The organism is Streptomyces sp. SAS_270 (assembly GCF_052543295.1).
In genome coordinates this window covers 1-56,356 of sequence record NZ_JBMNDS010000067.1, presented here as the reverse complement: position 1 = coordinate 56,356, position 56,356 = coordinate 1, and the positions used below count along the sequence as shown (strand labels likewise).

50 protein-coding genes and 3 pseudogenes (1 of these 53 cut by a window edge) are annotated in these 56,356 nt (G+C 70.7%); 31 read left to right on the top strand and 22 right to left on the bottom strand.

The window, feature by feature from the left end; translation table 11 throughout:
- Positions 1 to 972 carry the 3' portion of an SGNH/GDSL hydrolase family protein gene (locus ACN6LB_RS33670; RefSeq protein ID WP_445029144.1) on the top strand. 273 nt of this gene lie to the left of the window's left edge, so only the last 972 of its 1,245 coding nucleotides appear in the window; its start codon lies off the left edge, out of view; it ends in the stop codon at positions 970 to 972.
- Between the two features lie 21 nt (positions 973 to 993).
- On the opposite strand, the gene ACN6LB_RS33665 is transcribed toward ACN6LB_RS33670, so the two are convergent.
- Both ACN6LB_RS33665 and ACN6LB_RS33660 read right to left on the bottom strand, forming a co-directional pair.
- A complete protein-coding gene (locus ACN6LB_RS33665) occupies positions 994 to 1,476 on the bottom strand; it encodes a DUF456 domain-containing protein (protein WP_445029143.1) in 483 nt (160 codons plus the stop codon).
- 61 nt (positions 1,477 to 1,537) lie between these two features.
- Positions 1,538 to 2,527 (bottom strand): helix-turn-helix transcriptional regulator, encoded by a 990-nt coding sequence (locus ACN6LB_RS33660; protein ID WP_445029142.1) that lies wholly within the window; start codon positions 2,525 to 2,527, stop codon positions 1,538 to 1,540.
- A gap of 542 nt (positions 2,528 to 3,069) precedes the next feature.
- Here ACN6LB_RS33660 and ACN6LB_RS33655 point away from each other — a divergent pair.
- A complete protein-coding gene (locus ACN6LB_RS33655; RefSeq protein WP_445029141.1) occupies positions 3,070 to 4,731 on the top strand; it encodes a protein phosphatase 2C domain-containing protein in 1,662 nt (553 codons plus the stop codon).
- 110 nt (positions 4,732 to 4,841) lie between these two features.
- Positions 4,842 to 6,584: a pyruvate dehydrogenase gene (locus tag ACN6LB_RS33650; protein ID WP_445029140.1), complete on the top strand. Its 1,743-nt coding sequence runs from the start codon at positions 4,842 to 4,844 to the stop codon at positions 6,582 to 6,584.
- A gap of 116 nt (positions 6,585 to 6,700) precedes the next feature.
- Here the strand turns inward: ACN6LB_RS33650 and ACN6LB_RS33645 are convergent, their stop codons facing one another.
- Positions 6,701 to 8,014, bottom strand: a complete 1,314-nt coding sequence (locus ACN6LB_RS33645; protein WP_445029139.1) for a helix-turn-helix domain-containing protein — start codon at positions 8,012 to 8,014, stop codon at positions 6,701 to 6,703.
- 328 nt (positions 8,015 to 8,342) lie between these two features.
- On the opposite strand from ACN6LB_RS33645, the gene ACN6LB_RS33640 reads away from it, so the two are divergent.
- Both ACN6LB_RS33640 and ACN6LB_RS33635 read left to right on the top strand, forming a co-directional pair.
- Positions 8,343 to 8,837 (top strand): hypothetical protein, encoded by a 495-nt coding sequence (locus tag ACN6LB_RS33640; RefSeq protein ID WP_445029138.1) that lies wholly within the window; start codon positions 8,343 to 8,345, stop codon positions 8,835 to 8,837.
- A gap of 818 nt (positions 8,838 to 9,655) precedes the next feature.
- Positions 9,656 to 10,141, top strand: a complete 486-nt coding sequence (locus ACN6LB_RS33635) for an ATP-binding protein (protein ID WP_445029137.1) — start codon at positions 9,656 to 9,658, stop codon at positions 10,139 to 10,141.
- A 78-nt stretch (positions 10,142 to 10,219) separates the two neighbouring features.
- Here the strand turns inward: ACN6LB_RS33635 and ACN6LB_RS33630 are convergent, their stop codons facing one another.
- Together ACN6LB_RS33630 and ACN6LB_RS33625 are read right to left on the bottom strand one after the other, a co-directional pair.
- On the bottom strand, positions 10,220 to 11,260 hold the full coding sequence (locus ACN6LB_RS33630; protein WP_356136604.1) for a DUF2637 domain-containing protein: 1,041 nt from the start codon (positions 11,258 to 11,260) through the stop codon (positions 10,220 to 10,222).
- A 326-nt stretch (positions 11,261 to 11,586) separates the two neighbouring features.
- Positions 11,587 to 12,474: a (2Fe-2S)-binding protein gene (locus ACN6LB_RS33625; RefSeq protein WP_445029136.1), complete on the bottom strand. Its 888-nt coding sequence runs from the start codon at positions 12,472 to 12,474 to the stop codon at positions 11,587 to 11,589.
- 156 nt (positions 12,475 to 12,630) lie between these two features.
- Between ACN6LB_RS33625 and ACN6LB_RS33620 the strand changes: the two genes are divergently transcribed.
- Positions 12,631 to 13,515, top strand: a complete 885-nt coding sequence (locus tag ACN6LB_RS33620) for a GntR family transcriptional regulator (RefSeq protein ID WP_445029135.1) — start codon at positions 12,631 to 12,633, stop codon at positions 13,513 to 13,515.
- Positions 13,516 to 13,674: 159 nt separating this feature from the next.
- On the top strand, positions 13,675 to 13,956 hold the full coding sequence (locus ACN6LB_RS33615) for a hypothetical protein (RefSeq protein ID WP_445029134.1): 282 nt from the start codon (positions 13,675 to 13,677) through the stop codon (positions 13,954 to 13,956).
- A gap of 16 nt (positions 13,957 to 13,972) precedes the next feature.
- Here ACN6LB_RS33615 and ACN6LB_RS33610 read toward each other — a convergent pair whose 3' ends face one another.
- Positions 13,973 to 14,752, bottom strand: coding sequence for a hypothetical protein (locus ACN6LB_RS33610; RefSeq protein WP_445029133.1), 780 nt, complete (start codon positions 14,750 to 14,752; stop codon positions 13,973 to 13,975).
- 164 nt (positions 14,753 to 14,916) lie between these two features.
- Positions 14,917 to 16,587: a PucR family transcriptional regulator gene (locus tag ACN6LB_RS33605; protein WP_445029132.1), complete on the bottom strand. Its 1,671-nt coding sequence runs from the start codon at positions 16,585 to 16,587 to the stop codon at positions 14,917 to 14,919.
- 422 nt (positions 16,588 to 17,009) lie between these two features.
- Between ACN6LB_RS33605 and ACN6LB_RS33600 the strand changes: the two genes are divergently transcribed.
- The 5 genes from ACN6LB_RS33600 (at position 17,010) to ACN6LB_RS33580 (ending at position 23,747) form a co-directional block, all read left to right on the top strand.
- Entirely contained in the window at positions 17,010 to 17,900 is an 891-nt protein-coding gene (locus ACN6LB_RS33600; RefSeq protein ID WP_445029131.1) for an FAD binding domain-containing protein, read from the top strand.
- Entirely contained in the window at positions 17,900 to 18,484 is a 585-nt protein-coding gene (locus ACN6LB_RS33595) for a (2Fe-2S)-binding protein (RefSeq protein ID WP_356136590.1), read from the top strand. The genes ACN6LB_RS33600 and ACN6LB_RS33595 overlap by 1 nt, the downstream gene beginning before the upstream one ends.
- Before the next feature lie 2 nt (positions 18,485 to 18,486).
- Positions 18,487 to 20,874 (top strand): xanthine dehydrogenase family protein molybdopterin-binding subunit, encoded by a 2,388-nt coding sequence (locus tag ACN6LB_RS33590; protein WP_445029130.1) that lies wholly within the window; start codon positions 18,487 to 18,489, stop codon positions 20,872 to 20,874.
- Positions 20,875 to 21,096: 222 nt separating this feature from the next.
- A complete protein-coding gene (locus tag ACN6LB_RS33585; protein ID WP_445029129.1) occupies positions 21,097 to 22,554 on the top strand; it encodes an NCS2 family permease in 1,458 nt (485 codons plus the stop codon).
- A 44-nt stretch (positions 22,555 to 22,598) separates the two neighbouring features.
- The gene (locus tag ACN6LB_RS33580; RefSeq protein WP_445029128.1) at positions 22,599 to 23,747 is read left to right on the top strand and encodes an XdhC family protein; all 1,149 of its coding nucleotides are present in this window, start codon (positions 22,599 to 22,601) and stop codon (positions 23,745 to 23,747) included.
- Positions 23,748 to 23,852: 105 nt separating this feature from the next.
- Here the strand turns inward: ACN6LB_RS33580 and ACN6LB_RS33575 are convergent, their stop codons facing one another.
- Positions 23,853 to 26,621: a P-loop NTPase gene (locus ACN6LB_RS33575; protein ID WP_445029127.1), complete on the bottom strand. Its 2,769-nt coding sequence runs from the start codon at positions 26,619 to 26,621 to the stop codon at positions 23,853 to 23,855.
- 157 nt (positions 26,622 to 26,778) lie between these two features.
- Between ACN6LB_RS33575 and ACN6LB_RS33570 the strand changes: the two genes are divergently transcribed.
- A complete protein-coding gene (locus ACN6LB_RS33570; protein WP_445029126.1) occupies positions 26,779 to 27,429 on the top strand; it encodes a hypothetical protein in 651 nt (216 codons plus the stop codon).
- 173 nt (positions 27,430 to 27,602) lie between these two features.
- Here the strand turns inward: ACN6LB_RS33570 and ACN6LB_RS33565 are convergent, their stop codons facing one another.
- A complete protein-coding gene (locus ACN6LB_RS33565; RefSeq protein ID WP_445029125.1) occupies positions 27,603 to 28,043 on the bottom strand; it encodes an SRPBCC family protein in 441 nt (146 codons plus the stop codon).
- 127 nt (positions 28,044 to 28,170) lie between these two features.
- Between ACN6LB_RS33565 and ACN6LB_RS33560 the strand changes: the two genes are divergently transcribed.
- The 3 genes from ACN6LB_RS33560 (at position 28,171) to ACN6LB_RS33550 (ending at position 31,779) form a co-directional block, all read left to right on the top strand.
- Positions 28,171 to 29,178, top strand: coding sequence for a DUF2278 family protein (locus ACN6LB_RS33560; protein ID WP_445029124.1), 1,008 nt, complete (start codon positions 28,171 to 28,173; stop codon positions 29,176 to 29,178).
- Between the two features lie 84 nt (positions 29,179 to 29,262).
- Positions 29,263 to 30,480, top strand: coding sequence for a cytochrome P450 (locus ACN6LB_RS33555; protein ID WP_445029123.1), 1,218 nt, complete (start codon positions 29,263 to 29,265; stop codon positions 30,478 to 30,480).
- A 63-nt stretch (positions 30,481 to 30,543) separates the two neighbouring features.
- Complete coding sequence (locus tag ACN6LB_RS33550; protein ID WP_445029122.1) at positions 30,544 to 31,779, top strand: cytochrome P450 family protein; 1,236 nt, start codon at positions 30,544 to 30,546, stop codon at positions 31,777 to 31,779.
- Between the two features lie 45 nt (positions 31,780 to 31,824).
- On the opposite strand, the pseudogene ACN6LB_RS33545 reads toward ACN6LB_RS33550, so the two are convergent.
- Together ACN6LB_RS33545 and ACN6LB_RS33540 are read right to left on the bottom strand one after the other, a co-directional pair.
- Positions 31,825 to 31,908: pseudogene (locus ACN6LB_RS33545) on the bottom strand (polysaccharide deacetylase family protein); the annotation flags it as partial.
- A 23-nt stretch (positions 31,909 to 31,931) separates the two neighbouring features.
- Entirely contained in the window at positions 31,932 to 32,684 is a 753-nt protein-coding gene (locus ACN6LB_RS33540; protein WP_445029121.1) for an SDR family oxidoreductase, read from the bottom strand.
- Positions 32,685 to 32,857: 173 nt separating this feature from the next.
- On the opposite strand from ACN6LB_RS33540, the gene ACN6LB_RS33535 reads away from it, so the two are divergent.
- Positions 32,858 to 33,166 carry a hypothetical protein gene (locus ACN6LB_RS33535; protein WP_445029120.1) on the top strand — a complete coding sequence of 103 codons (309 nt, stop codon included), beginning with the start codon at positions 32,858 to 32,860 and terminating at the stop codon, positions 33,164 to 33,166.
- Here ACN6LB_RS33535 and ACN6LB_RS33530 read toward each other — a convergent pair.
- From ACN6LB_RS33530 to ACN6LB_RS33515, 4 genes are all read right to left on the bottom strand, one after another.
- Positions 33,129 to 33,503 carry a fluoride efflux transporter FluC gene (locus ACN6LB_RS33530; RefSeq protein WP_356136565.1) on the bottom strand — a complete coding sequence of 125 codons (375 nt, stop codon included), beginning with the start codon at positions 33,501 to 33,503 and terminating at the stop codon, positions 33,129 to 33,131. The genes ACN6LB_RS33535 and ACN6LB_RS33530 overlap by 38 nt on opposite strands.
- Entirely contained in the window at positions 33,500 to 33,850 is a 351-nt protein-coding gene (locus ACN6LB_RS33525; protein ID WP_445029119.1) for a DUF190 domain-containing protein, read from the bottom strand. Before ACN6LB_RS33525 ends, ACN6LB_RS33530 begins: the two co-directional genes overlap by 4 nt.
- Complete coding sequence (crcB, locus tag ACN6LB_RS33520; RefSeq protein WP_445029118.1) at positions 33,847 to 34,332, bottom strand: fluoride efflux transporter CrcB; 486 nt, start codon at positions 34,330 to 34,332, stop codon at positions 33,847 to 33,849. The genes ACN6LB_RS33525 and crcB overlap by 4 nt, the downstream gene beginning before the upstream one ends.
- Positions 34,333 to 34,515: 183 nt before the next feature.
- On the bottom strand, positions 34,516 to 34,935 hold the full coding sequence (locus tag ACN6LB_RS33515; RefSeq protein ID WP_445029117.1) for an arsenate reductase ArsC: 420 nt from the start codon (positions 34,933 to 34,935) through the stop codon (positions 34,516 to 34,518).
- Positions 34,936 to 35,004: 69 nt separating this feature from the next.
- Here ACN6LB_RS33515 and ACN6LB_RS33510 point away from each other — a divergent pair, with 69 nt between their 5' ends.
- Together ACN6LB_RS33510 and ACN6LB_RS33505 are read left to right on the top strand one after the other, a co-directional pair.
- Complete coding sequence (locus ACN6LB_RS33510; RefSeq protein WP_445029116.1) at positions 35,005 to 35,319, top strand: ArsR/SmtB family transcription factor; 315 nt, start codon at positions 35,005 to 35,007, stop codon at positions 35,317 to 35,319.
- 37 nt (positions 35,320 to 35,356) lie between these two features.
- Positions 35,357 to 36,166 (top strand): aquaporin, encoded by an 810-nt coding sequence (locus tag ACN6LB_RS33505; RefSeq protein ID WP_445029115.1) that lies wholly within the window; start codon positions 35,357 to 35,359, stop codon positions 36,164 to 36,166.
- Here the strand turns inward: ACN6LB_RS33505 and ACN6LB_RS33500 are convergent.
- The 6 genes and pseudogenes from ACN6LB_RS33500 to ACN6LB_RS33475 form a co-directional block, all read right to left on the bottom strand.
- Entirely contained in the window at positions 36,106 to 36,474 is a 369-nt protein-coding gene (locus ACN6LB_RS33500; protein ID WP_356136552.1) for an ArsR/SmtB family transcription factor, read from the bottom strand. The two genes, ACN6LB_RS33505 and ACN6LB_RS33500, sit on opposite strands and share 61 nt — an antisense overlap.
- A gap of 99 nt (positions 36,475 to 36,573) precedes the next feature.
- Positions 36,574 to 37,464, bottom strand: coding sequence for a geranyl diphosphate 2-C-methyltransferase (locus ACN6LB_RS33495; protein WP_356136550.1), 891 nt, complete (start codon positions 37,462 to 37,464; stop codon positions 36,574 to 36,576).
- 30 nt (positions 37,465 to 37,494) lie between these two features.
- Entirely contained in the window at positions 37,495 to 38,820 is a 1,326-nt protein-coding gene (locus ACN6LB_RS33490) for a family 2 encapsulin nanocompartment cargo protein terpene cyclase (protein WP_445029114.1), read from the bottom strand.
- A gap of 102 nt (positions 38,821 to 38,922) precedes the next feature.
- The gene (locus ACN6LB_RS33485; RefSeq protein WP_356136546.1) at positions 38,923 to 40,335 is read right to left on the bottom strand and encodes a family 2B encapsulin nanocompartment shell protein; all 1,413 of its coding nucleotides are present in this window, start codon (positions 40,333 to 40,335) and stop codon (positions 38,923 to 38,925) included.
- A gap of 815 nt (positions 40,336 to 41,150) precedes the next feature.
- Positions 41,151 to 41,747: pseudogene (locus ACN6LB_RS33480) on the bottom strand (nucleotidyl transferase AbiEii/AbiGii toxin family protein).
- A gap of 5 nt (positions 41,748 to 41,752) precedes the next feature.
- Positions 41,753 to 41,932: pseudogene (locus ACN6LB_RS33475) on the bottom strand (hypothetical protein); the annotation flags it as partial.
- Positions 41,933 to 42,539: 607 nt separating this feature from the next.
- On the opposite strand from ACN6LB_RS33475, the gene ACN6LB_RS33470 reads away from it, so the two are divergent.
- The 9 genes from ACN6LB_RS33470 (at position 42,540) to ACN6LB_RS33430 (ending at position 52,388) form a co-directional block, all read left to right on the top strand.
- Positions 42,540 to 43,547, top strand: coding sequence for a methyltransferase (locus ACN6LB_RS33470; RefSeq protein WP_445029113.1), 1,008 nt, complete (start codon positions 42,540 to 42,542; stop codon positions 43,545 to 43,547).
- A gap of 248 nt (positions 43,548 to 43,795) precedes the next feature.
- Positions 43,796 to 44,422, top strand: coding sequence for an isochorismatase family protein (locus ACN6LB_RS33465; protein WP_445029112.1), 627 nt, complete (start codon positions 43,796 to 43,798; stop codon positions 44,420 to 44,422).
- Positions 44,419 to 46,338, top strand: coding sequence for an anthranilate synthase family protein (locus ACN6LB_RS33460; protein ID WP_445029111.1), 1,920 nt, complete (start codon positions 44,419 to 44,421; stop codon positions 46,336 to 46,338). Before ACN6LB_RS33465 ends, ACN6LB_RS33460 begins: the two co-directional genes overlap by 4 nt.
- A complete protein-coding gene (locus ACN6LB_RS33455; protein WP_445029110.1) occupies positions 46,328 to 46,657 on the top strand; it encodes a hypothetical protein in 330 nt (109 codons plus the stop codon). Before ACN6LB_RS33460 ends, ACN6LB_RS33455 begins: the two co-directional genes overlap by 11 nt.
- A gap of 28 nt (positions 46,658 to 46,685) precedes the next feature.
- On the top strand, positions 46,686 to 47,516 hold the full coding sequence (locus tag ACN6LB_RS33450) for a PhzF family phenazine biosynthesis protein (RefSeq protein WP_445029109.1): 831 nt from the start codon (positions 46,686 to 46,688) through the stop codon (positions 47,514 to 47,516).
- A 21-nt stretch (positions 47,517 to 47,537) separates the two neighbouring features.
- Positions 47,538 to 48,176: a phenazine biosynthesis FMN-dependent oxidase PhzG gene (gene phzG, locus ACN6LB_RS33445; protein ID WP_445029108.1), complete on the top strand. Its 639-nt coding sequence runs from the start codon at positions 47,538 to 47,540 to the stop codon at positions 48,174 to 48,176.
- Positions 48,177 to 48,688: 512 nt separating this feature from the next.
- A complete protein-coding gene (gene asnB / locus ACN6LB_RS33440; RefSeq protein ID WP_445029107.1) occupies positions 48,689 to 50,545 on the top strand; it encodes an asparagine synthase (glutamine-hydrolyzing) in 1,857 nt (618 codons plus the stop codon).
- 135 nt (positions 50,546 to 50,680) lie between these two features.
- Complete coding sequence (locus tag ACN6LB_RS33435) at positions 50,681 to 51,169, top strand: PhzA/PhzB family protein (RefSeq protein ID WP_445029106.1); 489 nt, start codon at positions 50,681 to 50,683, stop codon at positions 51,167 to 51,169.
- Positions 51,170 to 51,203: 34 nt separating this feature from the next.
- Positions 51,204 to 52,388, top strand: coding sequence for a 3-deoxy-7-phosphoheptulonate synthase (locus tag ACN6LB_RS33430; protein WP_445029105.1), 1,185 nt, complete (start codon positions 51,204 to 51,206; stop codon positions 52,386 to 52,388).
- Positions 52,389 to 52,623: 235 nt separating this feature from the next.
- Here the strand turns inward: ACN6LB_RS33430 and ACN6LB_RS33425 are convergent, their stop codons facing one another.
- Entirely contained in the window at positions 52,624 to 53,784 is a 1,161-nt protein-coding gene (locus ACN6LB_RS33425; RefSeq protein WP_445029104.1) for a magnesium and cobalt transport protein CorA, read from the bottom strand.
- 173 nt (positions 53,785 to 53,957) lie between these two features.
- Here ACN6LB_RS33425 and ACN6LB_RS33420 point away from each other — a divergent pair, with 173 nt between their 5' ends.
- The 3 genes from ACN6LB_RS33420 to dmpI all read left to right on the top strand — a co-directional run bounded on the left by ACN6LB_RS33420 (position 53,958) and on the right by dmpI (position 56,295).
- Entirely contained in the window at positions 53,958 to 55,055 is a 1,098-nt protein-coding gene (locus ACN6LB_RS33420; RefSeq protein ID WP_445029103.1) for a winged helix DNA-binding domain-containing protein, read from the top strand.
- 57 nt (positions 55,056 to 55,112) lie between these two features.
- Entirely contained in the window at positions 55,113 to 55,985 is an 873-nt protein-coding gene (locus tag ACN6LB_RS33415) for a LysR substrate-binding domain-containing protein (protein ID WP_445029102.1), read from the top strand.
- A 127-nt stretch (positions 55,986 to 56,112) separates the two neighbouring features.
- On the top strand, positions 56,113 to 56,295 hold the full coding sequence (gene dmpI / locus ACN6LB_RS33410; RefSeq protein WP_356136493.1) for a 4-oxalocrotonate tautomerase DmpI: 183 nt from the start codon (positions 56,113 to 56,115) through the stop codon (positions 56,293 to 56,295).
- Positions 56,296 to 56,356 lie beyond the last annotated feature (61 nt).

Here is a 56,356-nt window from a genome sequence, read left to right as displayed (position 1 = left end):
TCGGTGACCGTCGCCCTCCAGCGGACCGGTGCGCCCCGCAGCCCCGACGCCGTCCCGGGGTCGATGCGCACCGCCACGTTCGGCGGTGCCAGGGCCGTGCGGATCCCGGCCGGGAGGGACCTGGTCACCGATCCCGTACTGCTGCGGGTGCCCGCCGGGGCCAACCTGCTGGTCACGGTGCACACGCCCGGGGACTCGGGTCCGGCCACCTACCACCGGTCCGCTCTCCAGGCCAACTTCCTTGCCCGGGGCGCCGATCGGGCCGCCGACGAGAGGGGCGGCGCGTACACCGGCACGGTCGGCAACTGGTACTACGTGACCGGTGTCGATGTGCTCGGCGCGTCCGCGGCGGGGAGCGTCGTCGCGCTCGGGGACTCCATCACCGACGGTTCCGGCTCGACTTTCAGCGCCAACCACCGCTGGCCCGACCGGCTCGCCGAACGCCTCCGCCGCCTTCCGTCGCACCGCCGGCTCGGCGTCCTCAACGCGGGCGTCGCCGGCAACCGCGTCCTGCGCGAAGGAAGGGGCCCCAGCGCCCTGACCCGCCTCGACGCGGACGTACTGTCCCGCACCGGGGTACGGGCGATGATCGTGCTGGAGGGCATCAACGACATCAAGGGCACCCCGAGCGTGACGGACCCCCGCGCGCTGGAGGACGCGTACCGCCGGATCGTGGCGCGCGCCCATGCCCGGGGGATCCGGGTCATCGGCGCCACGATCACCCCTTACGGCGGCCATCCCGCCTGGACGCCGGACCGCGAGGCCGTCCGCCGGGCGGTCAACGCCTTCATCCGCACCGGTGGGCTCTTCGACGCGGTCGCCGACTTCGACGCCGCCGTCCGCGATCCGGACCGGCCCGGGCGGATTCTGCCCGCGTACGACCCTGGGGACCATCTCCACTTCGACGACGCGGGCATGCGGGCCCTGGCCGACACGGTCGATCTCACCGATCTCACCGACCTCACGCCGTAGCTGTCGCGGATCGTTCAGGGCTCAGCCCCAGATCACCGCACCCAGCCACGCCCCCATGATCAGCAGACAGGCGAACAACTCGGTGAGCACGCTGGACCCGCCCGAGCGCATCACCGTCCGTACCGCCGTCACCGCCTGCGGGTGGCCGCCGAGCCGCAGCCGCTCGTAGAGGTAGATCCCGGCCAGGAAGCCGGGTATCGCGCCGAACACCGGCAGCACGAAGAAACCGAGCACGGCTCCGGTCCCGGCGTACACCGCCATTCGGGGGGTTGCGCCGCTCGTGCGCAGCCGCCGGGGAGGCAGGCCCCAGCGGACCGCCTGGGACAGCAGCAGGACCAGGGTCGAGCCCACCAGGACCGCCCAGGAGAGCGCCTGGGGGTCGTCCAGTGCCCACCACAGGACCGCGGCCCACACGAGCCACGACCCCGGCAGACCGGGCACCAGTACTCCGGCCAGGCCGAGCAGTATCACCACACCGACCAGCAGGAGTTCCCACACTCCCATCTGCCCAGCCTGCCCGAACACGGGCGAACCCGCAGGTCGCGAGGGTTCGGCGCCCGTCGGGTCAGCCGAGCCGCTCGCGCGCCACCCAGCCGCGTTCGTACGCGTGCCAGCCCAGCTGCAGCCGGGTCGTGACGCCCGTCAGCTCCATCAGGTGCTTCACCCGGCGCTGTACGGTCCGCAGGCCCAGGTCGAGCTGTTTGGCGACACTCGCGTCGGTCAGGCCGGCGAGCAACAGCGAGAGGATCTCCAGGTCGGTGCCGTCCGGGCCGTCCGGCTCCTGCTCGGCCACGCCCCGGCTGCCGAGCCGCAGGGGCAGCGCGTCCCGCCACACCGACTCGAACAGGCCCGACAGCAGCTCAAGCAGTCCGCTCGCATGGACGACAAGGGCGGCGGGCTCCGAGGTGTGCGAGGTGAGCGGAACCATGGCGAGAGCCCGGTCGGCGATCACCAGCTTGGTCGGGACCTGGTCCACCACCCGTACCTGCTCGTCGCGGCCCAGCGCCGCGGACAACTCGGTGATCCCGGTGGGCAGGTGCAGGACCGTCCGCTCGACGACCACGCGGTAGCGGACCCCGCGGCCGGCGGCCTGCTCCTCCGCGTCGTTGTCCATTCCGGAGACGACGACCGGGTTGCCGGTGACCAGGGCGCACACCTCCTCACTGGCGCCGAGCTGCAACTGCAGGAACCGCTGCGAGACGGCCGCCGCGCCGATCACCACCTCGACCAGGTCGTGCACGGCGGGTTCGGCGGCCTGCGCGCGGTACTCCTCGGCCAGCAGCGCGGCCGCCAGTTCCGCCTTCTCCAGCTCGTGCCGCTGCTGGGTGAGCAGCGCACCGAGGGCGACCCCGGGGGGCGCTGCGACCCAGCGTCCGGGCCGGGCCGACGACTGGGCCGCGAGGCCGTGCCGCTCCAGGCGGCGCAGGGCGCGTTCGGTGTCGTACTCGGCGAGGGTGAGCCGTCGCGCGAGATCGGGCACGTCGGCGGCGCCCACGGACACCAGTGCCCGGTACGCCGACTCGTGCGTCTCGTCCAGCCCTATCGCTCCCAGCATGCGGCGACGCCCCTCCCAAGGATCCGTTCAGGCCGGTCGGTGGCTGCCGTGGCGGAAAACAGCCACGGCGCAAACCCGCCTGCGGACATCATCGCCGCACCCCCCGCCCCTCTGACAAGCTCACGTAACCGAGGCACCGACCACCGCCCGTTATGTCCGCCGGGCGGGTTCGGCCTGCGCGGATGCGGGGCGCACCGACCCACGTGGGCACGGGCGGAGCGGTCGGGCGAAGCGGCGACGACGGCCCGTCCGCGACCATGAGTCACAGCGCAGACTCAGGGAAGCAGGTCACACTCGGGCCGAACCGACCGACGCCGACGGCGATTCGGTCACTCGGACCGTGATCCCGGCCTGTGCTGTGCGCCAGGCCCGGGTCACCCCCGGCGCCGCCGGGCGGTTCTCCCGTGGGGGGTGGAACCGCCCGGCGGTTTTCATATCGACGTTCGAATCGTCATCCGACACGCCGTTCGACGATCAGTCCCCTGGCCGGTTTTTCCGGATGCCCCGTTTTCATCCGGCTCCCGCGGTGGACAATTAGGGGCATGAGCCAGCAGGGGGAGAGGCCCACCGGTCATCAGGACGACTGGTGGGGGCAGTTGTACGACGACTCCACCGAGGACACGGGGCCGGCGGCCGCCGCGGATTCCCTCGACGACCGCTTCGCCTCGGCACTCGGGACGGTGGACCCGCAGTCGGATCCGGAACCGGAGCCGGTACCCGCGCCGCGGTCCGGGGCAGCGGACGGGCCGAGGGCGCCGGACCGGCCAGGGGTGCGGGATCGTCCAGGGACGCAGGACCGTCCAGGGACGCAGGACCGTCCAGGGATGCGCGACCGCGACCTGCCGCCCCCGCCGGAGCAGCCGCCCGCCGTACCGGAGCAGGGCGGTCCGCCCCGGCAGCGGCCCGACGCGGGGCCACGCAACGGAGCTGCCGGGTCGCCTCCCGCGTCGCCGGGGAACAGCGGCCTGGTGCGGCAGCCCGCCCCCTGGGAGGCGCCGCCCGTCGCTGCGCCGGGTCCCGCCACCTTCCCGCCCGGGCCGACCCCACCGGGATTCCGCGCGGCCGAGCCCGCCGACCGTGCCTTCACGGAGCCGCCGCCGCAGCCGCCGCACCCGCCCACGAGCCCCGTGAGCCCGGCTTGGACGGCGTTCGCCGAAGGCGACAGCGCGCTCCTCGCCGACGGTTCGCAGCCTGGCCAGGACGAGGTCAGGGACGCCCCAGCCGTGCCCCGGCGGCCGCCCGTCGTCGACTACGTGGGCTCCGGGCCGCCCACCTACGACGCCGAGCCCACCGCACTGCCGTCCGCCGATCCGGACGAGCTGGACGACCTCGTCGCCGACACGGTGCTCGACGGGGCGCGCTACGGCACCAGCACGCTGCGGGCCGCCTCCGTCCGCGGTGACTCCGCGCGGTACCGGGGCGAACCCCGCCGGGACTCGATGCTCACCGCCCGCTTCGGCAGCGGCGAGCAGGCGCTCGTGCTCGTCGCGATGGCGACCGGGGCCCGTGCCACACCCGGCGCGCACCGGGCGGCCGCCGAGGCGTGCCAGTGGATCGGGCGGGCCGTCGGGCGCAGCCATGCCCGGCTGGCCGAGGACCTCCGGGCCGCCCGGCGGGGCGATCTGAAGTCGGGGCTGCACCGGTTGACCGACCGCAGCCTCGGCAAGCTGCGGGCGAGCGCGGCGGAGCAGGGCATCGAACCCGAGGAGTACACCGCGAGCCTGCGCTGTCTGCTGCTACCGGCCGATCCGGAGTGCCGTACGCGCGTCTTCTTCGGTATCGGTACGGGCGGCCTGTTCCGGTTGCGGGACGGCGAGTGGCAGGACATCGAGCCGCGGGTCGCCGAGGCGACGGGCGAGGCCGTCGTCGGCTTCGGATCGCTGCCGCACGAGACCCCCGACGGCGACCGGCTCACCATGGACCTCGGCATCACCACACCCCCGAGCCCGTACGAACCGGCCCCCGAACCGCCGCGCGCGCCCTTCCGATTCCGCGCCTCCGTCGCCCGCCCGGGGGACACGCTCCTGCTCTGCACGGGCGGCCTCGCCGAGCCGCTGCGCGGGGCACCGGAGCTGGCAGAGCATCTGACGGAGCGGTGGTCGGCAGGGCAGCCGCCCGGCCTTGCCGCGTTCCTGGCCGACACCCAGGTGCGGGTCAAGGGATACGCCGACGACCGGACGGCCGCGGCCGTTTGGGAGGCGTAACCGCGGCCCCTGTGAATTCATGGGAGGTGCAGGTGTCCCTTCGTGCCCCGAAGGACGGGGTGAGGAGGGATGCCGGACCACCCGGACGAGACACAAGGGGCGCGTGACTCATGGCCAAGCAGAACGTCGCCGAACAGTTTGTCGACATCCTCGCCCGGGCGGGCGTCAAGCGGATGTACGGCGTGGTCGGCGACAGTCTCAACCCGGTGGTGGACGCGATCCGGCGCAACTCCGCGATCGACTGGATCCATGTCCGGCACGAGGAGACCGCCGCCTTCGCGGCCGGTGCGGAGGCCCAGATCACCGGGAAACTGACCGCCTGCGCCGGTTCCTGCGGCCCCGGCAACCTGCACCTCATCAACGGCCTGTACGACGCCCACCGCTCCATGGCCCCGGTCCTCGCCCTCGCCTCGCACATCCCCTCCAGCGAGATCGGCCTCGGCTATTTCCAGGAGACCCATCCCGAACAGCTCTTCCGCGAGTGCAGCCACTACAGCGAGATGATCTCCAACCCGAAGCAGATGCCACGCCTGCTGCAGACGGCGATCCAGCACGCGGTCGGGCAGAGCGGGGTGAGCGTCGTGACGCTGCCCGGCGACATCGCGGACCAACCGGCCCCCGACAAGGCCGCCGAGACCGCCCTCGTCACCTCCCGGCCCACCGTCCGCCCCGGCGACACCGAGATCGACAAGCTCGTCGCGCTGATCGACGACGCCGACAAGGTGACACTGTTCTGCGGCAGCGGCACGGCGGGCGCACACGCCGAGGTCATGGCGTTCGCCGAGAAGATCAAGTCCCCGGTGGGACACGCGCTGCGCGGCAAGGAGTGGATCCAGTACGACAACCCGTACGACGTCGGCATGAGCGGCCTGCTCGGTTACGGCGCCGCGTACGAGGCCACGCACGAGTGCGACCTCCTCATCCTGCTCGGCACCGACTTCCCGTACAACGCCTTCCTGCCCGACGACGTGAAGATCGCCCAGATCGATGTGCGGCCCGAACGCCTCGGCCGCCGCTCCAGGTTGGACCTCGCGGTGTGGGGCGATGCGAAGGAGACGCTGCGCTGCCTCACTCCGCGGGTGCGGACCAAGGAGAACCGCCGCTTCCTCGACAAGATGCTGAAGAAGCACGCCGACGCGCTGGAGGGCGTGGTGAAGGCGTACACGAGGAAGGTCGAGAAGCACGTCCCGATCCACCCCGAGTACGTGGCGGCGGTGGTGGACGAACTCGCCGACGAGGACGCGGTGTTCACGGTCGACACCGGTATGTGCAACGTCTGGGCGGCGCGCTACCTCTCGCCCAACGGGCGCCGCCGCATCATCGGTTCGTTCTCGCACGGCTCGATGGCGAACGCCCTGCCGATGGCCATCGGTGCCCAGTTCACCGACCGCGGCCGTCAGGTCGTCTCGCTCTCCGGCGACGGTGGATTCTCCATGCTGATGGGCGACTTCCTCACCCTCGTCCAGTACGACCTGCCGGTGAAGATCGTCCTCTTCAACAACTCCTCCCTCGGCATGGTGGAGTTGGAGATGCTGGTGGCCGGGCTCCCCTCGTACGGCACCACGAACAAGAACCCCGACTTCGCCGCCGTCGCCCGCGCCTGCGGCGCCTACGGCGTACGCGTGGAGAAGCCCAAGCAGCTCGCGGGCGCGCTGAAGGACGCCTTCAAGCACAAGGGCCCTGCGCTCGTGGACATCGTCACCGACCCGAACGCCCTCTCCATCCCGCCGAAGATCAGCGCCGAGATGGTGACGGGCTTCGCCCTGTCCGCGTCCAGGATCGTCCTGGACGGCGGAGTCGGACGGATGGTGCAGATGGCCCGCTCCAACCTGCGCAACGTGCCGCGTCCCTAGGGGGTGTTTTGGAAGTCCTGTGCGGTGCCCGCGGTGTTCGGTGCGTGCCGGGCGCCGTGGGTGCTGTGCGGGACTTTCCAAACACCCCCTGGCCATGGACGGTCGGTGGGCGGGCCTCAGGTGACCACGGGGGTCCAGTGCCGGCCCGCATACCAGTACCGGGGCAGGCCCTTGATGCCGCTGGTGCGGAACGGGCGGCCGTCGTCGTCGATCCGGACCGTGCCGGTGCGGCCCTCGGAGGACCATTCGAGCTCCAGGTACCAGCGGCAGTCGCAGTCCTCGGTGAGCGCCTTGACCACCAGCATCTCCGGATCCTTCGCCGACACCCGGTAGGGCATGCGCATCGCAGGGACCGGCTTGCCGTAGCCGTCGCTGCCCGCGACCGGATGAACGGTGGGGCGGTGTGCGTCCAGGTCGATCGAGAAGGCGCGCGGGGTCATGTCCCCGCCGCAGCCCTGGGCCATCGAGTAGGCCGTGCCCTGCAGAGGGGTGTCCCGTCCGACCACGCGGACCCGGAGCGCCTTCAGGACCACGGCCGTGGAGTTGCGCCCCTGCACCGCGATCTGCACGAGGGTCTCGCGCCCGTGCACGGCATCCTGCGTGGCCGCCCACGCCGCGGCGTCCTGCTCGGCCGGGGGAGGCGGCACCTGCCGCGGCTGCTTGCGGATGACGTAGTCGTGGTCGCAGTCGATCTCCCAGGCCTGGGAGTCGGCGGTCCAGGTGAGGGGCGCGGGGGCCGTCGGGGAGGCGGAAGTGGTGGGGTGCGCGGGGGTCGAGCGGTGGGGAGTCGGGGCCTTCGGTGAGGAGGGGGCGTCGGTGGAGAAGGCCGGGAGGGCGGCGAGTACGGCGAGGAGCGCGGAGGCGCCGGCGACGGTGAGCGCCAGGCGTCCGCGGTACCAGGGGCGGGGGTGGGAGCGGGAGTTGGCGTGGGGGCGGGTGCTCGGTGCGGGCTCGCGCTCCAGGGACTCGCGGGCCTCGGGGGTCTCAGGAGCCTCGGGGGCCTCGCGGACCGACAGGATCGCCGAGGGGTCCGGGGCCGTCGAGGTTTCCGGGACCTTCGGGATCTCCGAGGTCGCAGGGGCCTCAGGAATCTCCGGAGGATCCGTGGCGGGCAGTGGCGTACCGGGCGTCGCGGCAGCGGTCCGGTCGGCCGGCGTCTCTCCCTGGCGTGGCCGTTGCCGTGCCGCCACGGCCGGGATCCAGCGGCGGTGCAGTTCGAGTCGCTCGTCCGACGAGGCCCCGCACAGCGCGGCGAACCGCTCCAGAGGCGCGAACTCGAGCGGGACCGCCTCGCCCGCGCAGTAGCGGTGCAGCGTGGAGGTGTTCATGTTCAGCCGTCGGGCGAGGGACCCGTAGCTGCGGTCCGTGCGCGCCTTCAGCTGCCTCAGCAGCGCCGCGAGCTCCTCGACTTCGTCGTCCCCGGTCGGCACCGTTCCCCCGTACTCGTGTCCTCGTGTGCGCCCGCCTGGTCGGGGCGGCCGTGCGGGTCCCGGGAAGGCATCCCAGGCACTCCATGTATCTGCACGTCAAACGGGGTGGGATGGTTCCACGGTGGTGAATCGGATGCCGGTGCTTGCGCCCGCTTCCCGGGACGGCTGATGCTCTTGGTGTCGCACCGACCCACGCCGTACCGATCACGGCCTTACCCATTGCCGCCGGACCGACCATCCGGGCCACGGTGAACAGGCCTCACGGTGTCGCGGCGACATTCCGCACCGAGCATTCATTCACTCACTCACCCACGGGGACCACGCACTCATGAACAGCAACAACACCGCCCGCAAGTCCGTCCGCCGCGCTGCCCTGGCCGCCGGTCTCGCCGCGGTCGTCGCCCTCCCGCTGGCGCTCACCTCTTCGGCGCAGGCGTCCCCGGGCGCCACCGCGTTCCGGACGGTCAGCGGGAAGCCGTCCGACTCGGTGACCCGGATCGCCGACTTCTACGGCGCCTACATGGACGCCCAGAGCGACCCCGACCACGGGGGCAAGCTGGTGGACGCGCTCCGCAAGTACTACGTGAGCGCCTCCTGCCTCAGGGAGATCAAGGCCTGGGAGACCAAGAACCACGCGGACGGCGTCCTGCAGGCCCAGAACGTCCCCGTCAAGTGGACGGTGACCGACAACGGCACGGCGGACTACACGGAAGCCGCGGTCACCCTGACTTGGGGCGACCGGACCACCACCAAGCTCATCGTCGACATGTCCAGGAGCCACAAGATCATCCACATCGGCACCAAGGGCATCGAAGGCAAGTAAGGCAAGTGACGGAGGGAAACAAGGGCGCCGTCGGCGGGGTGCGTTCGCCCCCGCCGGCGGCGCCTTCGTGTGCGTGCATGGCGCGCCCTGTCCTCGTCGAGTACGGCCGGATCGGCAGCCGAGGATCGGTAGATGGGTCGATCGCGCACGGTCACCGCGTCGCTGCGCGACGTAGCACCGAGTGAGTGGTGGCCGCCGGCCGCGCCTTCCCGCCGTGCGGCGGACACGCAGCCCCGGGACCCGTCATGGAGCCGCGAGGCCCGGGTACCGGCAACGCGGGCACATGCCTGAAGGCGGATGCCGACGGCGACGTACACCACACATTCTGCCCGTCCGACGGGCCTTGCACCCATCGGACCGGGGGTCACGACGACCACCCGCCATTCGGGGCCCTGCCACTTCCGCGGTCCCCGGCCGCTTCGTCAACGCGCCCCGCTCACCAGGGCGTTCCCCCGGCCTGCGCAGGTCGTGAGCCGCCGGTGCGGGGCGGGAGCACGTGCCCGCCGTCGCCGGCCCTCCGCAGGCAGGGCACCGACCCTGCCCATCGCCCTGAGTGCGCGGGCGGACGGGCCGCCGCGACGCGCGCTCCGGGCGCCCCCAGTGGTGATCGGCCGTCGTGGCGCGGCCGATCAGCGGTTGCTCCGGAGTTCGCGGCGGCGGGGTCCAGGGGGCGCTTCCGGGTGCCGACACGGCGCATCCGCGGGCGTACGGCCGGTGGTTGACGATTCGACATGACTGTCACGTTCTGGACGGGGCATGGATTCCCGTGAACGTGTTCGAGCAGGAGGGAATCCGACATCGGCGTGCAGGCGGGGGTCATGAAGAGGCAGGTGCGAGGGGGCGGTCCCGCGACCATCGGGACGTCCTCGGCGAAGACGACAGTGGAGGACGTGTCCGACGGCGCGAAGCAGCAGCCGGGCGCGGCGCAGCTCAAGCGCAAACTTGGCAGGGCGGACCTGCGGGCGGTGCCCGAGGCCCGTAGGGCACTGAGGGATTTGTTACGGCACTGGGGGAGGCCGGGAAGGTCCGAGATAGCCGAGCTGCTGACCAGCGAGCTCGTCACCAACGCACTCATACACACCGACCACGACGCCGTCCTGACGGCCACCGTCTCACCGCGTGGACTGCGCGTGGAGGTACGGGACTTCGTGGGACGCAGGCCCAGACTGCGGGTACCGGACGCCGACGACGGTACACACGGCAGAGGACTCGTCCTCGTCCAGTCCCTGGCGGACGCCTGGGGCGTACGGGCGCACGGGGTGGGCAAAGCGGTGTGGTTCGAACTGGATGGGGGCGCCGCCTGATCTCACAGGCAGCGCCCCCATCCAGTGTGTGCGGTCCGCGTCCCGGGCTCCGGCTCGGGCGTGGACTCGATCTCGGCCTCAGCCGAACTGCTGCTCCAGGTCCTTGAGCTTGCGCTCCAGGGAGTCCAGACGCGGCAGGGCCATCGTGTCGTCCTCGGCGGTGAGGTCGACGGTGATGGGGTCAGTGCTCTTGCGGACGGGCTGCAGGGAGGGCCGGGAACGCACGGGCAGTTGCTCCGGCGCCGATATGGCGGACTCCGCGGTCGCCGTGGCGGGGGCCCGCTCCACGGTCGTCGTGGTCTCGCCCTGACGGCCGCGGCCCACGATGCCGCGGTGACCGCGGCTGATCGCCTTCAGATGCGCGCGCTCGACCCGCTCCTGCTCGCGACGGCGCAGTCGGGTCTGCTCCTTCTGGCGCCGGTCCTCGCGGACCTCGTCCACGGCCTCGTCCAGGGTGCGCACGTTCTCCAGGAGCATCAGCGACCAGGCGCTGTACGTCTCGCGGGGAGCGCGCAGCCAGCGGACGATCCGGATCTGCGGCAGCGGGCGCGGGACCAGGCCCTGCTCACGCAGCGCCGCACGGCGGGTCTGCTTGAGGGCGCGGTCGAAGAGCACCGCGGCCGACAGTGACATTCCGGAGAAGAACTGCGGTGCGCCCGCGTGGTCGACGCCACGGGGAGCGTGCACCCAGTTGAACCAGGCCGCGGCACCGGCGAACGTCCACACGAGTATCCGGGAGCCGAGCGCCGCGTCACCGTGGCTCGCCTCGCGCACCGCGAGGACGGAGCAGAACATGGCCGCGCCGTCGAGGCCGAACGGAACCAGGTATTCCCAGCCGCCGGTGAGGCCGAGGTTCTGCTCACCGAAGCCGACGAGGCCGTGGAAGGAGAGCGCCGCGGCGACGGCCGCACAGCAGAACAGCAGGACGTAGGAGGCGGTGCCGTAGACGGCCTCCTTGCGTCTGCGGCGCTCCTCGCTGCGCTCCCACGAGTCGTCGCTGCTCGACGTGGTCTCCCCGGACCGCTTGCCACGCGCGAGCACCGCCACCGCCGCCAGCATGCCCAGGAGCAAAACGGCGCCCGGAAGCAGCCAGTTCAGCGATATGTCGGTCAGTCTCATCAGGGGTCCCTTGCATTGGGATAGGGCGTAACGCCCGCCATAGTGGCCCAATCCCGATGTCCCTCAGGGGGTTTCGGGGCAAGAGGCCGCCAAGGGAGTGCAAGGGCATGCGCAGGGCGGCGTTCTGCTCGAACTGCCGCGCGAGGGACGGGAGTTGAGTGCGAATAAGATTACCCGTACGGATGGTTCTACGGAAAGTTCCTGCGCCGAGTGAGGAAATTGTGAATCGCCTGTAACCGCGACGTGCCCCGGTTCGAGTTGATCTTAGAGGGTGCGGCCGGCCCCCGACACCTCGGGGTGGGTCTTCGGTCGCGACGGAGCGGGCCTCAACCAGCCGGGGTGGCCGTCAACTTGGCGACGCGGTCGGCGTCGCAGGTGCGCGGACACGTGGTGCAGGTGTCGTCGGGACGCAACGTGTAGAAGAGACAGCAGCTCACCCGGTCGCGAGTGGGCAGGGACTCGCCGTTCGGTCCGGTGAGTTCGCGGAAGGCGGCGGAGCCCGCGTACGGCTGCGTCGCACCCGGCAGCAGGCGCTCCAGCTCGTCGGTCGCGCGCCGCTCCTCGCCGAGGAGGTGGGCGACGTACCAGAGCCCCTCGACGACCTCGTCGGTCGCCATGCCCCACAGGGCCCGGCCGCGTCGCCGCATCCGCGGGCCGAAGCCGCCGAGGACCGGCTCCAGGTGCTCGGCCACGGCCGCCCGCACCTCGGCCCGCAGCGCCTCCTCGTCCGGGACGACGCGGGCACCGGGCAGGCCGGCCGCCGGATCGTCCGGCAGACACGCGAACGCCCCGGTCCGCACCGCCATGCGGCCGAGGGTGCGCTGGAAGGTGACGTTCTGAACGGGGAAGCGCGGCACGCGGCGCAGCAGGAACCACGGGACCGTGATCAGCAGGCAGGCCGGCCACGCGTACCGGTGGAGCCCGAAACTGGCGACGACGTCGGGGCGGGCCCGCTGTCCGTACTCCCGCAGGACCTGGGCCTCGTCCCACGCGAGGAACCCGTCGAGGTCGGCGCCGCCCTCCGCGAGCCCGGCGGCGCAGACCCAGCCACCGCCCAGGGGTGCCGCCTCCTCATGTCCCAGTTCCGTGACGCCCAGGCCCGGGAACACCTCGGTCAGCCGGGCGTACGCGTCCGCGACAGCCGAGCGGGGCGGGCGCTCGGGGCGGGTGTCGGTGCTGGTCGGGGCGCCTGTGGCGAGGGTGGGGAGGGGCATGCAGGGACCACCGCTTCACGATCGTTTGCAGGTAAGGCTTACCTTACCCGAAGCGATTACGGTTTGAACTGGGGCCTGCTGCGCCTATGGTGCTTGACGGACGAGTAACAATCGACGCAATGACCCCAAGTACCACCAAGCCCGGAGGAGGATCCCGTGGAGCAGGCCGGTCCGCGCAGCGTGCACGGCTCCGTCGGGACGGGGGTTCCGGACATGCGTACCGGGGCCGTTCGGGTTCCGCAGCAGCTCGGCGCCGCGGACGTGGACCGGGAGCGTGGGACGGCCGCTCGCGGTGGTGCGGGTGCGCAGATGCGTTCCGGGGACGGTGCCGGTACCGGAGCCGGTGGCGAGGCCCGTGGCGAGCACACGCACAGTGAGGTGCCGATCCCGGGACCGCGGTTCACGGGGGAGCGTCCCGTCATCCAGCGGGCCTCGGTCCGCGGCCAGATCCTCGACGCCCTGCGGACCGCGCTGGTCACCGGAGAGCTCGCGCCCGGCGAGGTGTACTCGGCGCCCGTGCTCGCCGAACGGTTCGGGGTGTCCGCGACGCCCGTGCGCGAGGCCATGCAGCAGCTCGCACTGGAGGGCGCCGTCGAGGTAGCGCCGAACCGAGGGTTCCGGATCGTCGAGCGCGGAGCGCGTGAGCTGGCCGAGCTCGCCGAGATCCGCGCCCTGATCGAGGTCCCCGTCATGCTGCGCCTCGCCCGCACGGTGTCCGCCGCGTGCTGGGCGGAGCTGCGGCCGCTCGCCGAGGCGACGGTGCGGGCCGCGTCCTCGGGCTGCCGCGCCACGTACGCCGAGTCCGACCGTGCCTTCCACCACGCGCTCCTCGCCCTCGCGGGCAACACCCAGCTGGTCCGGATGGCGGACGACCTGCACCGCCGCGCCCAGTGGCCCCTGGTGGGCGCCCCCGCCTCCCGCGGCCGCGCGGACCTGATCGCCGACGCCGCCGAACACACGGCCCTGCTCGAGGCCCTGATCGCGCAGGACCTGCCGGTCGTCCGGTCCCTCGTCGGGGAGCACTTCGCGGGGGCGTGCTGAGGGAGGCCTCGCCGGGCGCCGGTATGTCCGCTTCCCGTAGCCCATGTCACAGCTGCGTACAGGACGTGCGACATGCCCCGTTCCCGGGAACCCGGCCCCGCCTCCTGGCGTGCTCACCGGTACGCGGCGAGAGCCGGAGTGAAAGCGGGGGAGAATCCGATGCCCGACTCGTCCTGGCAGGCGATGCAGCAAGCTCAGCAGGCCCAGCAGATCCATCAGCAGCATGTGCGCACCCACCGCGCGATGCACGACACGGCCCGCGCGCACACCAGGCACCCGGGGGCGCCGCGCACGCACTACCCGGCTCCGGTGTACTACACGGGCCGGAGCGGCAGTCTGCGCAGCTTCCTCGGGTTCCTGGCCCTCGTGGCCGTCGGGTTCTTCCTGGCCCGTGACCCCGAACTCCGTGCCACCGCACTGGAGTTCATGCGCGACCTGTAGGCGGGTCCCACCCGCCTCAGGGCTGAACCGTGGCCGGCGGCGGCGTCAACTGCCGTGCCAGCCACGTCGGTACGCCGCCCAGGAGCCGGAACAGGCGTCCCGCCTCGGCCCGCAGCCGGGACGCCTCGGGCTCGGCCTCCGCGTCGGCCAATGAGGCCAGCGCCGGGGCCGTACCCACGAGGTAGCCCAACTCCTCGCGGATGCGCAGGGATTCGCTGAAGCCGTGCCGGGCCTCGGCCAACTCGCCGTCGCGCAGGGCGAGTCCGGCGAGGTGGCGCCAGGTGAAGGAGAGCAGCAGGGGGTCGTCGTGGGCGGTGGCCCCGGCGTGCGCGCGCCGGTAGGCGGCGCGGGCGCCCTGCGGGGAGCGCGTGAGGTTCTCGGCGAGCAGCCCGCGCCGGAAGTCGAGCAGAGCCCGCCCGGGCGCGCCCGGAGCGATCAGCGCGGCGGCCCGGCCCAGCGCGGTCTGCGCCTCGTCGGCCCGGTCGCGCACGGCGAGCAGCGTGGCCGCGTAGGCGAGCTGTCCGCGCTCGCAGGCCGCGGCGCCCCGCTCGTCGTCGCTCTGGGCCAGCGCCTCCGCCGTACGCAACGCGTCCTCGGCCTCGGCCCAGCCCTGCTCGGTGTACAGGCAACGCTCGACGAGGAGCGACGCTCTTTGCAGCGCGGCCGCCGCGGTGTGCGGTGGCAGCAGGGCGGCCGCGTCGGCCCAGCAGGCACGCGAGCGCAGCCGCCATACCGCGGTCTGGAGTGGATCGTCCCCTGCAGTCGTTCCGGCACCAGACATGGCGGTATGCGCCACGTTGCCCTCCCCGAGCACGCCATTGAGCTGTTGAGTGGTGGCGGCATCTCAGCACGAATTCCGGCGCCGGGCCAAGAGGGTGGGTGAAAGATTTCACAAAGTCGTGGGACAAGTGGCGGGCCGACGGCGGCACTTCGTGCCGTTCGCCGCAGGCCCGCGTGACCTCAACTCATCCGCAACGCCAGGAAGAAATCCAGCTTGTCCTCCAGTCGGGAGAGGTCCCGGCTCGTCAACTGCTCGATACGGCCCACTCGGTAGCGCAGCGTGTTGACGTGCAGGTGCAGACGGGCGGCGCAGCGTGTCCACGAGCCGTCGCAGTCCAGGAACGCCTCCAGGGTGGGGATCAGCTCGGCGCGGTGGCGTCGGTCGTAGTCCCGCAGCGGGTCCAGGAGACGGGCCGTGAAGGCGCGGCGCACGTCGTCCGGGACGAACGGGAGCAGCAGGACGTGCGAGGCCAGCTCCTGGTGCCCGGCGGCGCAGACCCGGCCGGGGCGGGCGGCGGCCACCCGGCGGGCGTGCCGTGCCTCCTCCAGGGCGCCGCGCAGGCCCTCCGCCGAGTGCACCGCGGCGCTGACGCCGAGGGTGACCCGGCCGTCGTCGAGGCCGGCCGACAGCGGGTCCCGGACGGCCTCCAGCAGCGTGTCGGCGAGGACTCCGGACTCGGAGCCGTCGTGCTCGGTCGACACCGCCGGAAGAGGGACGAGCGCGATCGCCTCGTCACCCGTGTGGGCCACCGCTATGCGGTCGGAGGGCTCGGGGCCGACCGTCAGCGGGTCGACCAGGATCTCCTCCAGCAGCGACTGGGCCACCGGACCGCCCTCGATCGCGCCGCCCTCCCACTCCACCCGGGCCACCACGACCTGCCAGTGCGGCGCCGCCCCGAGCCCGGGCAGCAGCACCGGCGCCGCGACCCTCAGCCGCGCCGCGATCTCCGCGGGCGCCGCGCCGGTCTGCACCAGTTCCAGGACTTCCTGCGCGAGCCGCCGCCGCACCGTGCGGGCCGCGTCCCGCCGGTCCCGCTCGACCGCGATCAGCTGGGTGACGCCCTGCAGCAGGTCCAGACGCTCCGCGGGCCAGTCCCCGGCGTCCGCCTCCACGGCCAGCAGCCAGTCGGACAGCACGCTCTCCCGTACGTCGCGGGCGGCGCCCGCGGAGCGGCCGGCGGAGCGGATCGGGAAGAGTGAGTACGTCGCCGAGCCCACCGCCACCCGGTGCGGCCCGCGCCGCCCGGTGCGCACCGCCGCCAGATGCTCGGCGGCGAGCTTGGCGCACACATCGGCGGGCAGCGCCTGCCCGGCGAGTTTCGAGCCCGCGATGGGCCGTCCGGTGGGCGAGAGCACCCAGGCCCGCAGATCCAGGTCGGAGCCGAGCAGGTCCAGGACCACGTCCGGGCCGCCGCCGGCCGGGCCCGAGGTCATCATCCGGCGGTGCCGGTCCACCACGGCGGCCAGGTCCCCGGCACGCTCGCCCGAGACCTGCCGTACGACGTACTCGGTGATGGTCGCGAAGGCCACCGACTCGTTCACGGCGAACAGCGGCAGCCGGTGGCGCGCACAGGCGAGCACCAGGTCGTCGGGGACGTCGCCGAGCTCGGCCTCACCGGCGGCGAGACCCGCGACGCCGGCGCCCGCGAGGATCCGCACGAAGGGCTCGGAGTCCGCCGCGTCGTGCCGCCAGGCGAGGCCTGTGAGGACCAGCTCGCCACCCGAGAGGTAGCGGCTGGGGTCCTTGAGGTCGGTGGTCATCACACCGCGCACGGTGCGGTCCAGCTCGTCCTCGCCGCCGAGCAGCCGCAGCCCCAGCGCGTCGGTCTCCAGCAGTGCGCGCAGCCGCATGTCTCGTCGCCGCCGATCTTGTCTCGAAATCTACGATGGATCTGAAGGTGTCAGAAGGTGAGCATCCGGCGAGCGGCTGCCCGGGTTCCGGAATGCGGTACCGCGAAGGCGCGAGGACCGTGGTCCCGACCCCTCCGAGGCTGTGTCCTGGGCTTTTGAGAGCCAGGCCTTCCGCTCCCGGGACTGTGTCCGGCGTTTCCAGAGAAAAACGAGGAGGTTACTGATGACCTCCGTTCATACGAATCTACAAGATGACCACCCTGGCCAGCCAACTCCTTCATGGTTTCGGTGACTGACCCCGGTGGAGCACGGCCCTGTGTACTGGCGTCAATCCGCGTGAACAGCACATGAACGAGCCCAGCCCGCCGCACACGATCTGGCTCAAACAGAACGACCCACGATTACGAAGAAGAGAGCCACTCATGGACTTCCTTCGCCCCGCCAGCTGGGAGGAGGCGCTCGCCGCCAAGGCCGAGCACCCCACCGCTGTGCCGATTGCGGGTGGCACCGATGTGATGGTCGAGATCAACTTCGACCACCGCCGGCCCGAGTACCTCCTGGACCTGAACCGCATCGGCGAGCTGAGCGAGTGGGAGGTCGGCGGGGAGAGCGTCCGGCTCGGCGCCTCCGTGCCGTACGCCAGGATCATGGAGAACCTGCGCGGCGAGCTGCCCGGCCTGGCCCTGGCCTCGCACACCGTGGCCTCCCCGCAGATCCGCAACCGTGGCGGCGTCGGCGGCAACCTCGGCACCGCCTCCCCGGCCGGTGACGCCCACCCCGCCCTCCTCGCCGCGGGCGCCGAGGTCGAGGCCGAGTCCGTACGAGGCACCCGGCTGATCCCGATCGACGCGTTCTACACCGGCGTGAAGCGCAACGCGCTCGCCCCGGACGAGCTCATCAGGGCCGTGCACATCAAGAAGGCGGACGGCCCGCAGCAGTACTCCAAGGTCGGCACGCGCAACGCGATGGTCATCGCCGTCTGCGCCTTCGGTCTGGCGCTGCACCCCGAGACCCGTACGGTCCGCACCGGCATCGGCTCGGCCGCGCCGACCCCGGTCCGCGCCCAGTCCGCCGAGGAGTTCCTGAACGCGGCGCTCGACGAGGGCGGCTTCTGGGACAACGGCAAGATCATCACCCCGTCGGTCGCCAAGCAGTTCGCGGACCTCTGCTCCGCCGCCTGCAACCCTATCGACGACGTCCGGGGCACGGCGAGCTACCGCCGCCACGCGGTCGGCATCATGGCCCGCCGCACCCTGGCCTGGGCGTGGGAGTCCTACCGCGGCAGCGCCGCCCGCACGGAGGGAGTCGCGTAATGCGCGTCAATTTCACGGTCAACGGCCGTCCGCAGGAAGCCGACGACGTGTGGGAGGGCGAGTCCCTGCTGTACGTGCTGCGCGAGCGGATGGGCCTGCCCGGCTCCAAGAACGCCTGCGAGCAGGGCGAGTGCGGCTCCTGCACGGTCCGCCTCGACGGCGTGCCGGTGTGCTCGTGTCTGGTGGCGGCCGGTCAGGTCGAGGGCCGCGAGGTCGTCACCGTCGAGGGCCTCGCCGACTTCGCCAAGCAGCGCGCGGAGCACGGCGGTTGCGCCTCCGGCGCCTGCGGCACCTCGCTCCAGGACGCCCGGCAGTGGGAGTCGAAACCGCAGGACTCCCACACCGGTGAGGGCACCGAACTCGCCCCCATCCAGCAGGCGTTCATCGACGCCGGCGCCGTGCAGTGCGGCTTCTGCACCCCCGGGCTGCTGGTCGCAGCCGACGAGATGCTGGAGAACAACCCGAACCCGACCGACGCGGACATCCGCGAGGCGCTCTCGGGCAACCTGTGCCGCTGCACCGGCTACGAGAAGATCATGGACGCGGTCCGCCTCGCGGCCGCCCGGCAGTCTGAGGCGGTCTGACCATGGGTACGACTGGTACGCCCACCAACATCACGCAGGGCTCCAAGACGAAGGGCGGCATCGGCGAGTCCACGCTCCGCCCGGACGGCACGCTCAAGGTCACCGGCGAGTTCGCGTACTCGTCCGACATGTGGCACGAGGACATGCTCTGGGGCCAGATCCTGCGCTCCCCGGTCGCGCACGCCGAGATCGTGTCGATCGACACCGGCGAGGCCCTCGCCACGCCAGGCGTCTACGCCGTCATGACGTACGACGACCTGCCGACCGACGTGAAGAACTACGGCCTGGAGATCCAGGACACCCCGGTCCTCGCGCACGGCAAGGTCCGCCACCACGGCGAGCCCGTCGCGATCGTCGCCGCCGACCACCCGGAGACCGCGCGCCGCGCCGCCGCCAAGATCAAGGTGGAGTACCGGGAGCTGCCGGTCATCACGGACGAGGCGTCCGCGACCGCCCCCGACGCGATCCTGGTCCACGAAGGCCGCGACGACCACCACATCGGTCATGTCCCGCACCCGAACATCGTGCACCGCCAGCCGATCGTCCGCGGCAACGTCGAGGAGGCCGCCAAGAAGGCCGACTTCGTCGTCAGGGGCGAGTACACCTTCGGCATGCAGGACCAGGCCTTCCTCGGCCCGGAGTCCGGTCTCGCCGTACCCGCCGAGGACGGCGGCGTCGAGCTCTACATCGCCACCCAGTGGCTGCACTCCGACCTCAAGCAGATCGCCCCGGTCCTCGGCCTGCCCGAGGACAAGGTCCGTATGACGCTCTCCGGCGTCGGCGGCGCCTTCGGCGGCCGCGAGGACCTGTCGATGCAGATCCACGCCTGTCTGCTGGCACTCCGTACCAACAAGCCGGTCAAGATCGTCTACAACCGCTTCGAGTCCTTCTTCGGACACGTCCACCGCCACCCCGCGAAGCTCCAGTACGAGCACGGGGCCACCAAGGACGGCAAGCTCACCCACCTCAAGGCCAGGATCGTCCTGGACGGCGGCGCGTACGCGTCGGCCTCCCCGGCGGTCGTCGGCAACGCGTCCTCGCTGGGCGCGGGTCCCTACGTCATCGACGACGTCGACATCGAGGCCGTCGCCCTCTACACCAACAACCCGCCCTGCGGCGCCATGCGCGGCTTCGGCGCGGTGCAGGCGTGCTTCGCCTACGAGGCGCAGATGGACAAGCTCGCCGACAAGGTGGGCATGGACCGGGTCGCCTTCCGTCAGCTCAACGCGATGGAGCAGGGCACGATCATGCCCACCGGGCAGGCCGTCGACTCGCCGGCCCCGGTCGCCGAACTCCTGCGCCGCGTCAAGGCGATGCCGATGCCGCCCGAGCAGCAGTGGCTCGCGGCAGGCGAGGCGGCCGACGTACGGCAGCTGCCGGGCGGCCTGTCCAACACCACGCACGGCGAAGGCGTCGTACGGGGTGTGGGCTACGCGGTCGGCATCAAGAACGTCGGCTTCTCCGAGGGCTTCGACGACTACTCCACCGCCAAGGTCCGCATGGAGGTCGTCGGCGGTGAGCCCGTCGCCACCGTGCACACCGCGATGGCGGAGGTCGGCCAGGGCGGCGTCACCGTCCACGCGCAGATCGCCCGCACCGAGCTGGGCGTCACCCAGGTGACCATCCACCCGGCCGACACGCAGGTGGGCAGCGCCGGTTCGACATCCGCCTCGCGTCAGACGTACGTCACCGGTGGCGCCGTCAAGAACTCCTGCGAGCTGGTGCGCGAGAAGGTCCTGGAGATCGGCCGCCGCAAGTTCGGTACGTACCACCCGGCCTGGGCGACGGCCGAACTCCTCCTGGAGGGCGGCAAGGTCGTCACCGACGGCGGTGAGGTCCTCGCGGACCTGGCCGACGTACTGGAGGACGAGTCCGTCGAGGTCGAGGCCGAGTGGCGGCACCGTCCCACGGAGCCCTTCGACCTGCGCACCGGACAGGGCTTCGGCCACGTCCAGTACACCTTCGCCGCGCACCGCGCCGTCGTCGAGGTCGACACCGAGCTCGGCCTGGTCAAGGTCATCGAGCTGGCCTGCGCCCAGGACGTCGGCAAGGCCCTCAACCCACTGTCCGTCGTCGGCCAGATCCAGGGCGGCACCCTCCAGGGCATGGGCATCGCGGTCATGGAGGAGATCGTCGTCGATCCCAAGACCGCGAAGGTCAGGAACCCCTCCTTCACGGACTACCTGCTCCCCACGATTCTCGACACGCCGACCATCCCCGTCGACGTGCTCGAACTCGCCGACGACCACGCCCCCTACGGGCTCCGTGGCATCGGCGAGGCCCCGACCCTGTCGTCCACCCCGGCCGTCCTCGCGGCGATCCGGAACGCGACCGGTCTGGAGCTCAACCGCACGCCGGTACGTCCCGAGCACCTCACGGGCAAGGCGTAAGGCTCTCCGGGCGGCGCAGGGAACGTCACACTTCGCCGCGCCGCCCGGAGTACTCGAGTACCGCACCGCTCGCGGGACTTGACGCACCACCTCAGCAACACCCGAGTACCACCCTGTGTTCGTATCGGGCCGTCCCCCGGTCGTGCAGCCGAAGCACCTTCCCAAATCCCGCCGCCGTCAGGGCGACGCGGGTGCCCCTGTGAACCTTGGGAGTCAGGCATCATGACCCAGCAGTCACTGGAGCCGGAGACCGTCGCGGACGACGCGGGCGCGGGTAGCCGCGTCCCCGCCGGACGGTCCTGGCTCGACCGGTACTTTCACATATCCCAGAGAGGCAGCTCGGTCGCGCGTGAGGTGCGCGGCGGCGTCACCACCTTCATGGCGATGGCGTACATCCTGCTGCTCAACCCGCTGATCCTGTCCGGCAAGGACGTGGCGGGACACACGCTCGGCCAGCAGCCGCTCATCACCGCCACCGCGTTCGCGGCGGCCTTCAGCACGCTTCTGATGGGCTTCTTCGGCAAGGTGCCGCTCGCCCTGGCCGCCGGACTCTCCGTCTCCGGTGTGCTCTCCTCGCAGGTAGCCCCGCAGATGACCTGGCCGCAGGCCATGGGCATGTGCGTGATCTACGGCGTGGTCATCATGCTCCTGGTCGTCACCGGCCTGCGCGAGATGATCATGAACGCGATCCCGCTGGCACTCAAGCACGCGATCACCATGGGCATCGGCCTGTTCGTCGCACTGATCGGCTTCTACAAGGCCGGCTTCGTGCACCAGGGCAAGGCGACCCCGGTCACCCTCGGCCCCGGCGGTGAACTCGCCGGCTGGCCGGTCCTGCTCTTCGCGGCGACCCTGCTCCTCATCTTCATGCTCCAGGCCCGGGGCATCCCCGGCGCCATCCTGATCGGCATCGTCTCGGGCACGGTCCTCGCCGTGATCCTCAACGCCCTCGACGTCATCGCCCCCACGCAGTGGGCGAGCGGCGCTCCCGAACTGCACGGCAGCGCGGTCTCGATGCCGGACTTCTCGCTCTTCGGCGACGTCGAGTTCGGCGGCTGGGGCGACGTCGGCGCGATGACGGTCGGCATGATCGTCTTCACGCTGGTGCTCGCCGGGTTCTTCGACGCGATGGCCACCATCATCGGCGTCGGCACCGAGGCCAAGCTCGCCGACGCTCAGGGCCGCATGCCGGGCCTGTCCAAGGCGCTGTTCATCGACGGCGCGGGCGGAGCGGTCGGCGGGGTGGCCGGCGCGTCCGGCCAGACGGTGTTCGTCGAGTCCGCGACGGGCGTCGGCGAGGGCGCCCGAACCGGCCTCTCGTCCGTGGTCACCGGACTGTTCTTCGCGGCCTGCCTCTTCTTCACACCGCTGACGGCGATCGTGCCCGGCGAGGTCGCGGCGGCCGCCCTGGTGGTCATCGGCGCCATGATGATGATGAACGCCCGCCATGTGGACTGGGCCGATCGCGCCACCGCGATCCCGGTGTTCCTGACTGTCGTGATCATGCCGTTCACGTACTCCATCACCGCGGGCGTCGCGGCCGGAGTCCTGTCGTACGCCGCCATCAAGGTCGCCCAGGGCAAGGCCCGGGAGATCGGGGCGTTCATGTGGGGGCTGACGGTGATCTTCCTCGTCTTCTTCGCCCTCAACCCGATCGAGAGCTGGATGGGCGTCCACTGACGTCCAAGTACCCTCCACACAACCCCTGTTAAGGAGACCGAGACATGCTGGACATCGCCGAGGAGCTGCACCGGTGGGTCGAGCAGGGACGTGACTTCGCCGTGGCCACCGTGGTGGCCGTCGGCGGCAGCGCGCCCCGCCTGCCGGGCGCCGCCCTCGCGGTGGACGCCGACGGCACGGCGATCGGCTCGGTCTCCGGCGGTTGCGTGGAGGGAGCGGTCTACGAACTGTGCACGCAGGCGCTGGCGGACGGCGAGACCGTCCTGGAGCGCTTCGGATACAGCGACGAGGACGCCTTCGCCGTGGGACTGACCTGCGGCGGCAACATCGACATATTGGTGACCCCGGTCCGGGCGTCCGACCCGGGGCGTGAGGTGATCGCGGACGCGCTGGCCGTCGCTGCTGTTGGGGCAGCGGCGGCGGTCGCGCGGATCGTGTCCGGGCCCGCCGATCTGCTGGGCCGCGCACTGCTCGTCCGTCCCGACGGGTCCTACGAGGGCTCATTCGGCGCCCATCCCGAGCTCGACCGGACCGTGGTCGGGGAGGCGGGCGCCTTCCTGGACGCCGGCCGCACCGGCACCGTGGAGATAGGAGAGCAGGGCTCTCGGTGCGGAGCACCGCTCACCGTGCTCGTCGAGTCGTCGGTCCCGCCGCCCCGGATGATCGTCTTCGGCGCGATCGACTTCGCCTCCGCGCTGGTGCGCATCGGCAAGTTCCTGAACTACCACGTGACGGTCTGCGACGCCCGCCCGGTCTTCGCCACCGCCGCCCGCTTCCCCGACGCCGACGAGATCGTCGTCGAGTGGCCGCACCAGTACCTGGAGGGCACCCGGGTCGACGCCCGGACGGTACTGTGCGTCCTGACCCACGACGCGAAATTCGACATCCCGCTGCTCCGGCTCGCGCTCAGGCTGCCGGTGGCCTACGTCGGCGCGATGGGCTCGCGCCGCACCCACCTGGACCGCAACGAGCGGCTGCGCGAAGTCGGTGTCACCGAGCTGGAGTTGGCCCGCCTCAGGTCGCCGATCGGCCTCGACCTCGGCGCACGTACGCCCGAGGAGACGGCCCTGTCCATCGCCTCGGAGATCGTCGCCAACCGGCGGGGCGGCAGCGGCGTCTCCCTCACCGGCGCGCACACGCCGATCCACCACGACGTGACGGCGCAGCCGGCCAGGATCGGCTCGGTGGCATGACGCAGCGGCGGCCCGGTGGCATGACGCGGCGGCTCGCCGGCATGACTCAGGGGCGGGGAAAGGCCTGACCGCACGGCACCTCGCCCCGAGGTGCGCAGGCGTGGGTCACAGGAGCCCCTTGCGGGGGAGCACCGACCGCTTTCCCTTGCCCAACAGGGGAGCGAGGGAGGGATCGGCCGTCGGCACCAGCGCGTCCACCGCCGCCTGCACCGCCGCCCAGGCATCGGCGCCCTCAAGGGGCGGTGAGGCCGTCTGCGTCGCGAGGTACTGGCGGTGCCGGTTCAGATGGCCCGTCCTTCGCGCGGTGAGCCGGCGCGCCGACACCAGCCCCACGACACCGCGCAGCGCGTCGAGCAGGACGGGGTCGGACGTCTCCTTGTGCAGTTCGGCCAGTCCCACCCCCATCCCCAACAGCCGTACGACCACGTCCTGTTCGTGCTCCGACAGTGGCAGGGTGACGCCGCAGAGCAGGATGTTGGAGGCGTACTGTCTGGCCTGTCCGGCGGCGGCGCCCCACGCCGGGAAGAACTTGATCTCCGACTCGCGGTCCGTCATGGACGCCAGTTCACGGCAGGTGCGGGCGGCGACGACCAGCGCGTCGTCGATACGGTCCGCGCGGCGCAGCACGGTGATCTGAGCCGTGCGGAAGCTGAGCCGCCGGGGTGAGGCGGTCACCGCGGCCTCGGCGGCCGCCACGGACTCCTGTGTGAAGCGCTTCTCGTTCGGCGCGGACAGGCGCAGCGACAGGTACGCGGCCGCGTGGAGGTCGTCGTCGAACGTGCCGGTCTCCTGGGCGATCTCCACGGCGGCGGTGACCAACTTCCGGACGACCGCGGCGAGTTCCCCCGGGTCCTGCTCCTTGCTGATGTCGAGGGCGGCATCCGCGATGGAGGGGTGGCGGACCCACAGCGCGGGGCCATGGCCGGACGCAGCCGCCTCCTTGCCCAGCGGGTCGGTGATCTCCCACTCGACGGCGTCCGGCGACTTCAGCCCCACGGCCCGGGCGAGGACTCGCCGGGACAGCGGGGGCGCCTTGAACCTGGCGCGCAGACAGGCGGTGTGGAGTATGGCGATCATCAGAAAGCACTCGCGCAGCGAGCAGTTCCCGACCGGGGTGTACGCCTTGAGCCGCTGGAGCAGCGTGCCCACATGGGCGCGCAGCAGCGGTCCGTAGCGCAGTTGGAGCATGGCGCCCACCAGCGCGCTGTCCCGTTGCCCGTAGGACGCCGCGGCCAGCTCGACCAGCCGCCCCGCGCGCTCGTCCGGCGGCGTCCCCTCGAGTTCGCCCAGGGCGCCCAGCTGCTCCCAGGCGGTGACGAGGGTCTGTCCGTCCGGTTCCGTGAGGCCGGTGCCGGAGAGGGTTTCCAGGGTCGGGCGCAGCCGTCCTGCGGCGCCCTGGTCGCGCCACTCGCGCTCCTGCGCGGTCAGCAGCACATGGACGTCCGTGCGGCCCCGGGCCGTGCACGCCAGGCTGAGCCGCTGCAGATCGTCGACGACGAGGGCCCCGTCGTCGCTCACCAGCAGGATGTGGTGATCCGGACGCTGCGGCAGCGCCAGGACCGCGTCGGGATCGATCGCGGACCCGGGCTCCCGCCAGTAGACCGTGATGTCGTCGCGGGACCGCAGCAGGTCGACCGTCGCCTGGCGCAGCGTGATGCTCTTCCCCTCGCCCATGGGGGCCACCGCGGCCACGATCCGCTTGTCGAGCACGCCGTCGAGGCAGTCGCGCACCCGGCCGGTCAACTCCTCGACCAGGGCGAGGCGGGGCACCCGGGAGTCGAGGGCCGTGCGCCAGCCCGGCTCCGCGCCGTCGAAGAACCCGATCACGTCGTTCTCGTCGTGCGGGGCGCGCGCCTCCTTGTCGAGGAAGGCGTTGTCCAGGTGCCGCCAGCCCTTCAGGCCGGGCTGGGGGAGGGCGGCCAGGTATTCGCCGAGCAGGCGTGGGAACACCTTGTTGGCGTCGATGACGTCGTAGAAGTACGTCCTCGGCAGCGAGTGCAGCTCCTGGAAGAGCCCGGCGGAGAAGTCGTCTGCGGTGAGCTTCGGAAACGAGCACCAGATCAGGTCGCTGCCCTGGGTGTTCTGTTCGAGCACGCGCTCGCGCAGCGACCGGGAGAAGGCGTCGTCCCACCCGCTGTAGCCGACCACCACCACGGTGTGCCCCTGGAGCGATTCCCGGAGGCTGCCGTGCAGTTGTGGCCGCTTCTTCTGCAGCTGAGTTGCGGTGTGCAGGGTGTCGCCCCAGCACCAGTACCCGTGCACATGCGCGATGTTGACCTGGTCCTTGTGGTGGGGACGCATCAACTTGCCGTCGAGGTCGAAGTACTGGAAGTTCGGCCGGCCTCCGGCCTTGGCGACGGCGATCTCCAGCAGCGGGTCGAAGTTCGTCGTGATCACCGGCCCCCGGCGCTCGGCGGGCAGATGGCGCAGCAGCCGGCCCAGCGCCTCCACGCCCGGGGTGAGCTTCCACAGGTCGGTTTGGTCTTCGAGGGCGATGAGTTCCGCGGGGTCGTTGCGCCGGTAGAGGCTCGTCCTCGCGGCAGTGCTCTTTCCGGTGCAGGCGCGCAGCACGGCCTGCCGGATGACCTTGTTCAGTTCGTCCTGTCCGAGGTTGAACTCCACGAAGTCCGCGGCCTGTTGGTACCTTTCGCCGGCCGTGGCGCCGACGACCTTCCGATCGAACCGGTCGCGCGCCGCCGCGTCGTCGACCAGTTTGCGCATGTTCTCCACGATCTTGCCGACGCCGTCGACCGCCCCGAAGCTGATGCCGGAGCCGGTGATGAAGGCGACGGGCTTGTCTCCCTTGATCAGCAGCGTCTTCAGGCGGGTGACGAGATCGTCCTCGTCGCCGGTGCTCACCTCGTCGATCGCCACTGAACCATCTCCAGAATGTGTCGCGCCGCCCCAGTCTCATGAGTCTAGTGGTCACCCCGGCATCCCAGTTGGCGCCCGAACTTGCAGGTGCACCGGTGGAGAGGCAGGGTGGGGCGCCGGGGCGTCGGCATGACAAGAACTCATCGGGGGCGGGAAGTTGAGCGGGGCGACGGAGGAACAGGCCGCGGTCCAGGGCGGCGACGGCGGCACGGCGAACGGGCGTTGTCTGTCGCCGGTGGCCACTGCCGTACTGGGTGTCTTTCTCCTGGTCGACCTGGTGTTCGTATGCGGAGCTCTCGTGAGTCTGTGGCCGGTGATGCTCGGCCTGGTCCAGCCCGGCACGGACGGGGGCGCGGGCGCCGGGGCGTCATCCTGGTCGCCCTTCGGGCTCGGGGGGTGGTCGCTCACCGCCGACACCGCGATGCTGCTCGCGGTGATCCTCTGCAGCGGCCTGGGCAGCTTCGTCCACGCGGCCACGTCGTTCGCGACCTATGTGGGCAACAGGCGGCTCTACGCGAGCTGGCTGTGGTGGTACCTGCTCAGGGCCGGTATCGGTGTGGCGCTGGCCCTGCTGGTGTACTTCCTGCTGCGCGGCGGCCTGTTCGCCGGCAGCTCGGGCGCCGGGGCGACCAATCCGTACGGCTTCTGCGGCATCGCGGGCCTGTGCGGCCTCTTCTCGAAGCAGGCGACGGACAAGCTGCGCGAGGTCTGCGACACGATTCTCAGCACCAGGGGCGACGGCGACCGCGAGCGCGGCGACAAACTGGCGGTCGCCGCGAACGGGGATCCCGACCCGGGCAGACCGTGATCCCCGGGTGGCTCCCCTCCTGCGCCGGCCGTCGCGGTCACGGCGGCGTCCAGGGCGAGTCGCGAGCCAGGCGGGCGCCGATGCCGAAGTCAGGGCCGATGCCGATGCCGACCTCAAACCGATGCCGGTGCCGATGCCGACGTCACGGTCGATGCCGAAGTCGACGCCGAAGGTCAGCCCGCTCGCAGCAACCCCTCCGCCGCGCGCCCGAACATCCGCCGCGCCGTCCAGGCCAGCGGCCGGTCGAGGAACCCCGGCAGCCGGCGCACCAGCAGCTCCTCCCGCCACACCACGCGCGAGCCGCCGCCGTCCGACGGATGGACCTCGATCTCGGCCCAGCCGGTGACGAACGTGCCGCGCTTGGCCAGGCGGCACCGGCCCGGCGCGCCGTCCTCGGGCGGCTGCCATACGACGACCTCCATCGGGTCGTCGAACGCCACCGGACCGACCCCGGACCGCGCCACGAACACCGTGCCCACCCGGGTCGGCGGAGGCGTGACCACGCTGACACGGGTCAGCGGGACGACGTCGGCATGGCGTGGCCAGGCCGTGAGCCGCCGCCAGCTCTCGGCGGGGGGAAGCGGAGACGTGCGTTCCAGCAGGAAGAGGGCCACGGGGTGATCGTAGGCGGGCGAGAGGGACGTAAATTTTCGACCGGACCAGCCGGTATGTGGCGGCCGGGGCCCTAACATGCCCGCATGGGGTGGGCAACGTGCCCGCCTCCAGGGGGAGTTGGTCGTCATGCCGCTGAAGGCGTACGGCGTTTTGATCACACGGGCAGTCGACACCCGACGAGAGGGTTCCGCCGACACCCCGCACTACCAGATCCACCTGACGGACGATCAGGGAGTCCACTACCGCGCGGCGGTCAACGTGCAGTCGCAGGAGCGGCCCTCGGAGCTGCTCTATCTGGTCGACGACGACTTCAGGCACCCCGTCACCGCCGCCCTGGAGGGCCTGGCGTCCGGCTGGAACGGGCTGCCGTCGGGGCCCTCCGGACCGAACCTCGACTTCGTCCGCGGGAACCTCTTCGACCCGGCGAAAATGCGCTCCCTGCCGCCGGACGTGGACGGTCCCGACAACGACCTGGCCGACCTCCTCGACCACTACGTGCGCCGCGCGGTCGCCGACCCGGACGCCCGGACGTACGTGTTCGGTGAGCGCTTCGGGCCCGAACCGGCCGTCCGCGACAAGGTCTTCGGCTTCCTGCCGGGCAACGGCGTCCACGACATCCATATGAACCAGGGCAACAGCCGCCGCTTCGAGGACGACGACGGGGTGTGGCAGGACGGCGGACTGCTGATCCACTTCCCCGCCCAGTCTCGCTGGGTCGGCGTCTTCCTCGCCTTCCAGAGCCAGGCCTGGCACACGGACGACGCCACCGGTCACACCCTCGACCCCGGCCACCCCCGCCCCGAGGCCGGCGGCGGGCCGGTCCGTGTCGTCGCCGCCCTGGTCAACCCGCCGGGACCGGCCCCGGAATCCGAGACCGTCACGCTCATCAACGCCTCGCCCGACCCGGTCGACCTCACGGGCTGGCAGGTAGCCGACCGGCTCGGCCACGGCTGCGCGGTGCCCGCCGGTCCGCTCGCCGCCGGCGCCGCTCTCGTCGTCCCGCTCACGGACGGTGTCCAACTGGGCAACCACGGCGGCCGGATCACCCTGCTGGGTGCGGACGGCCTCAAGGTGCACGGCGTCTCCTACACCGCCGAGCAGGCCGCGCGAGAAGGCTGGACCCTGGTGTTCTGAGCACGGCGCGTCCCTGTCACCGGCGCGACGCCTTACCGCACGATGTCCCGCGACCGCACACCTCTGCCCGGAGGACGACTGTCTGTGAACCGTCAACTGCACAGCGGGCTCGACGAGTTGCAGCGCGATCCCTACCCGCACTACGCACGGGCGCGGCAGTCCGAGGGGCTCGTCCACGTCCCCGAGCTGGACGCCTGGCTCGTCGCGCGGGACGAGGACGTCCGCGAAGTGCTGCGCAGGCCCGACGACTTCTCCTCGGCGGGCGCGCTGCGGCCGGACGTCGTGCCCTCGCCCGCCGCACTGGCCGTGCTGGGCGGGGGTTTCGGCGGCCGGCCCGTCGTCGTCACCGCGGACGGCGTGCTCCACCAGCGGCTGCGCGCCCCGATCGTGCGCGGCCTGTCGCCCGCCCGGGTCGCGGCCGTCCTCCCGTACGTCGCCGAGCGTGCCGCCTCGCTCGTGGACGCCTTCGCCGAGGACCGGCACGTCGAGCTGATGTCGGCGTACGCGCGACGCCTGCCCGGCGACGTCATCGGCAGGATCGTCGGGCTCGACCCCGAAGAGGTACCTGCCGTCGTCCATGGCGGGTACCGCGCGGAGGAGTTGCTGTTCCGCCCCCTCGAAGAGGACGAGCAAGTGGCCGCCGCTCAGGACGTCGTGGCGATGCAGCATCTCCTGGACGCCTGCGTACGGCGGCGGCAGGGCGAGCGGCGCGAGGATCTCGCGGGCGAGCTGATCACCTCCCTCGCCCCGGGTGACGGGGACCTGACGCTGGATCAGCGGCACGAACTCGTCGCGCATCTGCAGAACCTGCTGATCGCCGGCCATCTGACCACCGCCGCCCTCATCGGCACCACGGTGCTCCACCTCCTGAGCCACCGGGAGCAGTGGGAGCTGCTGTGCGCGGAACCCGACCGCATTCCGGCGGCCGTCGAGGAGGCCCTCCGCTACGACACCGCGCTCCAGGGCTTCCGGCGCGTCACCACCCGCACGGTCACCCTGGCGGGCAAGGAACTCCCGCCGGAGTCAAGCATGTTCGTCGCCTTCGGTGCCGCGGGGCGGGATGCCGCCCGGCACCCGCTACCCGACACCTTCGACATCACCCGCGCCCCGGCCCGCCATCTGGCGTTCGGCCTGGGTGTGCACAGCTGCCCCGGATCGCAGCTGGCCCGCGAGCAACTCCGCATCACGCTGGAGCTGTTGACGCGCCGCCTGCCCGGACTGCGACTCGCCGGGGACCACCCGGTGACCATGCGCCCCACCCTGATCCACCGCTCCCCGCACCGCCTGCACCTCGTCCCGTGATCGAACCCTGTGATCGAACTCCGTGATCAGACCCTGGTGTTCAGCCCACGAACAGGAGGCCTCGTGCCGGACCAGCCCTACGACATACTGGACCAGCCCTTCGTCATCGACCCCGCGGGTGGTGACATCCACGGCGAGGCGGACCGCCTGCGCGCCCGCGGCCCCGTCGCCCTCGTCGAACTCCCCGGCGGCATACGCGCCTGGGCCACCACCCAGCACGAGGTCCTCAGGCAGCTCCTCGCCGACGACCGGGTCTCGAAGGATCCCAACCAGCACTGGAACGCCTGGATCGACGGCCGGTACCGCGACACCTGGGTCAGCCTCTGGGTCGGCGTGTCCAACATGATCACCGCGTACGGCGCCAACCACCGAAGGCTGCGCAAGCTCGTCTCACCCGCGTTCACGAAGCGCCGTACCGACGCCTTGAAGCCCCGCATCGAGGAGATCTCCACCACCCTGCTCGACCGTATGGCCGAGGCACCCGACGGGCGCCTCGATCTGCGCACCGCTTACGCGCACCCGCTTCCGATGCAGGTGATGTGCGAGCTGTTCGGGGTGCCGGAGGAATGGCGGGCCGAGACCGCACGCCTCATCGAGGCCAACATGGACACCACCGCGACCCCCGAACAGGTCATGACCACTTGGGCGGAGGTCCACGAACTGCTCACCGGGCTGGTCGCCCTCAAGCGCGAGCAGCCCGGCGACGACATGGCGAGCGTCCTGATCGGGGCCCGCGACGAGGAGGGCTCGCACCTCACCGAGCAGGAACTCGTCGACACCTTCCTCATCGTCATCGGCGCCGGCCACGAGACGACGGTCAACCTGATCGGCAACGCGGTGCACGCCCTGCTGACCCATCCCGACCAGCTGGAACGCGTACGCCGCGGCGAGGCCGCGTGGAGCGACGTCATCGAGGAGACCCTCCGCTGGGCCCCCTCGATCGCCAATGTCCCCCTCCGGTTCGCCGTCGAGGACATCAAGCTCGCCGACGGCACGGTGATCCCGCAGGGCGACGCCATCCTCGCGATGTACGCGGCGGCCGGCCGGGATCCGCTGAAGCACGGGGCGAACGCGCACGCCTTCGACATCTCCCGCGCCGACAACGAGCATCTGTCCTTCGGCCACGGTGTCCACTACTGCATGGGTGCCCCACTGGCCCGTCTGGAGGCGTCCATCGCGCTCCCGGCGCTCTTCGAACGCTTCCCCGGACTGCGTCTCGACGAGGCGGCGGGTCCCGCGCGGCTCGGCGAGTCCTTCATCGGCCACGGCTACCGGTCGCTGCCGGTCCGGCTGGCCTGACCGTCCCTTCATGAAGAACGTCCGTTGAGGAGGGGAAGCCGGGAGCTACGGTCGATACACGGTTCCCGGCTCTGCCCTGCCCGGTGCCAGTAGCCGCGGCAGGGTCACGAACACGTACCCCCGCTTCTTCCTCGTGCGGGTCGGTGAGGGCGTCAGTCCGCTGACCGGGGCTGACCTTCCAGCCACTTCCGGTACGCGGTGGGAGCGATGACGGCGTCTTCCTCGGCGATGAGGGCGTTGCCGGGCGCGGCGGCGAACATGCCGGCGCCGGCGTCGGTGACGACGGTGCGGTGGTCGCCACGGGCGGCGAGGGTGATCCTGCCCAGTTCGTCGAGGGGGAAGACCTCGGGACCCGCGACGTTGCGGGTGCCTCGCAGCGGGCTGCCCACACTGACCTCGGCGACGGCACGGGCCACATCGGCGGCGGCCATCGGCTGCACGGGGGTGGCGGGCAGCCGGACGGTGGTCTCGTCGGCCGTCCACGAGAACGCCGCGTCCATGAACTCGAAGAACTGGGTGGCGCGGACGATCGAGTACGGCACGGGTCCGGCCTTGAGAATGTCCTCCTGAAGGACCTTGGCACGGTAGTAGGCAAGGTCGGGCACCTGTTCGGCGCCGACGATGGAGAGGATCACCGCGTGGCCGACACCCGCACGGTCGGCCGCCGCCAGGAGGTTGTCCATCGTCGTGTGGAAGAAGGCCCCCGACGCGTCGTCGAAGGTCGGCGAATTCGTCAGGTTCACCACGACCTCGGCGCCCTTCAGCGCTTCGCCCAAGCCCTGCCCGGTGAGGAGATCCACACCGGTCGACAGCGAGAGCGGCACCGCCTCGTGCCCGTCCGCCCGCAGGATTTCGACGACCTGCGACCCGATGAGCCCGGTGCCACCGATCACGGCGATCCTCATGCCAACCACACCCTTTCCGGCAACTTCGACCAAGAGTCGAGGACGGCCCGCCGCTGACCGGCGTGGATCTTCGTCCCGCTCACCAAAGATGACAGGACAGCCCGCTCGGCTGTGACAGCCCCGCCGGGACTCGTCGCGGTCCGCGCGGGTGAGCCCGGACGGAACTTTCGGGCATGGCCTTCTTTTGGGCGGGCATGTTCGACTTCCGCCACCCGAGCAACAAGCAGGTGCTGCTGAACGCGGACGGCTCCATCAGGTCCGTCGGCCCGATCCGGCACATCGCGCCCGTCGCCACGAGCATCACGCCGGGCCCGGCGCCGGAGAACGCCGCCACCGACGCCTCCCGGCTCCCCGGCCTCCCGGTGGGTGTCGCTGCCGGGGCTCTGCCGGCGGCCGGTGCCACGGGGACGCTGCGCACCCTGCGCCGTAGGGCGTCACGCGGGGTCACGCCCAGATCGACTGGGCGATCGCGGCTCCGGTGAAGGCGGCGCCGAGGCCGGCGACGATGCCGGCGGCCGCGTTGGCCGCGGCGAAGAAGCGGGCGCCCTGCTCGGCCAGCCGCAGCGTCTCGTAGGAGAGGGTCGAGTACGTCGTCAGCGCGCCGCACAGGCCCGTGCCCAGCAGGAGTTGAACGTGGGAGGAGGCGCCGCCGGCGGTGATCGCGCCGGTGATCAGGCCGAGGATGAGGCAGCCGGCCGTGTTGACCGTGAAGGTGCCCCAGGGGAAGACGGTGTCGTGCCGGGTCTGCACGGTGCGGTCGGTCAGGTAGCGCAGCGGGGCCCCGGCCATCGCGCCGACCACGACCAGCAGCCAGTTCACGCGTGCTCCCCGTCGCGGCCGACGTAGCGGATGACCTCGCAGTCGTCGAGGACCACCAGGCCCTCACCGACGAGTTCGTCCAGCTGGGGGAGGAAGGCGCGGACACGGTCCTCGGTGTCGACGATGACGATCGCGACGGGCAGGTCCTCGCTCAGGGACAGCAGCCGGGTGGTGTGGATGAGCGAGGAGGCGCCGTAGCCCTCGATGCCGCGGAAGACGCTGGCGCCCGCGAGTCCGGCGGCGTGCGCGCGGTGGACGATCTCGGAGAACAGGGGCTTGTGGTGCCAAGTGTCGTTCTCGCCGATGAAGATCGTCACTCGCAGGGCGGTGCCGGTCAGCCGGGTCATGACTGCCTCCACTCGATCACACGGCGGGTCAGGTTCGCCGTGGTCCACACCGCGGCCAACGCCGCGAGCATGGTGGCGGCGAGGTAGGCCAGGCCGGTGCCGGCGCGGCCGTCGTCGAACAGGCGCTGGATGTCCACGGCGTAGGTGGAGAACGTGGTGAAGCCGCCGAGGACGCCGGTGCCGAAGAAGGGGCGGACGAGGCGGTGCGCGGCCCACACGTCGGTGATGACCACCATGAAGACGCCGATGACGCCGCAGCCGATCACGTTCACCCAGAACGTCGTCCAGGGGAAGGAGCCGGCCGCGGTCGGCCACAGCAGCGCCGCGCCGTAGCGGGCCGAGGCTCCGATGCCGCCGCCGACCGACACGGCCGCGATGATCGGCCACTGGCCGCGCAGCAGCTCATGCCGCTGTGCGGGCACACGCAGATCGACGTCGGGGTCGGTGGGTTCGCCGAGCACCGGGGATCGGGTCTCTCCCATGCAGACATCTCCTACTCGCACGGCGCCCAGCCGTCTTCGGGCGCGCTCACGTCGCAAGCAGGGACCGTTGGCGGCGCCGTCGCCGCGGTTGGGGTACGGCGGGCCCCACCGCCGCGCGGCGCACACCAGGAGCACCGCAGACACTCAGGCTACTCCGCGAGGGCTCACGGCTCATACGGGAGGTTACGTCTCCTGCCGGCCGTCGATCTCGGCGATCAGGGACTCGATGCGGGTCCTGATCTCGTCGCGGATGGGGCGGACGGACCCGACACCCTTGCCGGCCGGGTCCTCCAGGGCCCAGTCGAGGTACTTCTTGCCGGGGAACACCGGACAGGCGTCGCCGCAGCCCATGGTGATCACGTAGTCGGACGCCTGGACGGCCTCGGTGGTCAGGATCTTCGGCTGGGCGCCGGCGATGTCGATGCCGACCTCCTTCATCGCCTCGACCGCGGAGGGGTTGACCCGGTCGCCCGGCACGGAGCCGGCGGAGCGGACCTCGATCCGGTCGCCCGCGAGGTGGTCGAGGAATCCGGCGGCCATCTGCGAGCGCCCGGCGTTGTGGACGCAGACGAACAGCACGGAGGCGAGCGGGCTGGAGGGCATCGGTTCTTCCTTCACGAATGGATCAGCCCCAGCTGGTATCAGCGAGAAGTGATGTGACAGTATCAGTCCATGCTGACGTCAGTCGACACTGATCTGATGCGGGTCCTGGCCGACCCGCTCCGTCTCCGGATCGTCACCCTGCTGGCCAGGGAGACGCTCTGCACCACGCACCTGATCGAGGAGACGGGGGCCAGGCAGACCAACCTCTCCAACCATCTGAAGGTGCTGCGTGACGCCGGGGTCGTGGAGACCGAGCCGTGCGGCCGGTTCACCTACTACCGGCTCAAGCCCGAGGTCATCGCCACCCTCGCCGGTCGGTTCGCCGACCTCGCCAGGACCGCGCGGGCCACCGCCGAGAACAACGTCAAGCGCTCCTGCCCCTGAACCCGCCCCGCAGGCGACCTGCACCGAGGAGATCCTGTTGACCGCCACCGAGGCCACTGAAGCCACCGGGCACGACAGGGCCGGGGAGTACGCCGTAGCACCCGCCGCTGCTCCGCTGGTCGCGCGTGTCGCGGCCGAACTGGTCGGTACGGCAGCCCTGGTGGCGGTCGTGGTCGGCTCCGGCATCCAGGCCACCGAGCTGACCAAGGACGTCGGCCTCCAGCTGCTCGCCGACTCGACGGCCACCGTTCTCGGCCTCGGCGTGCTGATCCTGCTGCTCGGCCCGGTCTCCGGCGCGCACTTCAACCCGGTGGTCACCCTGGCCGAGTGGTGGACGGCCCGCCGTGGCGGCGCCGGTGTCACCCTGCGCGAGGCGGCGGCGTACGTCCCCGCACAGATCGCCGGCGCGATCGCGGGCGCCGTCCTCGCGGACGCGATGTTCGGCGAGCCGCTGGTCAAGTGGTCCACCCACGACCGTTCGGCCGGACATCTGCTGCTCGGCGAGATCGTGGCAACCGCCGGTCTCGTACTGCTGATCTTCGGCCTGGCCCGCACGGATCGCCTGCGCTTCGCCCCGGTGGCCGTCGCCTCGTACATCGGCGCCGCCTATTGGTTCACCTCGTCCACCTCGTTCGCCAACCCGGCGGTGACGATCGGCCGCGCGTTCACCGACACCTTCGCGGGCATCGCTCCCGGCTCGGTCGCGGGGTTCGTCGGGATGCAGCTCGTCGGTGCGGTGGTCGGGCTGGCGCTGGTGGCGCTGATCTTCCTGCCCCGCCGGCCTGCTCAGCCGAGGGTGCCGAGCATCCGGCCCATCGAGGCGACCACGGACGGCTCGACCCGGTAGTAGACCCAGGTCCCGCGCCGCTCGGAGGTCAGCAGGCCGGCCTCCTTGAGCTTCTTCAGGTGGTGGGAGACGGTCGGCTGGGAGACGCCGACGTCGGAGATGTCGCACACGCACGCCTCGCCGTCCTCGTGCGAGGCCACCGCCGAGAACAGCCGCAGCCGGACAGGATCGCCCAGCGCCTTGAACATCCGGGCCGTCTTCTCGGCCTCCTCGGCGGTCAGCGGCCGTTCGGTGAGCGGGGGGCAGCACGGCGCCACTGCCTCGGGGCTCTCGGGTTCCAGCAGCGGCAGGACCGTGGTATTCGACATACATCTATGTTGACACATGTCGAACCAACGGGCGAGGGGCCGTCCCGTCAGGGCCCCCCCCAGGCCCGGCAGCGGAAGGTCAGACTCGGCAGCGGAAGGTCAGACTCGGTCGGCGGCGATGAGGAGGTACTGGAAGGACCCGTCCCTGTAGGAGTTGATGAACGCGTCCTCGATCCCCGTGACCAGCGAGGACGTTGCCCGCAGCTCCCAGTAGGGCAGCGTGTCGGGCGTGAGGTCGACGACGGCCTGCGGCACCAGGCGGTTGTCGGCCATGGCACGCAGGTACTCCCGACGGGAGTGGATGTTGCACTCGAAGTGCGCGTTGATCTGGGAGACCCACTTCGAAGGCTGGCCGTACCGCGGGTTCCAGCAGCCGGTGATGGTCACGTAGCGACCGCCGACCTCGAGGATGCGGGAGTGTTCCGCGAAGAGGTCCTGCAGGTCGACGTACATGCTCGACTCGTTGTTCCACGAGGCCGCGGCCTGCCCGGTCTCGAAGGGCGTGGAGAGCATGTTGCAGACGCGGGCGCGCACGTGGTCCTGGATGCGGAGTTCGTGGGCCCGCCGGTTGGCGAAGTCGGCCTGCTTGGCCGACAGCGTGACACCTTCGACCTTGCATCCGAAGCGTTGGTGCGCCATCACCATCGACCCGCCGCGCCCGCAGCCGGCGTCCACGAGGGTGTCGTCACGTCCGATGTCGCCGAGGTGCCCCAGGAGGACATCGGCCTGCGCCGACTCCAGCCGGTGGAGCTCGGCGATCAGCCTCTTCTCGCTCTCGCTGTCCTCGGCGTCGCCGAGTGCGGAGTGGTCGACCTCACCGATGCCGTAGTGGTGGTGGTAGAGACCGTCGACATCGCCGAGACGCAGGTTCACGGGCCTGGCCTCCCCGTCCCAGTAGCGGGCGATGTCTCCCTGGTAGGGAGTCGCCGGGCCGGGAATGAGCACAGAGGCGTCGGTGGCGGTGAGTTCGGTGCTGGTCGTGCTGGTCACAGATGAGTCCAATCTTCTTACCGGAAGTCGTTACCAGAAGTCGGGCAGGCTGTAGCGATAGGTGTTGGTCCGGTGCCAGTGGTGGTTTCCGTCGACCCAGGCGGCCACGCCTCGCAGGAAGCGCTGCACGGTCGGGACGGGGCAGTCGACGGCCAGGGCCGCGGCGTTGCTCTCGAAGTCGTGCATGAGGTCGTTGTGGACCTCGACCGCCTTCAGATAGCCGTCCCGGTCGGAGAGGCCCTCACGTTCGGCGATCACGACGGGCAGGTTCAGGTGCCGCCCGGGAGCGTCGAGTTCCTTGGTGTACGAGTACAGGTCGTTGACGATGGTCGTCGCGTTCCCCGCCAGCGCGATGACCTTCTGCATGGCGCTCCGGGCATGCAGGTCCGACGGCAGCTCGTAGCCGCCGATGGTGTCGGTGATGGTCGGGCAGGGGCGGAAGTTGTTGAACTGGCGCATCGCCAGGTACTCCCACACCTCGGGTACGTGGTCCATCTGGGCCCAGGCGGCTTCGGCTAGATACCCCAGGTGAAGCCGGGCCATGTCGTGCCGGTACCGGTCGGTCTGGGAGGGGCTGGCTGCTTGGTTGAAGTAGTCCATGGCGGAGCGGTAGGCACGCCGGGGCGCGTCCGCGTGGAGCGACTTCGCCCAGTCCCCCTGGTACTCCTCGGTCGTGTGAACGGGGTCGAGTGCGGTGTGCGCCAGCAGAAGGCGTTCGCCGAGGCCGACGGGCGAGCCTCCGTGGTCCTCGCAGTAGCAGTCGTCCACCGCGTTCTCGGCCACCATGAGACGGGTGGCGATCATCAGGTGGTCGATGGTGGGTGCGTCCGGATGGCACCCGACCATGTAGCGGCCCACGGAGAAGCCGTCGAACTGCTCCTCCCAGTCCTCGGGATACAGGGAGACCTCGTCCAGCGCCCAGGACTTGATCCTTCGGCTGACCTCCTCGACCCGCACCGGGTCCGGCTCGGCCACCTGGTGGTGGTAGAGGCCCGGGATCGGCGTGCCTTCCGCCGTGACTGCCGACGGCTCCGAGGGCGTCGGCGGCTGCTCCCGCGGGATCAGACGCAGGCCCGCCGTGCCCACGCCGCTGGGGCCGCGCAGGATCCGTTCCAGGTCCGGGATCGGTGTCGGCACCACGGCTGTCGGGGCATCGGGGGGTGGTGGCGTCGGAGCAGGCGGTTCCGGCACGGAAACCGCAGGTGGAGCGGGCACGGACGGCGCACAGGGTGGGCTTCCGGTGACAGCCTTGATGTCGCAGGCACGGGCCGCGGCTTCAGTCAGGACGTGCGCCCCGAAGTGGGCAGCGGCCGCCGGCAGGCTCGACTGCGGAGATGTCGGCTCAGGCGCGGGCATCGATGGCTCCTTCGTGGGGTGGGCGGCTGCCCGGGCCTTCAGGTCTGCGCGACCGATCCGGATGGTCCGGGGTGTCGCACCATGTCGTGCAGGCCGAGCCCGCTACCTGGGCCACCGGGCGATCTGTACGTTCTCCAGCACGCCGACCGCGTCCGGCACGAGGATGGCGGCGGAGTAATAGGTGCTGACGAGGTAGGAGATGATCGCCTGCTCGTTGACGCCCATGAACCGGACCGACAGACCCGGTTCGTACTCGTCCGGCAGACCCGTCTGACGAAGACCGATGACACCCTGGTTGTCCTCGCCGGTACGCATGCAGAGGATCGAGCTGGTCTTCTCCTTAGTGATGGGGATCTTGTTGCAGGGAAGGATCGGAACCCCGCGCCAGGCCGGGACCTGCTGACCACCGAGGTCGACATGGTCCGGATAGAGCCCGCGGGCGTTGAACTCGCGCCCGATCGCCGCGATGGTCTTCGGGTGCGCGAGGAAGAACTTGGACCCGCGACGGCGGCAGAGCAACTCGTCCATGTCGTCCGGGGTCGGCGGCCCGGAGTGCGTCTGGAAGCGCTGCTTGAAGTCGGCGTTGTTGAGCAGGCCGAACTCCTTGTTGTTGATCAGCTCGTGCTCCTGGCGCTCGCGCAACGCCTCGATGGTGAGCCTGAGTTGCTCCTTGGTCTGGTTCATCGGCTCGTTGTAGAGGTCGGCGACCCTCGTATGGATCCGCAGAATGGTCTGGGCGACCGAGAGTTCGTACTCGCGCGGATTCAGTTCGTAGTCGACGAACGCGCCGGGCAGCTCATGCTCGCCGGTGTGGCCGGCCGACATCGCGATCTCCGCCTCGCCGCGGTGGTTCTGCCGTTGGCGGGGAAGCGACGTGAACGACTCGATGTGGTCCCGCAGGCCCGGCGCCGTGGACAGCACGGCCTCGAAGTCGGCGCGGGCCAGGGTGAGCAGGGTGCCGGAGGTCTCGGCGGTGGCGGTGTGCTCCCAAGGGGCGTTCCCGTCCAGCAGGGCGTGGTCCCCGAACCGGTCGCCATCTGCAAGTACGTCCAGCGCGACCTCGTCGCCGTACTCGCCGACGGAGGTCCGGCTGATACGGCCGTGGGCGATCAGGTGGAGCTGATCCGCGGGCGCGCCGCGTTGCACCAGCGCCTCGCCGGCCCGGAAGTCGCGCTGGACGCACCGATCGGCGAGGGCAGTGAGCACCTCCACGTCGTCGAAGCCGCGCAGCAGGGCCAGTTCGCCGAGTTCACGGGGGATCACCCGGACGTCGCCGCCGTTCTGGACGAACTCCACGCGCCCGTCGCCGACGGTGTAGGTCAGGCGACGGTTCACCCGATAGACCCCGCCCTTGGTCTCCACCCAGGGGAGCATCCGCAGCAGCCAGCGAGAGGTGATCTCCTGCATCTGCGGGGCGGACTTGGTCGTGGTCGCGAGGTTGCGGGCGGCCGCCGTGCCGAGGCTGGTGTGCCGGGGCGGCTCCAGTCGCGCCTCCGGACTCGAGTCAACAGTCATCGGGCGGGCTCTCCTTGTTCAGGGCGGTGATGGCACGTATGCGGACGCCACCGGGCAATAGCTGTAAAACGATGTATATAAAGGGGAATCGGTCCAGATCCAGGTGAACCCTAATGGCCGCGTCGCCCCGTGGACCAAGGAAAGTGGGCGACATTAACTCGATGCGATGATCGCGCCCGCGCGATGTTTGCCCGGGTACCGACGGGATTCAGCCCCGATCAGGCGCCGCATGCCGCCGAGCGGCCGGTCGACTTCCAGGGTGCGGACCGGCGAGCCGAGGGGCCATGCAAGTGCCGTGCACCCAGGCCGCCTTGGGCGATCGAGCCGGTCGGCAACGCCCGCCCACCGCCGCCACCGTCCACCGGTGCCGCGCCCGGCACACCACATCACGGCATCGGAAACGCGACAGAACTCAGCCGAGGCAATGGTGCGGCCGGGGCGACGCTTCGATATGCATGCGCTGCCCTGTGCTTCTGTCCGCTCCTTTGACGTTCTTGAGAAGTCGTCGGGGCGCTCGTCCTGGAACACGAGCGGCCTGTCCCGGCACGGGTGCTGCGCGGACTCCGGACCGGTGACGAGTCGGCCTCCGGCTTGGAGGTCGGCGACGGCGGGAAGGGAGAGGACGAGGACTCACCCGGTGCGTCATGGTCAGGGTGAACCGGCATTTCCGCAAGCCGGTGAAGGAGACATCTGCCGCTGTGGAACAACTGACCTCCGTCACCACGAGGATGGGGGACTGGGCGCCCAAGGCCCGTGTCGTCACGTGTGCTGCTTGCACACTCGCGGTCTGAAAGGTGCGCTCTCTCCTGGCTGTTCTAGTCGATTTCGGGGTCGCCGAGCTCTTCGAGGAGGCGGGTCGCGAGGTCGTCGGCCCACTCCACGGCCCAGGTGCGCAGAGCGGTGATGGTGGCGTCGTCGAGGCCGTAGGCGGTGAAGGCTTCGTCGTCTGTCCACTCGGCGCCGGTCAGGTTCGCCTGGAGGTCCTCGCGCTCGAAGCGGCCACGAGCGTGGCGGCGGCCGAACTCCTCGAGCTCGGCGTTCGTCCAGCGGCGGGAGGCCGCGAAGACGTCGATCAGGTCGCGAGGCGCTCCGCGGTCGGCGGGGGCGCGCACCTTGGTCCCGATCACGTCCTCCTCGGCGAGGACGGGCCCCTACGGGCTCTGGGCGACCGGCCGCCAGAAGATCTCCTTGAGGATGTCGACTTCGCCTCCTGCCCGGTGGCGGGGTCCGTCACGGTGAAGCGTGCGGACAGCGGGGCGGTCTCCAGCGCCTGCACCTTCCAGCCCCGGACCTTCAGACCGCTGCGGAGCGCGAGGGTACGCCCTTACGGCATACCCGCCGGTGAGCACCAGGGGGTATGGCGAGCCGAGGGCGAGCACATCCGCCAGGAGCCGTGTGTGCAGCTCCGGCATGTCCGTCACACGGCCGCCCGGGCGCGTGAGGCGAGCTCGGGGAAGGCGTCCTCCCACACCGTGCGCACGGTGCGACCGACGAGGGTGCGCAGTACTGGCCACAGCTGGAGGAGCAGATCCCGGTTGAGGTAGCGGGGCAGGTCGTCGTGCAGGCCCTCGTGCAGGACGGTGCGGTACAGGCCCATGGCCCACCACGACGAGGACGGTGCCGAACTTGGTCTTCAGCTTCTCGAAGACGTCCCGCAACTTCGTTTCGGTGTTGAGCAGCTGCTTGTCGAAGACTTGTTTGCCGGCTGCTGTCGTTCAAGCCGTCCTCCCGAACGGATGAGCCTTGGCCCAAGGCCCGCCGTCGCGAAGACCGTCGTCCAGCACCGCGCTCTGCTCCGGGGGCCGCCCGACTCCGCCGCCACACCGATCGGTGCGGTCATGAAGGCGGTGGGACTCGAACCGCACTCCGCGTCGGGGCCGCGGACAGCAGGCCGCCTGTCCGACCGAATCCGGGAACAGTACGCGGCTGTCCATGCCCTCCGCGGCAAGGGAGTTGGGCTGCGAGCGATCGGCCGTGACCTCGGACCGGCCCGCAACAACGAAGTCACCGCCGGGGATCCGGGCCCCCGCAACCCCTCATTTCTTGCGAGATTTTCTGGGGTTGTCGCGTGGGTGCGGTGCTCACATGATTTGAAGGAGTGCTCCAAGCCAGTGAATTCATCACAAGGCAGTGAGCGGTGAAATTCATGCAAGGCGATGAATAGGGCCAGTCAAAAGGGTTCCGACAGCCTGGAGAGTTCACAAATGAAACGCGATCTGAAGGCCGTGCAGGAAGTGGTCGAACTCGTCACCGGTGGGTGGCGCGCACAGGCCGTCTACGCGGCAGCGAAGTTCAGACTGCCCGATCACATCGAAGCAGGCCTGTCTCGCGACGGCGAACTCGCCGAGGCGGCGGGGGTGGAGGAGCAGGGCATTCACCGCCTGATGCGGCTGCTGGTGGCGATGGGGGTGTTCGAGGGGGGCCCGGAGACGGGTTACCGCAACACCCCGGTGAGCACCGCACTGCTCGATCGGCCTGGGACGATGCGTGACATGTGCCTGCTGTACGGCGAGGAGTTCTACACCGCCTGGGGTCATGCCGCGGAGTGCTTCCGCACATCGACAGCCGGGTTCGAGCTGGCCCACGGTGAGCCGCTCTATCGCCACCTCGACGGCCACCCGGACCTGGCCGACCGGTTCCAGCGGACCATGAAGGCGGGCAACCTCTTCTTCGACCACGTACCGGAGATCTTCGACTTCTCCGACAAGACGGTGGTGGACTGCGGTGGCGGCAACGGGCACCTGCTCTCGGTGATCCTTGAAGCGGCCCCGGACGCCCGCGGGAAACTGATCGACCGCGAACACGTCGTCCCGATCGCCCGCGAGTACCTGGCGGGAACGGTCGGCCTGGACCGGGTCGAGCTCTTCGGTGGAGACATGTTCACGTCAGTACCGGAGGGTGGCGACGTCTACATCTTCTGCCGGGTGTTGGCCGGCTGGTCCGACGACGATGCCGTCGCGGCCTTCGAGCACTGCCGCCGCGCAATGACCGGCCCTTCCTCCAGGCTACTGGTCATGGACCGCATGGTGGTGGACAACGGCACCACCGTGCTGCCCGCGCTATGGGACCTGCACCTGCTGATGACGACCGGTGGCGGGCACCGTTCCGTCGATCGATTCCGGTCCCTGCTGGACCGGGCGGGCCTGGACATCGAACGGATCGCCGAGCTTCCGATGGAAACCACCGCGCTCATCGCCGCACCGCGCGCCTGACCCCCCTGCGCGGTCCGTGGCAGCACCGCTCCACCCACCGCTCCCTGCGTTCCCGCACCACATCCGCCGGGCCGACGGCGCGGTCCCCTGTTGCCACGGACCGCGCCGGACAACACGGCCACGCACGTCGTGCCCGCTCCGGCGACGGCCGGCGACACGGGGCGTCCCCGGCGTATCCCCTCCCCACGTCCCGAGTCCCCCTCCCCACCACGCCCGGATGATCCTCCCTCTCTCGGAAGAAGCCGCCCATGAAGGGCATACCCCCCATCCGTTCGTACCCCCTGCCCACCACCGCGAGCGTTCCCGAGAACGTCATCCAGTGGACTGCTGACCCCCGACGGGCGGTCCTTCTCATCCACGACATGCAGGGCTACTTCCTCAGGAGCTTCCCCGACCCGCTGCGCGCCGAGATCATCGACAATGTCGCCACCCTGCGCGAGCGCTGTGCGGCCGAGGGAGTGCCGGTGGCCTACACGGCGCAGTCCGGCGGGATGACCGAGCACGAGCGCGGCCTGCTCAAGGACTTCTGGGGACCGGGTATGCGCACGGAACCGGAAGACCGGGCGGTCGTGCCCGAGCTCGCCCCCGCCGCCGGCGACTGGCGCCTGACCAAATGGCGCTACAGCGCCTTCTTCCGCTCGGACCTGCTGGAGCGCATGCGGGCAGCAGGCCGCGACCAGCTCGTGCTCTGCGGTGTCTACGCGCACGTCGGTGTGCTGGCCACCGCACTGGAGGCGTTCACCAACGACATCCAGCCGTTCCTGGTCGCCGACGCCACCGGTGACCTCTGCGAGGCCGACCACCGACTGGCCCTGGACTACACGGCGCGGCGCTGCGGGACGGTCGTCCTGACCGACGAGGTGTTCCGGGCATGAGCGCGCCGACCGAGAACCCCGACCGCACCCCGCTCGACCGCGTTCTCTCCCTGGAGCCGACCGCGTTCGCCCTGCTCCACCGGCCCGGAGCGCATGCCGCGCCGGCCACCGTCGACGTCCTGGTGGGGGACATGGCCCAGCTCCGGTCGTTGGCGGACATCCCGCTCCACGACAGCGGTGCGAACGTGCCCGTTCCACGGCAGGAAGTCCTGGTGCTGGTGCCCTACCGGCAGCTCACCGAGCGAGGGTTCGCCGTCCCCGACGACGGGGAACCGCTGCTCGCCATGACCGTCACCGCGCAGCAGACGGCCACGGTGCCCGAACTCCTGGCCCGCATCCCACAGATACCGCTCCGGCTGGTCGACCAGCACTTCGACACGTCGGACGAGGAGTACGCCGAGACCGTACGCCGGATCGTCACGGACGAGATAGGCATCGGAGAGGGCGCCAACTTCGTCATCAGGCGGTCCTTCCTGGCCTGCCTCAGCGACTACTCGCCGCGCCACGCCCTGTCCGCCTTCTGCGCCCTGCTGGCCCGGGAGCCGGGCACGTACTGGACCTTCGTCATCCACACCGGGGAGCGCACCTTCGTGGGCGCCACCCCGGAGCGCCACGTCTCGCTGAGCGGCGGAACGGCCGTGATGAACCCCATCAGCGGCACCTACCGCTACCCGCCCGCCGGACCCACCCTGCAGGGCGTCACAGAGTTCCTCGCCGACCGCAAGGAGACCGAGGAGCTCTACATGGTGCTCGACGAGGAACTCAAGATGATGGCGCGGATCTGCGAGCGCGGGGGCCGGGTGACCGGGCCCCACCTGAAGGAGATGGGGCGGCTGGCCCACACCGAGTACTTCATCGACGGCAGAACCGACCTCGACGTACGCGACATCCTCCGCGAGTCGATGTTCGCCCCCACGGTCACCGGCAGCCCGCTGGAGAGCGCCGCGCGTGTGATCAGCCGGTACGAGCCGCAGGGGCGGGGCTACTACAGCGGGATCGCCGCGCTGATCGGTACGGACGCGGACGGCGAACGCACCCTCGACTCCGCCATCCTGATCCGCACCGCCGACATCGATGCGGGCGGCCGGGTGCGGATCGGGGTCGGCGCCACAGTCGTGCGCCACTCCGATCCGTTCTCGGAGGTGGCCGAGACCCACGCCAAGGTCTCCGGGCTGGTTTCCGCTCTGCAGTCCGGCGGCGCCTCCCGTTTCGGACAACACCCGGAGGTGGTGTCCGCGTTGCGGCGTCGTAATGCGGACATCGCGGGCTTCTGGCTGAAGGACCACGCATCACACCGGGCGGCGGTGGCCGAGTCGGTGCGGCCGGCGGGGCTGACGGGGCTGAAGACGCTGGTGATCGACGCGGAGGACTCCTTCACCGCGATGCTGGGCCTGCAACTGGACGCGCTGGGACTGCAAGTGGCGATCCAGCGCTTCGACGACGCCACGCTCGACGGGTACGACCTGGTGGTCATGGGCCCGGGCCCCGGCGATCCTCGCGCGGACGGCGATCTGAAGATCCTCCGCCTGCGGTCGGTGGTCGACGAACTCCTGGCCCGACGCCGGCCCTTCGTCGCCGTCTGCCTGAGCCACCAGGTGCTCAGCAGGAGGCTGGGACTGGACCTCGTACGTCGTGACGCACCCAACCAGGGCGTGCAGCGGGGGATCGACCTGTTCGGTGCGCGGGAGCAGGTGGGGTTCTACAACACGTTCGCGGCCCGCAGTACCGAGGACCGGCGCCACGTCGACGGCGTCGGACCGGTGGAGATGAGCCGTGACCCACTGACCGGTGAGGTGCACGCCCTGCGCGGCCCCCGTTTCACCTCGATGCAGTTCCACCCCGAGTCGGTGCTCACCGTCGACGGGCCCCGCATCGTGGCCGCCTCGATCCGGAGGGCGCTGGGTCATGCGGCTTGACATCGTGTGGTGGGACCTGGACCAGTCCTCCGCGACCATCGACTCGCTCCGGGAGCACCTGCGTCAGGACGCGGTCGAGCAGTGGGCCGGCGTCCGCGGGTTGCGGCTGAAGTTCTGGATGGCGGACCGGGACCGCAACCGGTGGGGCGCGGTGATGGTGTGGGAGGGCGACCGGCCCCAAGTCCTCCCGCCGAACCGGGCGTCCGAACTTATCGGCTGTCCGCCGACCCACCGCTCGGTCTTCACCGCCGAAGCCGTCGTGGAGGGCGCGTACGCGCTGGCCGCCCTCCATGGGACCGGCCCGGTGTTCACGGCGTAGGGCCAACTCACACATTACGGAGATCCTCATGCACGAGTACGTGGTTGTGGACGCCTTCTCCCGCACTCCGCTCGAAGGCAACCCCGTGGCCGTCTTCTTCGACGCCGACGACCTCACCAGCGACCAGATGCAGCGCATGGCCAAGGAAATGAACCTGTCGGAGGTCACCTTCGTGCTCTCCGCCCAGCAGGGCGCAGACGCCCGGATCCGGATCTTCACACCGGTCAACGAGCTGCCGTTTGCCGGTCATCCGTTGCTCGGAACGGCCGTGGCTCTCGGCGAGGTCAAGAAGACGGACAGCCTGCGGCTGGAGACAGCCATGGGCATCATCCCGTTCGAGTTCTACGACGACGGGGGAGTAGCCGTCCGGATGCGGCAGCCGGTGCCGACGTGGAAGCCGTACGAGCGCGTCAAGGAACTCATTCAGGCGCTGGGGGTCGAGTCGTCGACCGTACCGGTGGAGATCTACCGCAACGGGCCCCGCCACATCTTCGTGGGACTGTCGAGCGTGGCCGCGCTGTCCGCTCTCGACCCCGACCACCGCGCCCTGGCCCAGTTCCCCGACATGGCCGCCAACTGCTTCGCCGGCAGCGGCACGCACTGGCATACGCGGATGTTCTCGCCGGCCTACGGCGTGGTCGAGGACGCGGCCACGGGCTCCGCGGCCGGACCGCTCGCCGTCCACCTCGCCCGGCACGGGCTCGCCGAGTACGGGCAGGAGATCGAAATCCTCCAGGGGGCCGACATGGGCCGCCCTTCCTACATGTTCGCCACCGCCCACGGGTCGGGGGACCGCGTCGACGACGTCCGGGTGGGCGGCCACGGCGTTGTCGTCGCCCGCGGCGTCATCCATGTGTGAATGCGCGAGAGCGAGGTTGTGATGGGTACCAGCAGGCTGGAGAGTCTCACCGGCGAGATCGGTCTCGACTTCCCCGAATACGAGGCACCACCACCGGAACCGATGCCGCTCGTGAAGCAATGGATCGAGCAGGCCGTCACGCGCGGTGTCCGGGAACCGCTCGCGCTGGCGCTGGCCACTGCGGACGCCGAGGGCCGCTCCTCCAACCGGATCGTCGCCGTCCTCGAAACGACCGAGCAGGGCCTGGTGTTCACCAGCCACAGCACCAGCCGGAAGGGCCGCGAGCTGTCCGCCACGGGCTGGGCGTCCGGCGTGCTCTACTGGCGGGAGACGGGCCGGCAGCTGATCCTCTCCGGCCCCGTGGCGCAGATGTCCGACGCCGAGTCGAACGCCCTGTGGTTCGGCCGCCCGATCCCCCTGCACGCCATGTCGGCGGCGTCCCGGCAGAGTGAGCTGCTCGAGGACGTCACGGCCCTGCGCGCCGAGGCCGAGCGCCTGTCGGCCAGGGGTACGGCGCTGCCCCGCCCGGCTCGGTTCGTCGGATACCGGCTGTGCCCGGCAGCCGTCGAGTTCTGGAGCGCGGACCCGGACAGGATGCACCGCAGGCTGCGCTACGACCGTCATGGCGACGGCTGGCGCACAAGCAGGCTGCAGCCTTAGGGAGTTCGACGACGAGGCCCGGGCCGCCGACGGCCCCGGGGCGGGACGCCAGAGCCGCCACTGGTGGCGCGTCGCCGGAGCGAACTTCCCGTCCCGGCATACGGCGCGGCCCCACCCACCCACTCGCGCAGGCCTGCGGCCAGGTCCTGCCAGTCCACCCGGCATCAGCCGACCGCCCTCGGCACACCACCGTTCCCCATACGAAAGGAGTGGCCCGTGAGGGACAACGCCCCGAAGGTACCGGCTGCGCCGGACTCCTCGTCGCGAAAGCCGGGCGTGAGCCGGGCGCTACGGGCGTGAGCCGACCGCCAGGTGAGGGTGAGCGGCCCGGCCGGGACCGCCCGCTGGGCTGTCTGCCGGAGCCGGCGTCGGTCGAGTTCTGGCAGGCCGACCGGAAGACCCGTCGCACCAGAGACTGCGTGACGAGCGTGACGGTTCCGGCCGGCGTGCGGACCAGCTCCAACCCTGACCGTGCTCCGGATCATGTACTCAAGAGGAAGAAGGGCAAGGCGATGTGTGGAATTACGGGCTGGGTCTCGTTCGACCGGGATCTGACTCAGCGGCGCACGCAGCTGGACGCCATGACGGAGACCATGGCCTGCCGGGGCCCGGACGCCGGAGGCGCCTGGCTCGACCGGAATGCGGCGCTCGGTCATCGGAGGCTGGCGGTCATCGACCTCGAAGGCGGCATCCAGCCCATGGTGGTGCCCACCGACGACGGCCCGGTGGCGCTCACCTACAGCGGTGAGGTCTACAACTACACCGAGCTCAGGAGCGAGCTGATCCGCCGGGGTCACCGGTTCGAGACCCGCAGCGACACCGAGGTCGTGCTCCACGGCTACCTGGAGTGGGGCGAAGCGGTCGCCGAACGGCTCAACGGCATGTTCGCGTTCGCCGTCTGGGATTCCCGGGTCGAGAAGCTCGTGATGATCCGCGACCGGATGGGCGTCAAGCCGCTCTACTACTCCAGCACCGACGACGGTGTGATGTTCGGCTCCGAGCCGAAGACGATCCTCGCCAACCCGCTGGCGGACCGCGCGGTCGACCTCGCCGGCCTGCGGGAACTGTTCAGCCTCACCCAGACGCCGGGCAGTGCGCTGTGGTGCGGAATGCACGAGGTGCTCCCGGGCGGCCTGGTCACCGTCGACCGCTCCGGCCTGCGAGAGCACCGCTACTGGACGCTCCCCACCCGTCCGCACACCGACGACCGGAAGACCACCGTCGCCACCGTGCGCGAACTGCTCGAGGACATCGTCAGCCGCCAGCTGGTCTCCGACGTCCCGCGCTGCACCCTGCTCTCCGGTGGTCTGGACTCCAGCGCGATCACCGCGCTGGCCGCCGCCAAGCTGGGCCGGCCCGGGGAGCACGGCGAGCCCGGCGAGAAGGTGCGCAGCTTCGCGGTGGACTTCGTCGGACGGAACGACCACTTCGTCGCCAACGTATCGCGTGGCACGACGGACGCCCCGTACGCGCTCGAGGTGGCCGCGCACGTCGGATCGCAGCACGAGTCCATCGCGCTCGACAACGCCGCGATCGCCGACCCGGACGTGCGCCGGGCCGTCATCACCGCGCGGGACAGTCCGTTCAGCTTCGGTAACGTGGACACTTCGCTCTACCGGCTGTTCCAGGCCATCCGACAGCAGTCCACGGTCGCCCTGTCCGGCGAGTCCGCCGACGAGGTCTTCGGCGGGTACCAGTGGTTCCACCAGCCGGAGGTCCAGGCCGCGCAGACCTTCCCCTGGATGGACGTCTTCGTCACCGGCCCGCAGGCCCAGTCGTCGCACCGGTTCAACGCCGACATCACCGCAGCCCTCGACCTGCCCACCTACATCCGTGACCGCTACTCCGAGGCGGTCGGCGAGGTCGAGCGGGCCGAGGGCGAGAGCGACCACGAGATGCGGATGCGGGTGATGTGCCACCTGCACCTGACGCGCTTCGTCCGGATGCTCCTGGAGCGCAAGGACCGGATCAGCATGGCCGTCGGGCTGGAGGTCCGGGTCCCCTTCTGCGACCACCGCCTCGTGGAGTACGTCTACAACACCCCGTGGTCGTTGAAGACCTTCGACGGCCGGGAGAAGAGCCTGCTCCGCGCCGCGACGGCCGACCTGCTGCCCAAGTCGGTGCTGAACCGGGTGAAGAGTTCCTACCCCGCCACTCTGGACCCGCACTACAACAGCGCGCTGCTGCAGCAGTCCAAGGAACTGCTCACGACCGACGACCCGGTCTTCGACCTGGTCGACCGCAGCTGGCTGGAGGACATCACACGGCAGGACCCGGCCTCCATGCCGATCCACGTCCGCAACGGCGTGGAGCGCCTGCTCGACCTGAGCACCTGGCTGGACATCCACCGCCCCGAACTCCGCCTCTGACACCGAGTTCCGGTCGATTGCGGACGGCATCGAGACAGCACCGCTGGTGCCTGCGAACGGACACGGTCGCAGGCAGCGGTGGGCAGTCGGCCGCATTCACCGCGTCAATATCCACGTCCATACAGGAGGAACGTTGTGTCTGAATCCGTCAATTCTCAGGGATTCAGCGACGAGGTCGAGCTGCGTCGCATCAACCGCGCCACCGTCGAGCGCTACATGAATACCAAGGGTCAGGACCGGCTGCGTCGGCACGAGCTGTTCACCGAGGACGGCATCGGCGGTCTGTGGACCACTGACACCGGTGGACCCGTCGCCACCCAGGGCAGGGACCGGCTGGCCGAGCACGCCGTCTGGTCGCTGAAGTGCTTCCCGGACTGGGAGTGGTACAACATCCAGATCTTCGAGACCCAGGACCCCAACCAGTTCTGGGTGGAGTGCGACGGACGCGGAAAAATTCTCTTCGGCGACTACCCGGAGGGGTTCTACGAGAATCACTTCCTGCACTCGTTCGAGCTGGACAACGGAAAGATCAAGCGGGAGCGGGAATTCATGAACCCGTTCCAGCAGTTGCGGGCTCTAGGTATTCCGGTTCCGGAAATCAAGCGCACCGGAATACCGGCCTGACAGGTACAACAAGACCGCTGGATCGGAGTACGTCTTGGAAGACGTAAAGCGGGAGATTCGTATACGCGGGGCATTGCATCAACCCGAATGGAGCGACCTTTCACAGGCTGGCCGGGTAGGCGAGTCACTCGCCACGCGCCCCACTCTCATACAGGCCGACGACCTGACCACGCTGCGGACTCTGCTGGGCACGGTGGCCCTCGGCGAAGCCATGGTGCTGCAGTCCGGCGACTGCGCCGAGGACCCGCAGGAATGCACACGCCACCATGTCGCACGGAAGATCGCGCTGCTCGACCTGCTCGCCGGGTCGCTCGGCCTGATCACCGGCAAACCCGTCCTGCGGGCAGGACGTATCGCGGGGCAGTTCGCCAAGCCCCGTTCCGAGTCCACCGAAGTGATCGACGGCGCCGAACTCCCCGTTTTCCGGGGACACATGGTCAACGGCCCGGAGCCCGACCCCGAAAGGCGCCGGGCCGATCCACTGCGCATCCTCACCGGCTACATGGCCGCCTGTGACATCGTCGAGCACCTGGGCTGGCGCGACCGCGCCGCAGGGCGCGAGGTCGTGGAGCCGCTGGTGTGGACCAGCCACGAGGCACTGCTGCTCGACTACGAGATACCCATGCTGCGCATGGACGACAAGGGCCGGATGTTCCTGGGCTCGACCCACTGGCCGTGGATCGGTGAGCGCACCCGCCAGGTCGACGGCGCCCACGTTGCCCTGCTCGCCGAGGTGAGCAACCCCGTGGCGTGCAAGGTCGGCCCCACCATGGAGCCCGACGAACTGCTCGCCCTGTGCGAGAAGCTCGACCCGTGGCGCGACCCCGGGCGGCTCACCCTGATCGCACGAATGGGAGCCGACGCCGTCAGCGACCGGCTGCCCGGCCTCGTGGAAGCCGTACGCGGCGCGGGTCACCCCGTCGTCTGGCTCAGCGACCCTGTGCACGGCAACACCGTCACCGCGCCCGGCGGTTACAAGACACGGCTCGTGGAGACCGTCTCCCTGGAGGTCTCCCGCTTCGTCCAGGCCGTGCGCGTCGGCGGCGGCGTCGCCGGCGGACTGCACCTGGAGGCGACGCCGGACGACGTCACCGAGTGCGCCTTCACCGAGGCCGAACTCGACTCCGTCGGGGACCGCTACACATCCTTCTGCGATCCCCGCCTCAACCCGTCGCAGGCCCTCGCCGTGGTCTCGTCCTGGACTGCCGGCACCGCATGAACGGACCCGCCCGCACGTCCCGATCTGCCCGATGGGCCTCCTGTCGGCGTCCCCGGCCACCCGATGACCGCCATGCCCGACGCCTCCACGGCCGCCGCGCTGGTCGCGGTCGCCGAGGAGTAGCGCAAGAGCGCGGCTGATTCTCCCCAGATTCTCCCCAGCGGCCTCAGCCCCGACCCGGGAGCCGACGATCGGAGCTGCACCTCCTCGCTGCAGCATCTCCCGCGGCGATCACTCAGAGCCAGTCCTTGCGCTTGAAGATGACGTACAGACTGGTACATACAACCGCCATCAGGACGATCGCGAAGGGGTACCCGAACACCCAGTGCAACTCCGGCATGCTGTCGAAGTTCATGCCGTAGATCGTGCCCACCAGCGTCGGGGCGAACAGAATCGCCGCCCACGACGAGATCTTCTTGATCTCCTCGTTCTGCTCGAAGCCCGCCTCGGCCAGCGCGCGCATCTCGGCGTTCTGCTGTTGGGTGACCAGGGTCGCGTTGACCGTGAGGATGTCGGTGAGGGCCTGGCGGAAGCCGTCGACGCGTTCGCTGGTGTGGGTGACGTGGTCGGCGACGTCGCGGAGGTAGCGCTGGAGTTCCTCGTCGGTGCCGTACTTGGCGAAGCCGGCCATCAGCGCGTGCAGCATGCCGACCAGGGGGCGGGTGGCGCGCTGGAACTCGACCATCTCGCGCGAGAGTTCGTAGATACGGCGGGAGACCTCGGGGTCGCCGCGGAAGACCTCGGTCTCGATCTCGTCGATGTCGTTCTGGACGCCGGAGACGACCGGCACATAGCCGTCGACGACGGAGTCGAGGATCGCGTAGAGCACGGCCTCCGGGCCGAGCTTCAGCAGTTCCGGTGTGTCCTCCATGCGGCGGCGCACCGCCGAGAGGTCCGGCGCCGCGCCGTGGCGCACCGTGATCACGAAGTCCGGGCCGACGAACAGGTGCAGTTCGCCGAAGTCGACCTCCTCGGGCGCGTCCAGATAGCGGGCCGCGCGCAGGACGACGAAGAGGGTGTCGCCGTACCGCTCCAGCTTCGGGCGCTGGTGGGCCTCGAGCGCGTCCTCGACGGCGAGCGGGTGCAGGTCGAACTCGGCTGCCAGGGAATGGAGTTCGGACTCGGTGGGGCGGGCAAGGCCGATCCAGGCCATGCCGTCCGGCTCGTCGCGGAGCTGCCGGAAGGTGTCGGCGAGGGTGACGGGTGAGGCGACCCGCACGCCGTCGCGGTACAGCGCCGCCTGTACGACGCTGCCCGCCTCCGCCGGCTCCGGCGCCGGCGGTTCGGAGGGGGGCGCGGGGGGCTGGACGGGAGGCACGGCGGGCGGGGTCAGGGCCCGGCGCCAGGCCGACTTCCTGCCGTTCTTCGAGGCTGCGCGGGCGCGTCGCTCTGACATCGCGGCTGCCTCCACTGTCGAGTCGTCTCGAAGCCTGTCTCGGACGTACGTCTGCGTGATCACGGAGCACGAGCAGGATATACGGGGCAAACGACGTCGGCGTGCGAAGCCTGTCAAGGTCCGGTAAGCCTTGCGGACAGAAGGTGTCCGCAAGCCTCGCTACCGTGCTGAACATGACGAAGACGAACGGGCCCGTCCTCACCCCCCGAGCCCTCAACCGCGCCACCCTCGCCCGTCAGCACCTCCTCACCCGCTCCTCGCTCTCGGCGCTCGACGCGGTCGAGCACCTGCTCGGGCTCCAGGCCCAGAACGTGAAGCCGCCGTACTACGCGCTCGCCGCCCGGCTCGACGGCTTCCGGCCCGAGGAACTGTCGCAGGCGCTTCAGGCGCGGGACGCCGTACGCATCGTCACCATGCGTTCGACCATCCACCTGCACACCGCGGAGGACGCCCTCACGCTGCGGCCGCTCGTGCAGGGGGCCCGGGAGCGGGAGCTCCACAACTTCCGCAAGGGGCTCGTCGGCGTCGACCTCGACCGGCTGACCGCGCTCAGCCGAAAGCTGGTCGAGGAGGAGCCCCGCACCATGCAGCAGCTGCGTGAGGCGCTGCTGGTCGAGTGGCCGGACGCCGATCCGCAGTCGCTCTCCGTGGCCGCACGGTGCAGGCTGCCGCTCGTGCAGGTCACCCCGCGCGGCCTGTGGGGCAGAAGCGGTCAGGTCGCGCTCACCACGGTCGAGCACTGGCTCGGCCGCCCCGCCGAGCCCGTGCCCACTCCGGACGCCACGGTCCTGCGCTACCTCGCCGCCTTCGGGCCCGCCTCCGTCAAGGACATGCAGACCTGGGCCGGTCTGACCCGGCTGCGCGACGCCTTCGAGCGCCTCCGCCCCCGGCTGGTCACCTTCCGCGACGAGCACGGCGTCGAGCTCTTCGACCTCCCGGACGCTCCGCTCCCCGACGCGGACACCCCGGCCCCGCCGCGCTTCCTGCCGGAGTTCGACAACCTGCTCCTCTCGCACGCGGACCGCACCCGGGTGGTGCCGCCCGAGCTCAAGGGGCGCTACTGGCAGGGCAATCGGGCGTACTGCACCCTGCTCGTCGACGGGTTCCTGGCGGGCCTGTGGCGACTGGAGGAGGAGTCCCTCACCATCGAGCCCTTCGGTGAGCTGACCGGGGCCCAGCGCGAGGACGTGGTGGAGGAGGCCGAGCGGATGCTGACGACCATGGCGGGCCCGTCCTCGTTCGACATTCGGTTCGGGACCGTCCTGAGCTGATCCCGGCAGGCCGGGGCGGCCCCGGCCGTCCACCGCAGGGGGCTTACAGTCCAGGGCATGGAACTGCGGCAGCTCAGCTACTTCGTGACCGTCGCCGAGGAGCTGCACTTCGGGCGGGCGGCGGAGCGGCTGCACATCGTCCAGTCCGCGGTGAGCCAGCAGATACGGCGTCTGGAGCGGGAGTTGGGCGCCGAGCTGTTCGACCGCTCGCCGCGGCACGTACGGCTCACGGGTGCGGGGGAGCGGCTGCTCCCCGAGGCGCGGACGGTGCTCGCCGCGGCGGAGAGGGCGCGTACGGCGGTCGCTCCGCGGCAGGGGCTGCGGATCGGCACGAGTGCCGGACTCGGGGAGCATCTGGACCGGGTGCTGGTCGCGTTGTCGAAGCTCGCTCCGGACGTGCCGGTGGAGCTGGTGTCCGTGCCGACCGGCGAACGGCTGGCGCGGGTCGCCGACGGCCGGCTGGACGCGGCGTTCGTGCGGGCCCCGGAACCCGCGCCCGGTGTGCGGATCGTCCCGCTGTGGCCCGACCCGCTGGTCGCCGCCGTCCCGGCCGGGCATCCGCTGGCCGGCCAGGAGGAGCTGGCGCTCGGCGACCTGGCCGCGCTGCCGCTCAGCATCACCGCGCGCCGCAACAACCCCGCCCTGGTGGACCTGGTCGTCGGGGCCTGCCACGACGCCGGGTTCGAGCCGGTGCCCGGGCCGGTGAGCGGTTCGCTGCAGGACACCCTCGCGACCATCGGGACGCGTCCGCTGTGGACGGTCGTGTACGCCTCGCAGGCGCGGGTGCTGCGTGCGCCCAGGGTCGCCTTCGTGCCGTTCAGGGCGCCCGGCCTCGCACTGACCGCGGGCCTCGCGCTGCCGGCGGCGGTCGCACAACCCTCGCCCGGAGTGGCCGCACTGCTCGCGGCCTGCGGCGATCACGAGAACTGATCGCTGCGCTCTCCGGCTGCTTCTTGGTCGGCGGCGCCCCGCGCGATGAACTGAACTCCGTCAGCCTCGCAGGCGCCACCGAGCGGCACGAGGCGCCATACACAGCCGTACTCAAGGGAGTTCAGTCATGCCCATCGTCACCATTCAGCAGGGTCCGCGCGATGTCGAGCTCAAGCGTGACCTCGTCAAGCGCGTCACCGACGCCTTCGTCGACGCGTACAAGATCCCGGCCGAGACCGTGCAGGTGTGGATCCACGAGGTGCCGACGGACAGCTGGGGCGCCGCCGGGAAGCTGATCGCCGACAAGTAGGCGGGTGGAACGGCAGGCGGATCACATGGATAGGGGGCGGGGGGGGGGGAGGGGGGGGGGG

Excerpts from the sequence above, each read along its gene's own strand:
- ACN6LB_RS33585 (WP_445029129.1), top strand. The coding sequence starts at position 21,097 with ATGACCCAGCAGTCACTGGAGCCGGAGACCGTCGCGGACGACGCGGGC.
- ACN6LB_RS33600 (WP_445029131.1), top strand. The coding sequence starts at position 17,010 with ATGGACTTCCTTCGCCCCGCCAGCTGGGAGGAGGCGCTCGCCGCCAAG.
- ACN6LB_RS33655 (WP_445029141.1), top strand. The coding sequence starts at position 3,070 with ATGAGCCAGCAGGGGGAGAGGCCCACCGGTCATCAGGACGACTGGTGG.
- ACN6LB_RS33420 (WP_445029103.1), top strand. The coding sequence starts at position 53,958 with ATGACGAAGACGAACGGGCCCGTCCTCACCCCCCGAGCCCTCAACCGC.
- ACN6LB_RS33470 (WP_445029113.1), top strand. The coding sequence starts at position 42,540 with ATGAAACGCGATCTGAAGGCCGTGCAGGAAGTGGTCGAACTCGTCACC.
- ACN6LB_RS33630 (WP_356136604.1), bottom strand. The coding sequence starts at position 11,260 with ATGAGACTGACCGACATATCGCTGAACTGGCTGCTTCCGGGCGCCGTT.
- ACN6LB_RS33515 (WP_445029117.1), bottom strand. The coding sequence starts at position 34,935 with ATGCCCTCCAGCCCGCTCGCCTCCGTGCTGTTCGTCTGCGTCCACAAC.
- ACN6LB_RS33560 (WP_445029124.1), top strand. The coding sequence starts at position 28,171 with ATGCCGCTGAAGGCGTACGGCGTTTTGATCACACGGGCAGTCGACACC.
- ACN6LB_RS33500 (WP_356136552.1), bottom strand. The coding sequence starts at position 36,474 with ATGTCGAATACCACGGTCCTGCCGCTGCTGGAACCCGAGAGCCCCGAG.
- ACN6LB_RS33635 (WP_445029137.1), top strand. The coding sequence starts at position 9,656 with ATGAAGAGGCAGGTGCGAGGGGGCGGTCCCGCGACCATCGGGACGTCC.
- ACN6LB_RS33615 (WP_445029134.1), top strand. The coding sequence starts at position 13,675 with ATGCCCGACTCGTCCTGGCAGGCGATGCAGCAAGCTCAGCAGGCCCAG.
- ACN6LB_RS33540 (WP_445029121.1), bottom strand. The coding sequence starts at position 32,684 with ATGAGGATCGCCGTGATCGGTGGCACCGGGCTCATCGGGTCGCAGGTC.
- ACN6LB_RS33580 (WP_445029128.1), top strand. The coding sequence starts at position 22,599 with ATGCTGGACATCGCCGAGGAGCTGCACCGGTGGGTCGAGCAGGGACGT.
- ACN6LB_RS33510 (WP_445029116.1), top strand. The coding sequence starts at position 35,005 with ATGCTGACGTCAGTCGACACTGATCTGATGCGGGTCCTGGCCGACCCG.
- ACN6LB_RS33485 (WP_356136546.1), bottom strand. The coding sequence starts at position 40,335 with ATGACTGTTGACTCGAGTCCGGAGGCGCGACTGGAGCCGCCCCGGCAC.
- ACN6LB_RS33455 (WP_445029110.1), top strand. The coding sequence starts at position 46,328 with ATGCGGCTTGACATCGTGTGGTGGGACCTGGACCAGTCCTCCGCGACC.
- ACN6LB_RS33425 (WP_445029104.1), bottom strand. The coding sequence starts at position 53,784 with ATGTCAGAGCGACGCGCCCGCGCAGCCTCGAAGAACGGCAGGAAGTCG.
- dmpI (WP_356136493.1), top strand. The coding sequence starts at position 56,113 with ATGCCCATCGTCACCATTCAGCAGGGTCCGCGCGATGTCGAGCTCAAG.
- phzG (WP_445029108.1), top strand. The coding sequence starts at position 47,538 with ATGGGTACCAGCAGGCTGGAGAGTCTCACCGGCGAGATCGGTCTCGAC.
- ACN6LB_RS33595 (WP_356136590.1), top strand. The coding sequence starts at position 17,900 with ATGCGCGTCAATTTCACGGTCAACGGCCGTCCGCAGGAAGCCGACGAC.
- ACN6LB_RS33590 (WP_445029130.1), top strand. The coding sequence starts at position 18,487 with ATGGGTACGACTGGTACGCCCACCAACATCACGCAGGGCTCCAAGACG.
- ACN6LB_RS33625 (WP_445029136.1), bottom strand. The coding sequence starts at position 12,474 with ATGCCCCTCCCCACCCTCGCCACAGGCGCCCCGACCAGCACCGACACC.
- ACN6LB_RS33525 (WP_445029119.1), bottom strand. The coding sequence starts at position 33,850 with ATGACCCGGCTGACCGGCACCGCCCTGCGAGTGACGATCTTCATCGGC.
- ACN6LB_RS33665 (WP_445029143.1), bottom strand. The coding sequence starts at position 1,476 with ATGGGAGTGTGGGAACTCCTGCTGGTCGGTGTGGTGATACTGCTCGGC.
- ACN6LB_RS33490 (WP_445029114.1), bottom strand. The coding sequence starts at position 38,820 with ATGCCCGCGCCTGAGCCGACATCTCCGCAGTCGAGCCTGCCGGCGGCC.
- ACN6LB_RS33650 (WP_445029140.1), top strand. The coding sequence starts at position 4,842 with ATGGCCAAGCAGAACGTCGCCGAACAGTTTGTCGACATCCTCGCCCGG.
- ACN6LB_RS33640 (WP_445029138.1), top strand. The coding sequence starts at position 8,343 with ATGAACAGCAACAACACCGCCCGCAAGTCCGTCCGCCGCGCTGCCCTG.
- ACN6LB_RS33660 (WP_445029142.1), bottom strand. The coding sequence starts at position 2,527 with ATGCTGGGAGCGATAGGGCTGGACGAGACGCACGAGTCGGCGTACCGG.
- ACN6LB_RS33605 (WP_445029132.1), bottom strand. The coding sequence starts at position 16,587 with ATGCGGCTGCGCGCACTGCTGGAGACCGACGCGCTGGGGCTGCGGCTG.
- ACN6LB_RS33450 (WP_445029109.1), top strand. The coding sequence starts at position 46,686 with ATGCACGAGTACGTGGTTGTGGACGCCTTCTCCCGCACTCCGCTCGAA.
- ACN6LB_RS33465 (WP_445029112.1), top strand. The coding sequence starts at position 43,796 with ATGAAGGGCATACCCCCCATCCGTTCGTACCCCCTGCCCACCACCGCG.
- crcB (WP_445029118.1), bottom strand. The coding sequence starts at position 34,332 with ATGGGAGAGACCCGATCCCCGGTGCTCGGCGAACCCACCGACCCCGAC.
- asnB (WP_445029107.1), top strand. The coding sequence starts at position 48,689 with ATGTGTGGAATTACGGGCTGGGTCTCGTTCGACCGGGATCTGACTCAG.
- ACN6LB_RS33460 (WP_445029111.1), top strand. The coding sequence starts at position 44,419 with ATGAGCGCGCCGACCGAGAACCCCGACCGCACCCCGCTCGACCGCGTT.
- ACN6LB_RS33535 (WP_445029120.1), top strand. The coding sequence starts at position 32,858 with ATGGCCTTCTTTTGGGCGGGCATGTTCGACTTCCGCCACCCGAGCAAC.
- ACN6LB_RS33415 (WP_445029102.1), top strand. The coding sequence starts at position 55,113 with ATGGAACTGCGGCAGCTCAGCTACTTCGTGACCGTCGCCGAGGAGCTG.